The following is a 57,671-nucleotide window of genomic DNA, read 5'->3' as shown; positions in this document are numbered from 1 at the left end:
GACCAAGCCTATCTATGGTTGTACCAGCGTCTCAGCCAACAATTTGGCACGCCCACCGGCCGACGCAGCGGCGAACCGCAGCAGATGGTCATCCTGGGCATGGGCAAGCTCGGCGCGGTGGAGCTGAACCTGTCGTCGGACATCGACCTGATCTTCGCCTACCCCGAGGGCGGCGAAACCGTCGGCGCCAAGCGACCGCTGGATAACCAGGAATTTTTCATCCGCGTCGGCCAGCGCCTGATCAAGGCCCTCGACCCGATGACCGTGGACGGCTTCGTGTTCCGCGTCGACATGCGCCTGCGCCCCTACGGCTCGGCCGGTGCGCTGGTGCTGAGCTTCAATGCCCTGGAGCAGTATTACCAGGACCAGGGCCGCGATTGGGAGCGCTACGCCATGATCAAGGCGCGGGTGGTGGCCGGCGACCAGGTGGCGGGCGCGCAACTGCTCGACATGCTGCGCCCTTTCGTCTATCGCCGTTACCTGGATTTTTCCGCCATCGAAGCGCTGCGCACCATGAAGCAGCTGATCCAGCAGGAAGTGCGGCGCAAGGGCATGGCCGACAATATCAAGCTGGGCTCGGGCGGTATTCGCGAGGTGGAGTTCATTGCCCAGGCGTTCCAGCTGATCCATGGCGGTCGCGACTTGAGCTTGCAGCAGCGGCCGCTGCTCAAAGTGTTAAGCACGCTGGAGGGCCAGGGGTACTTGCCGGCCAAGGTGATCGACGAGCTGCGCCAGGGCTATGAGTTCCTGCGCTGTACCGAACATGCGATCCAGGCCATCGCCGACCGCCAGACCCAGATGCTGCCGGACAGCGCCCAGGATCAGGCGCGCATTGCGTTCATGCTGGGCTTCGCTGATTGGAGTGCGTTCCACGAACAACTGATGTACTGGCGCGGGCGCGTGGCCTGGCATTTTGGCCAGGTCATCGCCGATCCCGATGAAGAAGAGGGCAGCGAAGGCGAAGTGGCGGTGGGGGGCGAATGGTTGCCGCTGTGGGAAGACAGCCAGGATGAGGAAGCGGCGTGTCGCCAGTTGGAAGAAGGCGGTTTCGCCGATGCGTCCAAGGCACTGAAGGCCTTGGCGGCGCTGCGCTCCAGTCCGCAGTTACGCGCCATGCAGCGCCTGGGACGTGAGCGCCTGGACGCCTTCATTCCGCGCCTGCTGGCCCAGGCGGTGGAACATGCAGATCCGGACCTGGTGCTGGAGCGGGTATTGCCGTTGGTGGAGGCCGTGGCTCGTCGCTCGGCTTATCTGGTGTTGCTGACAGAAAACCCCGGTGCACTGCGTCGCTTGCTGACGCTGTGCGCGGCGAGTCCGTGGATCGCTGAACAAATCACCCGTTTCCCCTTGCTGCTCGATGAATTGCTCAACGAAGGCCGCTTGTTCAAGCCGCCCTTGGCGCCAGAATTGGCGGCTGAGTTGCGTGAGCGCCTGACGCGTATTCCCGAGGATGATCTCGAGCAACAAATGGAGGCTCTGCGACACTTCAAGCTGGCCCACCGTCTGCGGGTGGCGGCATCGGAAATCGCCGGCAGCCTGCCGTTGATGAAAGTCAGCGATTACCTGACCTGGCTGGCCGAGGCGATTCTCGAACAAGTGTTGGCCCTGGCCTGGCGCCAGACAGCGGCGAAACATGGCGTGCCGTTGCGCACCGACGGCAGCTTGTGCGATCCGGGGTTCATTATTGTCGGTTACGGGAAGGTCGGCGGTTTGGAGTTGGGGCATGGTTCCGACCTGGACCTGGTGTTCATCCATGATGGCGATCCGCAGGCGGAAACCGATGGCCCGAAACCCATCGACGGTGCCCAGTTCTTTACCCGGCTCGGCCAACGGATCATCCACCTGCTGACGGCCCAGACCAACTCCGGGCAGTTGTATGAAGTGGACATGCGTTTGCGACCATCCGGCGCATCGGGTTTGCTGGTCAGCTCCTTGGGGGCGTTTGCCCGCTACCAGGAGAACGAAGCCTGGACCTGGGAGCATCAGGCTCTGGTGCGAGCCCGTGTGCTGGTGGGCAGCCAGGATGTGGGCGAGGCGTTCGAGAAAGTCCGCGTCCAGGTGTTGGGACGCAAGCGGGATTTGCCGACGCTGCGCCAGGAGGTGAGCGAAATGCGCGCCAAGATGCGCGACAACCTTGGCAGCAAGGCCACCGCCGCCGGAACCGCGCCGAATGCCTTCGAAGCCACGGCGCCCTTCGACCTCAAGCAAGATGCCGGAGGTATCGTCGATATTGAATTTATGGTGCAATACGCGGCTCTGGCGTGGTCCGAGGAGCATCCTTCGCTGGTGCGCTACACCGATAACATCCGCATCCTGGACGGGCTGCAGGAGGTCGGGTTGATGCCTGCCGAAGATGCCACGCTGTTGCGCGAGGCTTACAAGGCCTACCGCTCCGCCGCCCACCGCCAGGCCTTGCAGAAAGATGCCGGGGTGATCGCAGGCGACCAGTTCGTGGACGAGCGCCGGCAGGTGATGCGGATCTGGCGGGAGCTGGGACTCAGCTGAAATGGATTTGCGGTGCTGCACGGTATTGGAAGCCGGTGCAGAACCCTGTGGGAGCGAGCCTGCTCGCGAAAGCGGAGTGTCAGGCGGCATTGATGTTGGCTGTGCCGGCCTCTTCGCGAGCAAGCTCGCTCCCACAATGGATTTGCGGTGCTGCACGGTGTTGAAGCCAGTGCAGAACCCTGTGGGAGCGAGCTTGCTCGCGAAAGCGGAGTGTCAGGCGGCATTGATGTTGGCTGTGCCGGCCTCTTCGCGAGCAAGCTCGCTCCCACAATGGATTTGCGGTGCTGCACGGTATTGAAAGCCTGTGCAGGACCCTGTGGGAGCGAGCCCGCTCGCGAAAGCGGAGTGACAGACGACAATTGATGTTGGCTGTGCCGGCCTCTTCGCGAGCAAGCTCGCTCCCACAATGGATTTGCGGTGCTGCACGGTATTGGAAGCCGGTGCAGGACCCTGTGGGAGCGAGCCCGCTCGCGAAAGCGGAGTGACAGACGACAATTGATGTTGGCTGTGCCGGCCTCTTCGCGAGCAAGCTCGCTCCCACAATGGATTTGCGGTGCTGCACGGTGTTGAAGCCGGTGCAGAACCCTGTGGGAGCGAGCTTGCTCGCGAAAGCGGAGTGTCAGGCGGCATTGATGTTGGCTGTGCCGGCCTCTTCGCGAGCAAGCTCGCTCCCACAATGGATTTGCGGTGCTGCACGGTATTGGAAGCCGGTGCAGGACCCTGTGGGAGCGCGCCCGCTCGCGAAAGCGGAGTGTCAGACGACAATTGATGTTGGCTGTGCCGGCCTCTTCGCGAGCAAGCTCGCTCCCACAATGGAATTGGGGTGCTGCACGGTATTGGAAGCCAGTGCAGGACCCTGTGGGAGCGAGCCTGCTCGCGAAAGCGGAGTGTCAGGCGGCATTGATGTTGGCTGTGCCGGCCTCTTCGCGAGCAAGCTCGCTCCCACAATGGAATTGGGGTGCTGCACGGTATTGGAAGCCAGTGCAGGACCCCGTGGGAGCGAGCCTGCTCGCGAAAGCGGAGTGTCAGGCGGCATTGATGTTGGCTGTGCCGGCCTCTTCGCGAGCAAGCTCGCTCCCACAATGGAATTGGGGTGCTGCACGGTATTGGAAGCCGGTGCAGGACCCTGTGGGAGCGAGCCCGCTCGCGAAAGCGGAGTGACAGACGACAATTGATGTTGGCTGTGCCGGCCTCTTCGCGAGCAAGCTCGCTCCCACAATGGATTTGCGGTGCTGCACGGTATTGGAAGCCGGTGCAGGACCCTGTGGGAGCGAGCCTGCTCGCGAAAGCGGAGTGTCAGACGACAATTGATGTTGGCTGTGCCGGCCTCTTCGCGAGCAAGCTCGCTCCCACAATGGAATTGCGGTGCTGCACGGTATTGAAAGCCTGTGCAGGACCCTGTGGGAGCGAGCCTGCTCGCGAAAGCGGAGTGTCAGGCGGCATTGATGTTGGCTGTGCCGGCCTCTTCGCGAGCAAGCTCGCTCCCACAGTTGATTGACGGTGTGTTGTAGATTAGGGCCACAGGCAACGACCTAAGCCACAGTGATTCTCGAGGCGGGGAGGCGTAGGCCTCCCCGTATCGTTTTTGGAAACCACATGAATATTCTGATCGTTGGGCCCAGTTGGGTCGGTGACATGGTGATGGCGCAGACACTGTTCCAGTGCCTCAAGCAGCGTCACCCGCAGTGCGAAATCGACGTCCTGGCCCCGGAGTGGAGCCGGCCGATCCTTGAGCGCATGCCCGAGGTGCGCAAGGCCTTGAGCTTCCCGCTCGGCCATGGCGTGCTGGAGCTGGCGACCCGCCGGCGTATCGGCAAATCCCTGGTCGGCCAGTACGACCAGGCGATCCTGCTGCCCAATTCGCTCAAGTCGGCGCTGGTGCCGTTTTTTGCCGGTATTCCCAAGCGCACTGGCTGGCGTGGCGAATTTCGCTATGGCCTGCTCAACGATGTGCGCACGCTGGACAAAGATCGCTATCCGCTGATGATCGAGCGCTTCATGGCCCTGGCCTACGAGCCGGGCGCCGAGTTGCCCAAGCCGTATCCTCGGCCGAGTCTGCAGATCGACCCGGTGACGCGGGAAGCGGCGCTGGCCAAGTTCGGCCTGACCCTGGACCGCCCGGTACTGGCCCTGTGCCCGGGTGCCGAGTTCGGCGAGTCGAAGCGTTGGCCGGCGGAGCATTACGCCCAGGTCGCCGAGGCGAAGATTCGCGAAGGCTGGCAAGTCTGGCTGTTCGGTTCCAAAAACGACCACTCGGTGGGCGAAGACATCCGCTCGCGGCTGATTCCCGGCCTGCGGGAAGAGTCGGTCAATCTCAGCGGTGACACTTCCCTGGCCGAGGCCATTGACCTGCTGTCCTGCGCCGATTCGGTGGTGTCCAACGACTCCGGCCTGATGCACGTGGCCGCCGCGCTGAACCGTCCGTTGGTGGCGGTCTACGGCTCTACTTCGCCGGGCTTTACCCCACCGTTGGCGGACAAGGTCGAGGTCGTGCGCCTGGGGATCGAATGCAGTCCGTGCTTCGATCGCACCTGCCGCTTCGGTCACTACAACTGCCTGCGCCAGCTCATGCCGCCATCGGTGAATGAAGCCCTGGAGCGTTTGCAGGGCACACCCGTGGAGGTCCGGTAACTTGCGGGTATTGCTGATCAAGACGTCTTCGCTGGGGGATGTGGTCCATACGTTGCCAGCGCTGAGCGATGCGGCGCGGGCTATGCCGGGCATCAAATTCGATTGGGTGGTGGAAGAAGGCTTCGCCGAAATTCCCACCTGGCACCCGGCCGTGGGCAAGGTCATTCCAGTGGCGATCCGGCGCTGGCGCAAGAACCTCTGGCAGACCATCAAGGGTGGCGAATGGCGGCGTTTCAAACAAAGCATGCGCGCCGAAAAATATGATCTGGTGATCGATGCCCAGGGCCTGTTGAAAAGCGCCTGGCTGACTCGCTACGTCAAGGCGCCGATCGCCGGCCTGGATAAAGACTCGGCGCGTGAACCCTTGGCGGCGCGTTTCTATTCGCGGCGCCTGGCGGTGGCCCGTGGTCAGCATGCGGTGGAGCGCGTGCGTCAGTTATTCGCCTTGGCGCTGGGCTATGACTTGCCGCAAACCCAGGGTAACTATGGCCTCGACATCGACCGTTTGGTGGAATTGCCACGGCCCTATCCCTACGTGGTATTCCTGCACGGCACGACGTGGGAGTCCAAGCATTGGCCCGAGCTTTACTGGCGTCAGCTCACCGAGCGCATGGGGCAATTCGGCGTTGTGGTGAAGCTGCCATGGGGCAATCCGGCCGAGAAGGCCCGGGCCGAGCGCATTGCCAATGGGCTGCGCAATGCGCTGGTATTACCGAAGTTGAACCTCGGCGGCATGGGCAAGGTGCTCGCCGGCGCCCAGGCTTGCGTAGCGGTGGACACCGGTCTTGGCCATCTGGCCGCGGCCCTCGACGTGCCGACCATTTCGCTGCTCGGCCCGACCAACCCGGTGCTCACCGGCGCCTATGGCAAGGGCCAGATTCACCTCGCCAGTGATTTCCCTTGCGCGCCCTGCATGCAGAAACAATGCACTTATCCACCCACCGCCGAGGATGCCCGGCGGTTCGACCTGAAACGCGAGCAGCCCCTGTGCTTCACGCGTCTGAATCCCGAGCGTGTTGCCAGCCACCTGAGCACGTTATTGGCTGAGGAGCCGCGCTGATGCAATTGGCTTTTGTCCTTTACAAGTATTTCCCCTTCGGCGGCCTGCAGCGTGACTTCATGCGCATCGCCCTGGAATGCCAGCAGCGCGGCCACCAGATTCGCGTCTACACGCTGATCTGGGAAGGCGACGTGCCGCCCGGTTTCGAAGTGCTGGTGGCACCGGTCAAGGCGTTGTTCAACCATCGCCGCAACGAAAAGCTCAGCGCGTGGATGGAGGCCGACCTGGCCAAGCGCCCGGTGGACCGGTTGATCGGCTTCAACAAGATGCCCGGCCTGGACGTGTATTACGCCGCCGACGGCTGCTTCGAAGACAAGGCACAAAACCTGCGCCATTCGCTGTACCGGCGCTGGGGCCGCTACCGGCATTTCGCCGAGTACGAGCGGGCGGTGTTCGCCAAGGACGCCAAGACCGACGTGCTGATGATCTCCGAAGTCCAGCAGCCGCTGTTCATCAAGCACTACGGCACGCCGCTGGAACGCTTTCACCTGCTGCCACCGGGCATCGCCCAGGACCGCCGCCGGCCTGCCGACGCTGACGAAATCCGTGCCGCGTTCCGGGCCGAATTCGAGCTGGCCGACGACGACCTGCTGCTGGTGCAGATCGGTTCGGGGTTCAAGACCAAGGGCGTGGATCGCAGCCTCAAGGCCCTGGCCGCGTTGCCCGCGCACGTGAGAAAACGCACCCGACTGTTTGTAATTGGCCAGGACGACCCCAAAGTATTCCAATTGCAGAGCGCCGCGCTGGGGCTCGGTGACAATGTGCGGTTCCTCAAGGGCCGCAGCGACATCCCGCGTTTCCTGCTGGGCGCCGACCTGTTGATCCATCCGGCGTACAACGAAAACACCGGCACTGTCTTGCTTGAAGCGCTGGTCGCCGGGTTGCCGGTGCTGGTCAGCGCGGTGTGTGGGTACGCCCACTACATCGCCGAGGCCGACAGCGGCCTGGTGCTGGACGAACCGTTCGAACAAGCGCAACTCACCGAGTACCTGGGGCGGATGTTGAGCGATCCGGAAGCGCGCGCGACGTGGAGTCGCAACGGCCTGGCCTTCGCCGAGACGGCCGACCTCTACAGCATGCCGCAGCACGCGGCCGATGTGATATTGGCGGAGCACGCTTGATGAAATTGATGCTGGCCGAACCGTTCAAGAGCCTTTGGGCCGGGCGCGATGCGTTCGCCGAAGTCGAAGCGCTCAAGGGCGAGGTCTACCGTGAGCTCGAAGCCCGGCGCACCCTGCGCACGGAGGTGGACGGTCGCGGCTTTTTCGTGAAGATCCACCGTGGCATCGGCTGGGGCGAGATTTTCAAGAACCTGCTGACCGCCAAGCTGCCGGTGCTTGGCGCGGGCCAGGAATGGAAGGCCATCCAGCGCCTGCAAGAAGCTGGTGTGCCGACCATGACGGCCGTCGCCTACGGCGAGAAGGGCAGCAATCCGGCGGATCAGCATTCATTTATCGTCACCGAAGAGCTGGCGCCGACCATCAGCCTTGAAGACTTCAGCATCGACTGGGTCAAGCAAGCGCCGCCGCCCAAGCTCAAGCGCGCCCTGATCGCCGAAGTGGCGCGCATGACCGGGATGATGCACCGCGCCGGCGTCAACCATCGCGATTGCTACATCTGCCACTTTCTGCTCCACACCGACAAGCCGGTGACACCCGAGGATTTCAAACTGTCGGTGATCGACCTGCACCGTGCCCAGACCCGCCCGGCCATTACCACACGCTGGCGCAACAAGGACTTGGCAGCCCTGTATTTCTCGGCGTTGGACATTGGCCTGACCCGCCGCGACAAGCTGCGTTTCCTCAAGGGCTATTTCCAGCAGCCGCTGCGCCAGGTCCTGGCTGAAGAGGCTTCGTTGCTGGCGTGGCTCGAAGGCAAGGCCAACAAGCTGTATGACCGCAAGCAGCGGTACGGGGATGCGCTCTGATGTCGGGTTGGAACCTGGAGCCGGCCTACGCTGAACTGGCGCAGGATTTCGGCAGCCTCGATGCGGTATTTGCCATTCAGGGAGAGCGTTTGACGCGTGATCCGCTGTCGGAAGTGATCCGCATACAGCGCAACGGTGTGAACTACTACGTCAAGCGCTACGTCGGTGCCGGCAAAGGCCTGCGGCGCTATCTGGGCAAACCCCGGGTCAAATCCGAGTGGCAGAACCTCAAGCGATTCGCCAAATGGGGCATTCCCACGGCCGAGATTGTTGCCTGGGGCCTGGAGCGACGTGGCGCGGCGTACGATCGCGGGGCGATGATCACCCGTGAACTGCCTCGTACCGAAGACCTTTCGGCCTTGGCCGAGCGCCACGATCCGCGTCTGCGCGATCGCGCCTGGGTCGAGGGCGTGAGCCAGCAATTGGCGGGCTACACCCGAACCATGCACGAGCACCGTTTCACCCATAACGACCTGAAGTGGCGCAATCTGCTGATCGACGACCAGGCGCGACTGTTCCTGATCGACTGCCCGAACGGCGATTTCTGGCGCGGCTTCTGGCTCAAGTACCGGATTACCAAGGACCTGGCCTGCCTGGACAAGGTCGCCAAGTATCATCTGTCGGCCACCCAGCGCCTGCGTTTTTACCTGCAATACCGCCAGCGCGACCGGCTCGATGCGTGTGACAAAAAACGCATCCGCCACGTAGTGAGATTTTTTGAGGGACGTGAATGACTGATTTCCTGGCCGCTGAAGACCGGGCGTTGCTTGCGCGTCATGACCTGGACAGCTTCGAGGCCCTTTGGTCGCGAGAACTGGATGCCGTCGATGAGCCCAATACCGTAGGCGGCGGCTGGAGCAGTGTGTTCCGGCTGGAGCTCGAAGGGCAGGGCTATTACCTCAAGCGCCAGAGCAATTACCTGACCCGGACCTTTTCGCACCCTTTTGGCGAGCCCAGTTTTTCCAGGGAGTTTCGCAACATCAGCCGGTATCGCCAGTTGGGGATTCCGGCGTTGCAGGCGGTGTTCTATGGCCAGCGCAAGGTGGACGGTGAAGTGCGGGCGATCCTGCTGACACGGGCATTGGATGGCTGGGATGACCTTGATTCGCTTCTGCAGCGCTGGTCGAGCCTGACGGCCGCGCAGCGCACTACGATTCTCAATGCTTGCGGGCAGTTGGCGCGACGCCTTCACGCCATGCACCAAGTGCACGGCTGCTTCTATCCAAAGCACATTTTCCTGCAGGCCACCGAGAGCGGCTATCAGGCCCAGTTGATCGACCTGGAGAAGACCCGCCCGCTGCTGTTCGGACAGCGCGACCGGGTCAAGGATCTGGAGCCCCTGCTGCGCCGGGCCCGGGCCTGGAGCGAAGATGAAGTGTGCCAGTTGCTGTCTACCTATCTGGACCAGCCCCTTGACGGCGCGCTGGTGGATCAATGGCTGACCCGTCTGAGCGCTCGACGCACCCATAAGGAGGCTCGCTGATGCATTTGTCGGAATTGAAAAACGCCGGCCGCAGCCCGAGCCTGCCCCTGAGCCTGGAACTGGCCGATGCTGCCGGTCCGGCGCAATTGCAATTGCTTTCACTGTTGCGAGTATTGCCGGGCCAGCGTTACGTCGGTGCCGGTATCTGGCGTGGTCGGCCGGTGCTGGCCAAGTTGCTGGTGGGCAGCAAGGCGCCCCGACACTTCCAGCGTGAACTGCAAGGCGTTCGCCTCCTGGCGGAGCAGGGACTGACGACGCCATTGCTGTTGGCCGATGGCTTGAAGGAAGGCGAGGGTGGCTGGCTGCTGTTCGAGCTGCTGGAGGATGCCGAAAGCCTCGGTGACGCCTGGAAACAGGTCGAGCACCTGCCAGTATTGGCGGACGAGCAAACGGCAGTATTGGCCGAGGCCTTGGGCGCGATTGCGCAGCTGCACAGCAAGGGGCTGTGGCAGGAAGACTTGCATCTGGACAACCTGCTGCGCCATGGCGGCAAGCTCTATCTGATCGATGGTGCCGGCATTCGCGCCGAAACCCCGGGGCAGCCGTTGTCGCGGCAGAAGGTATTGGAAAACCTCGGGGTGTTCTTCGCCCAGCTTCCCAAATCCATCGAGCCGTTCAATGAAGAACTGCTGGTGTATTACCTGTTGGGCAACGCCGAACACGCCTTGCCCATGGAGGCGCTGCAAAAACAGATCGATAAAGTGCACACCTGGCGGCTGAAAGACTTTCTCGAAAAGGTCGGGCGCGAGTGCAGCCTGTTCAGCGTACAGCGCGGACCGTTCGGGCTGCGAGCGATCCGTCGTGATGAAGAGGCCGCGATGGTTCCAGTGCTGGAGCAGGCCGATGAGTTGCTCGACCTGGGCCATCTGTACAAGACGGGCGGCGCGGCCAGTGTCGGCAAGGTCGAGTCGAATGGTCGCACCTTGGTGATCAAGCGCTACAACATCAAGAACTTCGCCCATTGGCTCAAGCGCTTCTGGCGTCCAAGTCGCGCCTGGCATTCCTGGCGCGAAGGGCATCGACTGGCTTTCCTCGGCATCGCCACGCCCAAGCCGCTGGCGCTGCTGGAAAAGCGTTTCCTCTGGCTGCGCCGAGGGGCTTACCTGGTGACCGAGCACCTGTCGGGCCCAGACATCATTGAACGCTTCGGCCCTTACGTGGAGAACGGTGAAGCCCCCGAGACTGAGTTGCTGGCGCTGGATCGCTTGTTCGCCGACCTGATCCGCGAACGTATCAGCCACGGTGATTTCAAGGGGCACAACCTGTTCTGGCAAGACGACCGCTGGGCGCTGATCGACCTCGACTCGATGTGCCAACACCGCAGCCAGTCCAGCTTCGCCCAGGCCTATGCCCGGGATCGGGCGCGGTTCATGCGCAATTGGCCTGAGGGGAGTGCGTTGTATCGGGTGATTGATGGGCGGTTGCCGAAGGAAGCCGATAGCGCCCCAGCCGTCTTGTAGGCGCTGTGTAGAGGCTATGTAGGATCTGTGTGGGATCTGTGTAGGAGCTGTGTAGGAGCTGCCGAGTGCAACGAGGCTGCGATCTTTCCCCCAACACATGAATCCCAAGCAAAAAGATCAAAGATCAAAAGATCGCAGGCTTCGCCAGCGCCTACGGTGCCCGGCGGGAGCAAGCGCCCTCGCCACCAGTGCGCTGAGCCCGTCAGTGGTGCCAGGCCAGCGCTATAAACGCGGGCTACTCATCGCTAGAGGCTTAAGGCCGCTTTTCAGCTATAATCCCGCCCTTTAGCTGCCCCGCACCCCTGGGTGCGCGGCACATTCATTTTTCGCGGCGCTTGTCGCCCGTATGCAGACATAAGAGGCTAGACCCTGTGGCATTGACGATTCTTGGCCTGTCCGGCGCCCTTAGCCATGATCCTTCCGCAGCGCTGTACATTGACGGCAAGCTGATCGCGGCGGCCGAGGAAGAGCGCTTCGTACGCGATAAACATGCAAAGAACCGCATGCCCTACGAGTCGGCGAAGTTCTGTCTGGAGCAGGCCGGCATCAAGCCTTCGGACGTCGATGTGGTGGCGATCCCGTTTGCCCCGATCAGTCTGTTCGGCGAAGCTCGCTGGCACTACGCCAAGCGTTACTGGTACGCACCGGACCGCGCCCTCGATGCGATCCTGATGGGCAACCGTCGCTACAAGCGCTATCGCCGCAAGATCGTCTGGTGCCTGGAGCAACTGGGCTTCGATCCGAAAAAGATCAAGATCGAGCCGGTCGAGCACCACTTGGCCCACGCCTCCAGTGCCTATCATTGCTCGGGCTTCCAGGAAAAAACCGCGATCCTGGGCATCGATGGCAAGGGCGAATACGCCACGACCTTCTTTGGCTACGGTGAAAACGGCAAGATCCACAAGATCAAGGAATTCTTCGATCCGGACTCCCTGGGTGGCCTGTACGGCGCGATCACCGAGTTCCTCGGTTTTGAAATGCTCGACGGCGAATTCAAGGTCATGGGCATGGCGCCTTATGGCGACGCCACCAAGTACGATTTCTCGCGCCTGGCTTCGTTCGAAAACGGCGAATTGGTGATCAACACCGACTACGCCAACGTGATCGGCCTGCGCCGCTATAAAGAGAAGGGCAAGGGCTTCTACTTCTCGCCGAAGCTGATCGAATGGCTCGGCCCGAAACGTGAAGGCGACATCGCCGACGAGCCGTACATTCACTACGCGGCGAGCATGCAGGCGCTGTTCGAGAAGCTCGCATTGCAGATGATCGACCACTACCTGGGCGACGTGCTCAAGGAAACCGGCAAGCTGGCCTTCGCCGGTGGCTGTGCGTTGAACGTCAAGCTGAACCAGAAAATCATCGCCCGTGATGACGTCAAGGAGCTGTTCGTGCAACCGGCTTCCGGCGACGCCGGTACGGCGGTGGGCGCGGCCGCTTATGTGTCCCACGCCCGTGGCGTGCCGGTAGAGAAGATGGAACACGTCTACCTCGGCCCGGCCTACAGCAACGAAGACGTGATCGCCGCGTGCGCCCGCCACCCGAGCAAGCCAGCATGGCGCAAGATCGACAACACCCCCGAGCGCATCGCCAAGATCATGGTCGACGGCAACCCGGTGGCCTGGTTCCAGGGCCGCATGGAGTTTGGCCCGCGTGCCTTGGGCGGTCGTTCGATCATCGGTTGCCCGAGCGCCAGCGGCGTGGCCGATCGTATCAACGAGCAGATCAAGTTCCGCGAGCGCTGGAGGCCTTTCTGCCCGTCGATGCTCGACACCGTTGCACCGCAGATGATCAAGGTCGATCACCCGGCACCGTTCATGACCTTCACCTTCGAAGTCGCCGAAGAATGGAAGACCCGCGTGCCGGAAGTCGTCCACGAAGACGGCACCTCCCGGGCCCAGGTGCTCAAGCGCGAATACAACCCGCGCTACTACGACATGATGAAGGCCCTGGAAGTCCTGACCGGCAACGGCGTGTCGCTGAACACCTCGCTCAACCGCCGCGGCGAACCGATGATCTGCTCGCCGACCGACGCGCTGAACATGTTCTTCGGTTCGGACCTGCAGTACCTGATCATGGAAGACATTCTGGTGGTCAAAGACGGCGTGGATGCTTATGACTGAGATGTTGGTCAGTGTCATCATTCCAGCTTACAACTACGCCGAGACATTGCCGCGAGCGGTGAATTCTGTCATTGCGCAGTTGGGCGAAGCCCAGGCAGAGCTGCTGGTGATCGACGATGGCTCCACTGATGCGACGCCTCAAGTTGTAGAGCAGTTGCTGGTCGAGCATGCCGGGGCCTTTCGAGCCCTGCGCAAACCCAACGGTGGTCTGTCGTCGGTGCGGAACCGTGGGATCGAGGAAGCCCGGGGCCAGTACCTGATCTTCCTTGATGCGGATGATGAGATGGCGCCGGGCGCGCTGGCGGCTGTGGCCCGGCATGTCGCCGATAACCCCGAGAGTCGTTTGATTATTGGCGGCCATTGGTCGGTGTTCTCCGACGGTCGTCGCGTCCGGCACAGCGCCACGCCCTTGCCGGTGACGCCGCGTGAACGTGTTCGTGGCTATCTGCTGGAAAAGACGGTATCGCTGTCCAACGGAGCCTGTGTCATGCACCGGGAGGTGTTTGGGCCAGGCAATTATCCTTTGCACCTGCGTAACGTCGAAGATATACCTGTGTTTGCCCAAGTGCTTGCGCGCTTTCCATGTTCCACATTGGATCAGCCGCTCGCGCTGATCCACAAGCATGATGACAGCATGCGACATGACCTCAAGCAAAGCCTGGCGGCGGGGGTGGGTATGGTGGACGAGGTGTTTGCTCCTGCGCGGATGCCGGCGGAGTTGCAGGACCTGCGTCAGGCCTTTATCGCCCAGCGCTGCCTGTCGTTGTTCCGCGACTGCTATAGCGCTGGGGACTATGTCCATGCAAAGGCTTTTTATGCCCGAGCCGTACGAACCAACTTTTTTTCGATCATGCGCTGGTCCTACACCCGCAAGGCCGTCCGGTTGTTGTTCAAGTGAGCGCTTCGAGTCCTGATCACGCTGTCTTCCAGGCCGACGACAACTGGGCCCGAAAAGCTCGTGAACTGGACCTCTATCGCTGGAAATTGTTGCGTCAGCGTCATGGTCGCCTTGGCAGTTTGTTGCGGCTGCTTCGCGATGTGATGGTTGATATCGCGGTCGGACTGCGTGCCAAGGCATGCTTGAGAAATTCGGTAGACACCACGCCCTGTGAGGTGCTGCTGCTGCATTCGGCGCCAAAATCCATGGCGTTGCAGCGCAAGAATATCCTGATCGATGCACTGCGCAAGCGAGGATGCCGGTTGACGGAGGCTGCGCTTCGATCGCCCTCGCATGCTTGTAGCGAACGCATGCTTTTGGCTCCGCCACAGTCCGTGCCGCTACGTTATCTGGTCTATGCCGCCCACGCCCAGTGGCTGGTGATGACGTATCAACCAAAAGTGTTGATCAACGAGCGCAATGGCAGTCTCCATGCACCGTTCCTGCGTCTTGCATTGGCTGCGCGTGGCGCCCGGTTGCTGCATCTGGCCCACGCGACGACGCTGGAATCCTCTCGCCGGCTGGGAATGAATGACTACGATTACTACGGTGTCTTTGGTCGTAGTTCATGGGTGGCGTTGCAAGAGCGGACGTTGCGGTTTGGCGAGTCGACGGTGGTGCTGCTCGGTTCGTACCTTGCCGATGAAACTTATGATTTGCCTGTTGCGGATCCAGCGATCAAGACATTATTGATCCTGGGGGTCGGGCCGGATCGCGAGAAGGAGTCCGGTTATCAAGAAACCTATCGGCTACTGCGTGAGTGGGCTGGACGCAATCCTCACTACCGTGTGCTGTTCAAGCGCCACCCGCGCAGCAAGGCTCAATTCTGGAGCGATGCGGCTACACGTTTCTCCAATATCGAGCTATTGGATATCAATCAGTCATTGGCCCAGGCTCTGGCGCGGGCCAGCGTTGTGGTCAATATCATGTCCAATGCCGGAATAGAAGCCGGCTTGGCTGGTCGGCCGGTCATCTACGTAAATGCTGGCAGTGATGTGGATATTTTTGCTCACGCCTTGTTTTTCGGGCCGCAGGTGCGTGACGAGGGGGCTTTCTCTCATCAGTTGCAAGCGCTTGAGCGCAATTATCCAGAGTCCGTGGCAAAGGCCCGAGGTTTCGCCGATTACCATTTGGTCTACGGCTCCCAAGGGCTGGCAAAAACCGTCGAGCTGATCGAAGGCTTGCTGCAAGGCGTGGACCCCGAGCGAAAATTCGAAACCTTCAGATTGCCCGCTGCCGGTTGACATCGATCTCCGGCAAATCAGGCGTTGAGCGCCGTTCTAAGCTCCAGTTCACTGCACGTCTGTTGGTGACTAAGGTAGTGCTGCAGAAACTGGTCGTCGCGCAGTAGCCATTCGCGGTCCTGGCGATAGCGCAGCATATGCTTGAAGTTGCGTAGGCGCAGGCCTTTGCGCAGTGGTCTGCCATAGGTGCGCAGGTCAGCTATATCAATCAAACCCAAAGAGTTTTCGGGCGTCAGCACGACGTTCCCCAGGTGCGCCGAGCGAAAATAGATACCGCTCTGATGCAGGCGTGCCATGAACTCACCAAGTTGTGCGCGAAGATTGCCAAGGTCGTCGCTGCCCAGCAACTGACGAAGCGTGCTGCCGGGCAGAGGGTCGTAATGGACGGCGTCACGCTCAATTGAGGGAATGCGATAGACGTGGCGAATGTGCGGGCATTCGATGCCGCGCCCCTGCAAAATCTCGCAGTTGTCGGCGAAGCGCTTGGCGTAGGGCGACCACAGTGCGGAGGTCAGCAGCCGTTTGCGGCGAAACAGCTTGAACATCGAGCCATCAGCCAAGCGCAGCACTTTATCCCCCTGGCGGTCAGCTTCGAGGACATCGGCACCTTCACGCAGGCTGAGGTAAACAGTATGGTCGAGCGTTTGCATCAAGGCTCCGGGGCTTGGCCCGATGGGATGGGCAGCCGCATATGTTAACGCAGTGTGCGGGCTGCAAAAACCGCTGTGGTATAGTCGCGCCAATTTTCCAAGATGCTCGCTCTGTGTAAGGGCCTGCATGGCGCCGTCTTCCTGGAAGTTCCATGATAAAAACGCTGTTCATTTCCTTGGCCAAGCATCAAGGCCTCTATTTCAATCGCTTGCTCAGCGAAACCGAATTACAGGGTAAAGTCGTCACTCCCCAACAAATGCCTTGGCCGAGGTCTCTGCTGATCTCCAGGGTCATTTCGCGCGTCGATTGGTCGAGCTTGATCCAGGAAAAATGCGAGGAGCGGCGAGTCAAGAACAAGTACGACGGCCTTCTGTATCGCTTGCTGTTACGCCTCGAACTTTTTTGGATGGCACTGCGCGCCCAGGCTTTGCTTGATCAGGAGCGTCCTGATGTATTGGCGTTCTGGAACGGTTCTCATCGTTATTGCCGATTGTTGGTGGCGCTCGCGCCGACGGGCTGCAGGATGTTTTTTTTCGAGAATGGTTTGTTGCCCGATACAACGACGGTGGACCCGCGTGGCGTGAACTATCTGAATGCGGTTCCGCGCGAAGCCGATTTCTACCTCAATTACCCGCATTCGGTACCAGAGGACCAGGCGCCAGCGGTGCTGATTCCCCGTGCGCCTCGTACTACCGGCCCGGCGCCGATTGCACTGCCTGGGCAGTTTATATTCATTCCGTTCCAGGACGATCGAGACAGCCAGGTCCGGCTGTTCTCTCCGTGGATCAGGAATATGCGCGAGATGTTTGCGCTGGGCGAGCGCCTGGTCGAGGAGACTGGCCTGACGGTAGTTTTCAAGGAGCATCCGTCCAGCCGCGAGACGTATCCCGAGCTGCACGAGCGCTGTCATGAGCGCCTGCTCTTCGCCAATGGCAATGCCACACAGCAGCTGATCGAAGCCTGCCAGTTCGTGATTACCATCAATTCGACCGTGGGGCTGGAAAGCTTGTTGTTGGGCAAGCCCGTCCTCACGCTGGGCCAGGCTTTTTTCAACATCGAGGGCCTGGTGATGCATGCCGACGACCCCGAGCGGGTGGTGGAGCTGTCTCGTGCATTTCCCAAGTGGCCGCTCAATGAGCGTTTGCGGCGCAACTTTCTCCACTACCTTTCCGAGCACTACTGTATCAAGGGTGGTTGGAAGAATGCGGATAGAGCCCAGCTTCAACGGGTTACGGATCGGATATTGAGTAAAGTTGGATGCTGAGGAATATGAAAAGACTTATCGATAAGGATGTCTTGGTGGCATGGGCGTCCATTGGCTTTCTGGTTCTGCTCTGTGGGGCGTGGGTCCTGCCGAGCAATAAGGTGTATCACCAGATGTTGATTGTCCTGCTGTGGCTGCCCGCCTTGCTGGCGTTGTTCCATCGGGATTTCAGGCTGCTGTTCAAGCAGCCGGAGTGGGCGCTTTTTGCATTATTCATGGCTTGGACGTTATTGGTCTTGTTGGTTGAGGGCGGTGACAGCGGTTTCGGCAAGGCGAAAGTTACGCTCTACGTGACGCTGACGCTGTTCGGCATTTTGCTGGCGGCACAGAACAGTAAATGGCGGCTCGAATCGATGTTGTTGTATGCGTCGATCCTGGGCGGTTTTTTTGCTTTGGCCTCCTGGATCTATTTCTATGAGTTTGCCGCTCAGCCTTTTAGCGCACGAGTGCTTGCCATTGGCGTATGGAACACCGCCATTCCGGCCGCGCATGCGGTGGGGGCGCTCGCAATCATTGGCATTTTTACGATGCAGACCAAACGTTTCAGTCCTTTGGCAATGATGCTGTTGGTCATTCCTTTCCTGGGATATGCGATGTTTTTGGGCTTCAATCAGACCCGCGGTGTATGGGTAGGCTTGGCCGCGGGTTTGTTGGTAACAGGCGTGGCCAGGCCGTCGAGGCTGACCGGAGCGTTGATCTTTCTAGGCATTGCCGGGGTAGCATTCATCGCTATATTCAAGCCCGAGATTCTATTGCAACGTGGAATTTCCTATCGGCCGCAACTGTGGGGCGCTGGTGTTCGATTGATAGTAGAGCATTGGGCGACGGGGTTGGGCTTCCATGAATATCTCATTCCGATCCCTGAACTCTCGCGGTCGTTCAAGCATCCCCACAACCTTTTTCTGGATACCGGTGTACGTCTCGGTGTGCCTGGCCTGATATTGTTTTGTTCGCTCTGGCTGGCCGCTGGCTGGCGTGGTTGGGTTTCACGTGCGCAGCCGCTGGGTCAGGTGTTGCTGATACTCTGGGTTTTCTCCGGCACGTCATTGCTGACAGACGGCATTGGCCTATGGCTCAAACCTAACGCGGATTGGTTCATCACGTGGCTGCCGATTGCGTTGAGCATTGTATTGGCTGCTCGTGGTACGCCTGAAATCAGCGGTTCCATCCGGAGTATCCCTGCTGCTGGCTGATAACGCAGTGCGGTGAAGAAGTCCTTCCGCATGCCCTGCCACTTCGTCCTGTGTGGGCCGATTTTGTCGTTGGTTCGCTGTTACAATCCGCAGCCTGTCTGTCTTTTCAAACGTGCGAGGCGCACCGAATGGCCAATTCCGACCAGCAATCGAGCATGAAGATCTACCTGCGATTGCTGAAATACGTACTCCCGTATTGGGGCGCTTTCGCCGTCAGTATCGTTGGCTTCGTGTTGTTCGCATCCAGCCAGCCGATGCTGGCGGACATGCTCAAGCATTTTCTCGATGCGCTGCAAAAGCCAAATGACACCCAGTTCATGGGGGTCTCGCTGGTACTGGGTGTTCCGCTACTGATAGTACTGATTGCGGTCTACCAGGGCGTCGGTTCATTTCTTGGCAACTACTACCTCGCCAAGGTCGCCCGGGGCGTGGTCCATGACTTGCGGTGTGCGTTGTTCGACAACCTGCTGACCTTGCCCAATCGTTATTTTGACAACCATAACTCTGGCCATCTGATTTCCCGCATTACCTACAACGTGACCATGGTCACCGGTGCCGCCACCGATGCCATCAAGGTAGTCATCCGAGAAGGCCTGACCGTGGTGTTCCTGTTCGGCTACCTGCTCTACAGCAACTGGAAAATGACTTTGGTGTTGTTGGCGATATTGCCGGTCATTGCCGTCCTGGTGAGCAGTGCCAGCAAGAAATTCCGCAAGCAAAGCAAGAAAATCCAGGTGGCGATGGGCGATGTGACACACGTGGCTTCGGAAACCATTCAAGGCTACCGGGTGGTACGCAGCTTCGGCGGCGAACACTACGAAATCGAACGGTTTCATAAGGCCAGCGCGGATAACATGAACCGCAGCCTGGGCATGACCCGCACCCAATCGATCTACACGCCGATGTTGCAGCTGGTGATCTACATCGGTATGGCGGTATTGATGTACCTGGTGCTTTACCTGCGTGGCGATGCCTCGGCGGGAGAACTGGTTGCCTACATAACTGCCGCCGGGTTGCTGCCTAAGCCTATCCGTCAATTATCGGAAGTCAGCGCCACGATCCAGAAAGGGCTGGCGGCGGCGGAGAGCATTTTCGAGCAACTCGACGAAGAACCGGAAGTCGATACGGGTACCCAGGAAATAGCCAGGATCAATGGCCGTTTGGAAGTGCGCAACCTGAGCTTCCAATACCCTGGCACGGAAAAGCTTGTGCTCGACGATGTTTCCTTTACTGCCGAAGAGGGCCAGATGGTCGCATTGGTTGGGCGCTCGGGCAGCGGCAAATCGACCCTTGCCAATCTGATTCCCCGCTTCTACCACCATGACAAGGGCCAGATACTGCTGGACGGAGTGGATGTCGAGCAATACAAACTGACCAACCTGCGTCGCCATATCGCCCTGGTAAATCAACAGGTGACGCTGTTCAACGACACTGTTACCAATAATATCGCCTATGGCGACCTGGCCGGCGCACCGTTTGAAGACGTATGCAAGGCCGCTGAAGACGCTTATGCGGCCGAGTTCATCGAGCAGATGCCTCAGCGGTATGACACTTTGGTGGGTGAGAACGGAGTCTTGCTTTCAGGTGGCCAGCGCCAACGTCTGGCGATTGCCCGGGCTTTGCTCAAGAATGCTCCGCTGCTGATTCTTGATGAGGCGACGTCGGCCTTGGACACTGAGTCCGAGCGTCATATCCAGGCAGCCCTGGACCAGGTGATGAAGGGCCGTACCACCCTGGTGATTGCCCACCGGTTGTCCACCATTGAAAAGGCTGACCTTATTCTGCTGATGGATAAAGGCCGTATTGTCGAGCGAGGCACACATGCCGAGCTGTTGGCATTGAACGGCTTTTACGCACGCCTGCACGAAAAGGATTTTGTCGAGGAAACTGACGAGGCGGCGAAGGAGTCCTTCGTTTGATCCTGAGTCATTGGCGGGCCTGGCGAGAAAGCGGTTGGACACCTATAGACGCTGCGGCTTACGCCCGAGCCTGGCATCAGTTCGGCGGCAGCGTGGCGACACACCCTGATGTGGTCGAACGCCTGGCCGGGTTGGTGGGCATCGCGGTGCGTTATCTTGGATGGTTTGCCAACGGCCAACTGTGTGCCGCCATGCCAACGTGGGGTCGTCATGTTGCGCTGTCAAAAGATGTGCTCAAGCGTGAAGGCAAGCGGGGCATGATCGATCTTGGCAATGCCGAGGTCATCCTGCCCGTCCGTGAAGACGCCCAGATTCGCCTGCGGCACCGCATGCGCTATGTATCGGAACTCAATGCCCCGCGGGTTCTTGGCCTCACTGAGCAGTCCGAAGGTCTGGCACTGGCGCGGGAGCCTGAGGAGTACAGCAAGAAATTCCGTTATAACCAGCGTCGTGAGCAGCGGTTGCTTGAGGACGCCGGTGGCACTATCCGGCCGATACTGGAGTTGTCCGCCAGTGAACAGGCCGCCGTTTATGCCGACTTGTTCCAGCGTCGATGGAATTTCGAGGCGCCTGGCAGGACGCACCTGGCCGAGGTGTTTAGCCTTTTGCGTGAGTTCATGACCGGATCGCTGATCTACCTGAATGACGAGCCGGTGGCCATCCAGATTCTCTATAGGGTCGAGGCGCCCAAGTGGGTCAGCCTGGAATATATCAACGGCGGGGTTGACCCGCAGAGTCGCGAGTTCAGCCCTGGCAGCGTGCTCAGTTACGTCAATACCCAGGCCGAGTGGGAGCATGCCCGGGCGCTTGGGAAGCCGTTGCGTTACTCGTTCGGCCGTGCCGACCGTGAATACAAGGACCGATGGTGCAAGCGGGTTCCGGTCTATCAGGTTTGAGCAAAGACACAACCCATGAGCGAGAGAGACAAACCGTGAGCGCACGCAAGCAGCAATTGCTAAAACGTCATCGTCAACGCAAGCGCCTGCTGCTGGTTGGAGTATTGTTGGCAGCGTTGCTGCTTGGCTATACGGTGTCGTGGTGGTCGCTCGTGGTGTTTCTTGTGGTGGGCTGGGTTGCGCACGAGGCCTGGCTCTCCGACCATCTGTTCTATGCCCCCGGTGACGACTATCGCTATGAGTTTCCGGCGGGCACTCCGCAATTTCCTGTCACGCTGAGGGACGGCTGCCTGCAAGTCGCGGGAGCGTTCGATACTCATCAGACATTGGTCTTGCAGGTACGGGTCAAAAGCAGCTGGTTGGGGCATTTTCTTGATCCCCAGGTTCTGATCGGGGATGACCGTCAGGACTTGGAGAGGGGGGTTGGCGCAGAGCGTTTTCTCAACCTGACCGGGCAAGGGCAGGCACTGGCGTCCGGAACCCTGGCGCTACGTGGCCGTTTTTGCAGGGTTGCGCCACAGGCGACGTTGCATGTCCTGAGCAACCCGGATTTCGCACAGCAGCGTTTGCTGATCGTCGCACCACATGCCGACGATGCCGAACTGGCGGCCTTCGGGCTGTATAGCCGCGCGCCAGAGGTCGCTATCGTTACGCTCACCCAAGGAGAGATCGAGGCTGAGCGTTATCGCGATATGGGCCTGGACCCTGCGCAAGCCGCTCGTCTCAAGGGGCGCTTGCGCAGTTGGGACAGCCTGGCGGTGCCTTTATGGGGCGGGGTGGCGCAACAGCAATGTGTTCAGCTGGGCTACTACTGCCTGCAATTGGACGCCATGGCGAAGGCGCCGACCCAGAGCTTCGGTTCGCTGGAGTCGGGCGAGAACGATATCCGCGAAGTCCGTCGATTCAATGCCCTGAGCCTGCCGGGTGACGTTGATGGCATGCCCACATGGCGTAACCTGGTGGCCGACCTGACTCACCTGCTCGAACATCATCGACCCGAGGTGGTCCTCACGCCGCATCCAGAGCTGGACCCCCACAGCGACCACATCGCGGGCACGCGGGCGTTGATGGAGGCGATCGAACTCAGCGCCTGGCGGCCGCAAACATTACTGTTCTATGCCAACCACCTGCACGACAACGACCGTTGGCCGATGGGCCCTGCGGGTTATGGCATCGCGCTGCCACCCGCCATCGAGCCTTTGCCGGCCGATGGGTTGTGGAGCCCTTTGCTGGATGCTTCCGTGCGCATGGACAAGGCTATGGCCCTGGGTATGCAACATGACCTGCAGGGCCGTCCTCCGTTCAAGCGCCGCTTGCGCCGCGCCATCCAGCGGCTGCTAGCCGGGCGCCGCTGGCCTCGTACCGGAGAGGACGAGTTCTTTCGAAAGTCGGTTCGCCGGCACGAACTCTTCTGGGTCCGGCGTTTGGGTATGCCACCGCAGGATGACGGCCAGGCCCGCCGCCCCTGATTCGTTGAGCTGGCGGAATTGGCCTGTGCTTTACTTCTGAGCAATCGGTAAGCATGGGAGGTGCTTGATTCATGGAAAGAATGTCAAAAGCGGCATCCATCGAAAAACAGAACCCGGCTCACGCGTTGACGATCTCCCCGCAGGCTCGGGCCGCGATCAAATTTCAACAACCGCGATGCATCTGGTTGACTGGCCTTTCCGGGGCGGGGAAGTCGACCCTGGCCAATGCATTGGATGTGCGGCTGCACGAGCAGGGCTTTCACACCTGCCTGCTTGATGGTGACAACCTGCGCCGGGGGTTGTGCAGCGACCTTGGCATGACGCCTGAAGCGCGCAAGGAAAATATCCGACGCATCGCCGAAGTCGCGCGGCTGATGGTGGACGCCGGGCTGGTTGTGATTGTCGCGGCCATTTCGCCCTATCGAGCCGATCGTGAGGCCGCGCGACATTTGTTTCCTGAGGGATCCTTCTTTGAGGTCTACGTCAGCACCCCCTTCGAGGTGTGCGCGCGGCGTGACCCCAAGGGCCTCTATCGAGAGGCGCGTGCCGGACGGCTGAAAAATTTTACTGGCCTCGACAGCCCATACGAAGCTCCGCTGGCCCCTGATTGCGATATCGACACCGGCGACCTGGAACTGAGCGAGGCTTGCGAGCGGTTATGGGCATCGGTACAGCCCTGACCCAACAATCTGTCACATCCGGCTACAGCCATGGACGAGCCTTCTCCAGCCCTGTGCTAATATCCCCGCCCTGTTCATTTTGTATGTGGAATGCTCCATGAAGTTGTCCATGCCGCGATTCGATCAAGCCCCTGTATTGGTGGTCGGCGATGTCATGCTCGACCGCTACTGGCATGGCGGTACATCACGGATTTCCCCCGAGGCCCCGGTACCGGTGGTCAGGGTCGAGCACATCGAGGATCGCCCCGGCGGTGCCGCCAACGTTGCCCTGAACATCGCCGCACTCGGCGCTCCGGCGTCGCTGGTGGGCGTGACCGGCGATGACGAGGCCGCCGACAGCCTGGCCAACAGCCTCAAGGGCGCGGGTGTTCGGGCGATTTTCCAGCGCATTGCGCATCAGCCAACCATCGTCAAGCTCCGAGTCATCAGCCGTCACCAGCAATTGCTGCGCATCGATTTCGAAGAACCGTTCGCCACCGATCCGCTGTCCCTCGGTGCCGAGGTCGATAATCTGCTCGAAGGGATCAAGGTCCTGGTGTTGTCGGACTATGGCAAAGGTGCGTTGAAGAACCATCAGGTGCTGATCCAGGCTGCTCGTGCCCGTGGCATTCCGGTGCTGGCAGACCCCAAGGGCAAGGACTTTTCCATCTACCGTGGCGCCAGCCTGATCACGCCGAACCTCAGCGAATTCGAAACCATCGTCGGCGGTTGCGCTGATGAACACGAGTTGGTGAGCAAGGGTGCACAGTTGATGCACGACCTTGAACTGGGGGCGTTGCTGGTCACCCGAGGCGAGCATGGCATGACGCTGCTACGGCCTGATCACCCGGCCCTGCATTTGCCGGCCCGAGCCCGTGAAGTGTTTGACGTGACGGGCGCCGGAGACACCGTGATTTCCACGCTCGCAGCGGCCATCGCCGCTGGCGAAGAACTGCCTCACGCAGTAGCCCTGGCGAACCTGGCAGCCGGTATCGTCGTCGGCAAGCTCGGTACGGCGGCCATCAGCGCTCCCGAGTTGCGTCGTGCCATCCAGCGGGAAGAGGGCTCCGAGCGGGGCGTATTGGGCCTGGAGCAACTGCTGCTGGCGGTTGACGACGCCCGTGCCCACAACGAAAGAATCGTGTTCACCAACGGTTGCTTCGATATTCTCCATGCAGGCCACGTGACCTATCTCGAACAAGCCAGGGCACAGGGCGATCGCCTGATCGTCGCGGTCAATGACGATGCATCCGTGAGTCGCCTGAAGGGGCCGGGGCGCCCAATCAACAGCGTCGACCGACGTATGGCAGTCCTGGCCGGCCTTGGCGCGGTGGACTGGGTGATCAGCTTCAGCGAAGGCACGCCGGAAAACCTGCTGTCCCAGGTCAAGCCAGATGTGCTGGTCAAGGGCGGTGACTATGGGATTGATCAAGTCGTGGGTGCGAATATCGTCACGGCCTACGGTGGCACCGTGAAGGTATTGGGGCTGGTGGAAAACAGTTCGACAACAGCTATTGTCGAGAAGATTCGCAGCCGCTGAATCTTCTTGCCTTCGGGGAGGTCCTACATGGCAAGTTTCTACCTTTGGGGGGTCGAGCTTGCCCACCGACTCTGGTTGTTTCGGTCGGTGGCTAATTAACTTATGAAAGTCATGCTTCTGGTGATGGCTGAACAGCGTGTGATTCTCGACCGCCTGTATCAGGTCGTGCAGGAAAACTGCAATGACTGCACCGTCTATCGCTTGACCAAGCAGCAACAAAAGAAGCTTGGCCGATTCCTTGTCTCGGTCAATTATCAAGATTTCGACCGGGTGGTGGTCTTTTCGCGGGTCAAACGCCTCGCCCCGCAGTTGAGCGTATTGAAGTGCATTCCGGGACTGATCTTCCTTGAACACGACGCTTATCAGAACTACATGCGCGAAAGTAAATACTACGGCGTCTATTCACGCCTGTATCGCCGCTTGCCCAGTTGCCGTGCCTTGGTGTCAGGGGCGCTGGTGGCCCGCCGGATGCAAGCCGAGAACATCGATGCTGTGTTCGTTTCCAAAGGTTATGACGAACAGATGCTGCATAACACCGGCAGCGTACGCGATATTCCCGTTGGTTTTCTCGGCAGCCTCAAAAGCACTGAATATGCGCGACGCCGAGCGTTGCTTGAAGCCTTGGCTCAACGCACCGGTATGTTGGTAACGCGTACTCAGTCAGGTCGCGAATATCTGGAAACGCTCAATCGCATCAAGATTTTTGTCAGCGCCGACCTGGGCATGGGGGAGTTCATGATCAAGAACTTCGAGGCCATGGCCTGTGGTTGCGTGCTGTTGGCTTGGAGCCAGGGCGAGGAAGACCGATTGCTGGGCTTCGAGGACATGGAAAACACCGTCTTCTATCGCTCCGAAGAGGAGGCGGTGCAGAAGCTCGAGATGCTGCAGCGCGATCCGGAACTGGCCGCGCGAATCGCCCGAAATGGCCAGGCCTTTGCCGAGTGTCGCTATTCGTTTGCGCGCGTCGGGCGGGTCTTGGCCGAGGAAATCCAGCGTGATATGCGTCCCTGGCAAGCCCCCTCGGCGCTCACTCGCGGTTGGGTCAAGCTGCGCTATGGCATGAAGGTGCCGGGGTAAGCGACATGGCGGATCGCGTTCCCCGAATAAACGACGAAATGGCGCTCGACAAATTGCCTGGCGGTCATCAATCGCTGATGGGGGCCTTGCCCCAGGCGTTGAAGGATTGCCTGGAACGGGCGGCGCGGGTGGTGCTGGTGGCGAATAACCCAGCCATCACCGCGGCTGACTTCCAGGCACTCGACATCGGCAGTGACGACGTGGTCGTGACGTTCAATACCTGCGTGAAGTCGGCACTGCTCAGTCCGCACAGCGTTAATGTGTTCGTCCATGGCTTCAATGCCCCCGACGCCTATTTCTTCGGCCTGCCCTACAACGCCGAGGTGCAGCGATTGTTCGGCTTGCCCGACGCACGTTGTTTCACAATGTTGGTGGGGTGCACCGGGAATATGTCGCCACTGCCGGGCGTGACCTTGTATTGGGAGCGCATGCCATTACCCCCTTTGTGGAACTACCCGGTCGACCGGGAGGGTGGCAAGCGCTATGTCGGTCCTTCGACGGGCTTCAACGCACTGGTGCTGTTCGATTGGTTGCGCGGCCATGCGGGTTATAACTATCAAATCTTCACCTTGGGTTTCTCCAACGAAGCGGGAAAGTTCTGGAGCGGGCACGCTTGGGAGTACGAGCGACAGTGGCTGCTCGGGGCCGATGTAACCGTTGTGCCGTTGCAACGCTGCCGTTGGTGGCAAAGGTGGTTTCGTCGCCCTTGAGTCGCATTGGCATGTTGAGTTGCTTGATGCGATGCCGCCGGGCAATTCTTTTTAACGACAAGGGCAGGACGCGTGTTGAAAGTTGCGCTGGCTTTTTTTGGTATTCCGAGAAACTCGGAAATCTGTTTCCCCTCCATTCAAGAAAACGTCCTGGCACAGATTCCTGCCGGGAGCGAAGTGCAGTGTTTTTATCACCTGTACAAAATTGATGAAATCCGCAACCCGCGCTCGGGGGAGCAAGGTGAACTGAAAGCGGACAACTATGTACCGTTCACCACCATGACCGGTCGCCTGGAGTCCACCGAAGGGGTCCTGGAGCGTTGGGACTTCGAACGGGTCAAGGCCTTGGGCGATACTTGGGGAGATGAGCATGCTTCGCTCAGGAATCTGATCTACCAGCTCAATTCCTTGAATGCGGTGACGGCCATGATGGAACCGTTCGATCCGGATTTCGTCGTGTTTGTGCGTCCCGACAACTTTTACCATACAGCGCTGCCCGCCTATATTTTTGCCCACCCCGACGCGCGCCGATTGAATGCCTACATACCGGATTGGCAATGGTGGGGGGGCTTGAACGACCGTTTCGCTATTTGCGGGCGCGATGCCTACCGGGCCTATGGCAAGCGGATCGAGCGCATTTTCGATTTTTGCGAGGCTACGGGCAGGAAACTGCATTCCGAACGGCTACTCAAATACGCGTTGCAACAAGCTCAGGTGAAAGTTTGCACACTGGCGACCACGGCATCACGGGTACGAATCGATGGAGCCTTCGCCGAAGAATCATTCTCGCCCAAGCGCGGCATGGGTAAACGAGAGAATCGTTATTTCCACCTGTTTGCGCAGTGGCGCACGTATTGGGATAAACGACGCTCCGCTTGACGTTATTTATGCAGCGTCCCGCGAACCATGCGCATCAGGCCCATGGCCTTTTTGTGCAAGTTGGTCAGGCCTTGGCGACGAGGCGTGTGCACTTCCAAGCCCTGCTTCACGAGCCAATCCTTCCAGCGGATGCGTTCGTCGCGGACCACCCAACCCTCTTGGCTGGCGAAGCTTTCGGCCAAGTGCAGGCCCCGGGTGCTTGCCGCAACCAGACGATCACGTTTAAGGGTGTAGAGCTCACCGATCGGCTTGCCGTTTTCAAGTGGCATCAGGTACAGGTCGGGGCGCTTGCGGTCCAGGCGCGCTACCAGCTGATCGCCCTCCAATCGTTCATCGACATGGAACAGGCTCAGGGACTTGGCTTCCTTGGGCACGTCCAGGCGCAAGTCATAAATCAATTGCAGCGATGCCGTCGGCAAATGCACATAGGCCCGTGGGCGTTCGATCAGTTGCAGGTTGGCGCAGCGCACCGGGCGGGCCGAACCGGATAGCGGAGCCAGGCGAAACGGCAAGGCTTCGCGATAATGCAGGGCGCTCGAATAAGGCGCGGGCAGCCAGGTGTCGTTGAAGCGTCCGCCGAGCCAACCTTCCGGTGTTTCCAGCAGGCATTCTTCGGCTATTTCGTTGATGGCGGTGAGCAGCGGCAGATTCAATTCATGGGCCGGGACGTAACCGGAGATCAGCTTGAGTACCACGTCGCCGCGATCCTGGCGACGCTGGCGCACCAGTACCCAATATTCACGGTTCTGCCAATGCAAGGTCAGGCGCACCGAGACGCCCAGGTTCGCCAGTTCGAGGGAAAAACGTTCCGCATCGGCCACCGCCACAGGGCGGCGACGCTGTAAGGTCTGGGCGAAATTCAACGGCATTCCGATGCTCTGGTAAGTCAGGCCTTCGGGTGTCGCTTCGACGAATAGGGGCAGGGTCTTGAAGTTGCTTGGATTTTTCCTGATGAGCGTACGCGGCATGTCAGCTCCTGCTTGATGCCGCGCAGGGCGGCTTCAGTTTTGACGTAGGACGTTGGCTACGGTCGCAACGTTATGGGCGAGGTGCAGCGGATCAATGGTGCCGACAATAGCACTGGCAACCCCCGGATGCTCGAACAACAGTTCGAAGCTGGCACGGATCGGGTCCTCTCCGGGGCTCAGGCAGACGTGGCCGCTGGCCAGGGCTTTTTTCACCAGGATCGCCTTGCCGTGCTCGCTTGCGTAGTCAATGACAGCCTTTTCGCTTCGTTCGTTCAGATTGTAGGTGACCATCGCGCAGTCGCCTTGCTCCAGGGCTTTCAAGCCACCGTCGACGGTCTTGCCGGAAAAACCGAAACCACCGATCTTGCCCTCGCGCTTGAGTGCCGCCAGGGTCGGATAGACCTCGCTGTCGTTGAGGATCGACAGATCATTACCGTCCGAATGCACCAGCACCAGGTCGATGTAGTCCGTTTCCAGGCGCTTGAGGCTGCGTTCCACCGAGAACCGCGTATGGCTGGCGCTGAAGTCATGGCGCGATTGGCCGTCGCTGAATTCCTCGCCGACCTTGCTGACAATCACCCAGTCCTGACGCTGGCCGCGCAGCAGCGGGCCGAGGCGCTCTTCGCTGCGGCCATAGGCCGGCGCGGTGTCGATCAGGTTGATGCCCAGGTCGCGCGCCAGCTTGAGCAACATGCGCGCTTCGTCGTCATCGGGGATGCGAAAACCGTTGGGGTATTTGACGCCCTGGTCGCGGCCGAGCTTGACCGTGCCCAGGCCCAGGGGCGACACCGTCGGGCCGTTGTGGCCCAGCGGACGATGCAAGTCATGCAGGGTCGGTTGGCTCATGGCAACAGTTGCTCCCAGGCCGGTATGCCCATCGGCGGTTTCGGCAGGTCCGGCAACGGGGCTGCTTGACTCGGCTGGATGCCGTCGCGTTGCAGCGCTGCGATCACCCGGTCGGAAAAGTCCGGGGCCAGTGCCAACTTGGTCGGCCAGCCCACCAAGAGGCGATCCTGTTCGGCAACGAAGGCATTGTCGGGGCGGGTCAGGCCCGATTGCAGAGGTTCGGCGCGAGCGACTCGCAACGTGGCCCATTGCGCGGTGCTGAGGTCGATCCACGGCAGCAGTTGGCCGAGTTCCTTCTGGGCGACGGCAATCTGCGCGGCAGGTTCACGGGCGACGGCGTCGCCTTCGGCGAGGTCGCCCCCCAGGTACCAGACCCATTGGCCGTCAGCGGCGGGATGGGTGGTCACGGTGACGCGCGGCTTCGGTCCGCCGCCCAGGCAATGGGCATACAGCGGCTTGAGGCCCGGCCCTTTGGCCAGGACCATGTGCAGCGGTCGGGTCTGCATGGCCGGCTGGTCCAGGCCCAGGGCTTTGAGGAGGTCAGCGGTGCCACCGCCGGCACTGAGGACGATGCGCTGGGCGCGGATCTCGCGACCGTCGACCTTCAGCCCGACCAACGCGCCTTCTTCATGCAGCGGCTCGATATGCTGGCCGGCCAGCAGGCTGTCACCGGCCAGTTCCGCCAGGCGGGCGATCAGGCTGGGGACGTCCACAACCAATTCGGACAGGCGATAGACCTTGCCCTTGAAGCGCTTGTCTTGCAGGGCGGGCGGCAGTTGCTCGCCCTTGACCTGGTCAACGCGTCCGCGCACAGCCTTGCTGGCGAAGAAACTGGTGAGGTTGCCGGCCAGGGTACCGGGGGACCAGAGGTAATGGGCATCGGACAGCATGCGCACACCCGCCAGGTCCAGCTCGCCATCACCCTTCAAGGCCTCGCGCCAGCGGCGTGGCATGTCGGCGATGGCTTCCGAGGCGCCGGTCAGGGCGCCATGCAAGGCGTACTTGGCGCCGCCATGGATGATGCCCTGGGATTTGACACTCTGCCCGCCGCCGAGGCTGGCGCTTTCCACCAGCACGGTTGAAAACCCCTGGCGGCGCAAGCGCGCGTTCAGCCAGAGGCCGGCGACGCCTGCGCCGACAATCAGAACGTCGGTGGAAATAACGGATGGCATGAGCGACCTCGGAGAGAATGAAGCGGCAAGTTTCAAGCTTCAAGCTTCAAGTTACAAGCGAGAGGGTATCGCTTTGCTTGCAGCTTAAAGCTTGGAGCTTGCGCTGCTTTAATGTCCTGCAGTCTTCGAAAACAGCTGGATCACCACCACCCCCAACACGATCAACGCCATTCCCAGCATCGCCGGCACGTCCAGTTTCTGCCCATAGATAAACAGCGCCGCGACGCTGACCATGACGATCCCCAGGCCGGCCCAGACCGCATAGGCCACGCCCACCGGAACGGTGCGCACCACCAGCGTCAGCATCCAGAACGCAGTGCCGTAGCCGACGATGACCAGCAGCAAGGGCAGTGGCGCGCTGAGGCCCTTGATCGCTTTCATCGACACGGTGGCGATGACTTCGGCGCAGATGGCAATGGCGAGGTAGTAGTAGGCGTTCATGAGCGAATCCTCTGTGACTGTTGCGTCGTTCGATGGCCCCATTCTAGGGATTGGGCAGATGCGGTAAAGTCATTACCTATCTGTAATCGAGATAGGTTGCGCCATGAATACTCAATGGAATCTGGAACAACTGCGGCTGTTCGTCGGTGTCGCCGAGAAGCGTTCGTTCTCCGCCGTGGCCCGGGATCAGCGCAAGGCCCAGTCAGCCATCAGCAGCGCGATTGCGATGTTGGAAGACGACTTGGGGGTGAGCCTGTTCGAGCGCAGCAGCGGTCGTCAGCCCAAGCTCACCGACGCGGGCGTGGCGCTGCTTGAGGAGGCCCGGGAAGTGTTGCGCCAATGCGAGCGCCTCAACGGCCGTGCCCTGGCCTTGATGCGTGGGCAGGAAGCGTCGCTGCGCCTGGCCCAGGACGAAGCCATGCCCTATCAGCCCGTCATCGACAGCCTGGCGGCGCTGGCCGAACGATTCCCCACGCTTGAAGTACAACTGGCCAGCGCCGCCCAAGGCGATGTGGCGCGCAAACTGGTGGAGCGTCGCGCGGACCTCGGGTTGTTGTTCTATCACGACCAGATCCCCGAGGCGTTGGAGCGCCGGGTGCTGGGCAGCGTAGAGATGGTCACGGTGTGCGGCCGGGATCATCCGCTGGCAAACCACGATTATGTGTCCTGCCTGGAAATGGCCCGGCACCGGCAGTTGCTGATGGCGACCCAATCCAGCGTCTATCCCGGCAGCGAGCAGGCCAGCCCGCAGGTCTGGCGCGCTGACAGTTTCTACGTGCTGGCCGAGTGGTTGAGAAGTGGCCTGGGCTGGGCCTGGTTGCCCCGGCACGTTGTGCAATACCCGGCGTACCTGGGGGATATGGTCGAACTCAACAGCGAATGGACCCCGCCGGCCCTGGTGGTCGAGCTGGTCTGGCGCCGTGACGAACCCCTTGGCCCCGCCGCCCGGTGGCTGGCGGAGCGTTTTGCCGTGCAGTTGCAGGCGATCGGCTGAAAAACCGATAAACTCCGCCGCCATGAACAGAATTCTCTATAGCGCGTTGTTTTACTTGGGGCTGCCACTGGTAGCGATTCGGCTGTGGCTGCGGGCTCGCAAGGCGCCGGCGTATGCGCGGCGTATCGGCGAGCGGTTCTCGTGGGGCTTGCCGGCGATGGTGCCGGGCGGCATCTGGGTCCATGCGGTGTCGGTGGGCGAAAGCATCGCCGCCGCGCCGATGATTCGCGCGTTATTGCAACGTTATCCACAGCTGCCCATTACCGTGACATGCATGACGCCCACCGGTTCGGAGCGGATCAAGGCGTTGTTTGCCAATGAACCGCGCATCCAGCATTGCTACCTGCCTTATGACTTGCCGTGCGCGGCCAAGCGTTTCCTGGACCGGGTCCGGCCGAAACTGGCGGTGATCATGGAAACCGAACTGTGGCCCAATCACATCCATCAATGCACCCGGCGCGGCATTCCCGTGGCGTTGGCGAATGCGCGGTTGTCGGAGCGTTCGGCGCGCGGTTATGCGCGTTTTCCCAAGTTGACCCGGCCGATGCTCGCCGAGATGAACCTGTTCGCGGTGCAGACCGAAGCCGAGGCCGAGCGTTTTCGCCAGCTCGGCGCCAGGGCGGAAACCGTCGAGGTCACTGGCTCGATCAAGTTCGACCTGACCATCGACCCGCAATTGCTCGAAAGCGCCAGCGCCTTGCGCCGTCAATGGCAAGCGGTGGAGCGCCCGGTGTGGATCGCCGCCAGTACCCATGAGGGTGAAGACGAAGTGGTGCTGGCTGCCCACCGGCGATTGCTCGACAGCTATCCCGATGCGTTGCTGATCCTGGTGCCGCGTCATCCGGAGCGATTCGATTCAGTGGCGCAATTGTGCGAGCGCGAGGCTTTCGCCACGGTCCGGCGCTCCAGTGCTCAACCGGTCGGCCCGCAGACCTCGGTATTGCTGGGCGACACCATGGGTGAACTGCTGTTTCTCTATGCGTTGGCCGACAGTGCGTTTGTCGGCGGCAGCCTGGTGCCCAACGGCGGGCACAACCTGCTCGAACCGGCGGCGCTGGCGAAACCGGCGCTCAGCGGGCCGCACCTGTTCAATTTTCTCGAAATCGCCGCGCAGCTGCGTGCGGCCGGGGCGCTGGCGGAAGTGGAAGATGCCGAAAGCCTGGCCCTGGCGGTGCAGCGCCTGTTCGAACTGCCTCGGGATGCCCAGCGCATGGCCGAGGCGGGATTGGCGGTGATGCGCCGCAACCAGGGTGCGTTGCAGCGATTGCTGGATGGGTTAGGGCGGTTGCTTGCCACACACTAATCGCTGGCCTGGCCCGTAGGAGCTGCCGAAGGCTGCGATCTTTTGATCTTTTGATCTTTCGCTTGGGACTCAAGTGTCTGGGGAAAGATCGCAGCCTCGTTGCACTCGGCAGCTCCTACGCAGCTCCTACGCAGCTCCTACGGCGCCGGCCGCGAGCGCAACTGCTGTGCGGCAGCCTGTGCCAGGTCCGGTGGCAGGAAGTCCTTGTCCGGGTTGTAGTCGGGCTTGAGGTAGCGGGACAGGGCTTGCAAATCTTCCGGGCTCAACGTCCCGGCGGCTTGCTTGAGACGCAGGTTGTCCAGGATGTAGTCATAGCGGGCGTTGTTGTAGTCGCGCACCGAGGTGTACAGCTGGCGCTGGGCGTCGAGCACGTCGACGATGTTGCGGGTGCCCACCTGATAGCCTATCTCCGTAGCGTCCACCGCGCTCTGGTTGGAGATGATCGACTGGCGCCGGGCCTGGACCTGCTCCACATCGGTGTTCACCGCGCGGTGCAGGTTGCGGGTGTTTTCCACCACCTGCCGGCGCAGGCCTTCGCGCTGCTGCTCGGTCTGGGTGAGTTGCGAGTAGGACTCGCGCACCTGGGAGCTGGTCAGTCCGCCGCTGTAGATCGGGATACTCAATTGCAGGCCGATGGTGCGTTGCTCCGCGTCGCCACCGTAGCGCTGGCCGGTGGGGCTCGGGTTGGTGAAGCCGAGGCCGTCGTTGTCGCCTTTGCGGTACTGGGCGATTGCATCGAGGGTCGGCGCGTGGCCGGCCTTGCGCTGGCGCACGGTGTCTTCGGCGGCATCGACGGCGTAGTTGCTGGCCAGCAGGTTGAGGTTTTGCTTGGCGGCGGTGTCGACCCAGGCCTTGGCGTCGTTCGGCGCCGGCGGCAGGATCGGCAGGGTGTGGACGACGCCCTGGATCGAATTGTACTGGCGGTTGGTCAGGGTGATCAGCGCTTCGAAGGCGTCTTCGACCTGGCGCTGGGCGATGATCCGGTTGGCCCGCGCGGTATCGTAGCTGGCCTGGGATTGCAGCACGTCGGTCTTGTCCGACAGGCCCACGTCGAAACGTTCGTTGGACTGGTCGAGCTGGCGCTTGAACGCGGCTTCCTCGGCCTTGGTCGAGGCCAGGTTGTCCTGGCTGCGCAGCACGTTGAAATAGGCTTCGGCGCTTTGCAGGATCAGGTTCTGTTCGGTGGCGGACAGTTGCAGCGACGCTTGTTCGTTGACCGATTTGGCCGCCTGCAGCTGGAACCAGCGGTCGGCGCGGAAGATCGGCTGGGACAGCGTGGCCTGGTAGACCGTGGAGCTGCGCGTGGCGGTCATCGCCGGTTGGTCGAGCTCGGTGCGGGTGTTGTTCAGGTCGGCGCCGGCCGACAGGTTGGGCAGCAGCCCGGCACGGGCCTGGGGCACCACTTCCTTCTGGGCGCCATATTGGGCGCGGGCGGCGGCCAGGTCAGCGTTGTTGTCCACCGCTTCCTGGTACACGCTGACCAGATCGGTCCTGTTGGATAACGGCGCTTCGGCGGCCCAGGCCATTCCATTGGACGCACAAGACACGGCAAGGGCCAGTGAGAGTTTGCGCAGCATGAGGCGATCCCTACGTTCAAATTGAATGCGCATAACAGGCGCGCGGCGTAGCGAGTGTAGTTGCGCCTACGCACGGCAACAATCCTGTATTTGCGCCATTCATCACGGCTTTTGCCCGGGCGATGGCGTTCTGCGCCGGTTGTGTCTAGACTGGCCGGGTTCTTGTCGGGGTGCCTTGCTATGAGGCTGAGATCGAATAATTTCGGATCCCGTTGAACCTGATCAGGTTAGCGCCTGCGTAGGGAACAAGATTTCTCGTCTCCCGGCGAGTCCTCTTGTGCTTCGTCCGGGATGTCGTTCGACCCTTGAACGCACTCGAGCAGCAAGCACAGCGTCCGCACTTTCGTGCAGGGACGCGTCCATTCGTTACAGGTTCGCTCCGACAAAAATCCACTGCCTGGATGTGTGTCTGGAGAGCCCGTGATGACGACAAAATCAAAAAACGCGACCAACCTCAGTGAATCGGCCCAGGTCGATCAGCAATCGGTTCAGCCCTTTACCCGCTCGCAAAAAATCTATGTCCAGGGCAGCCGCCCGGATATCCGCGTGCCCATGCGCGAAATCAGCCTCGACGTGACCCCCACCGACTTCGGGGGCGAAATCAACGCCCCGGTAGTGGTGTACGACACTTCGGGCCCGTACACCGACCCGAACGTGATCATCGATGTGCGCAAAGGCCTGGCCGACGTGCGCTCGCCGTGGATCGAAGCCCGTGGCGACACCGAGCGCCTGGCGGGCCTGAGTTCCAACTTCGGCCAGGAGCGCCTGGCCGACCCCGAGCTGACCCAGCTGCGCTTTGCCCACGTGAACAATCCGCGTCGCGCCAAGCCGGGTGCCAACGTCAGCCAGATGCACTACGCGCGCAAAGGCATCATCACCGCCGAGATGGAATACGTCGCCATCCGCGAAAACATGAAGCTGGAAGTGGCCCGCGCCGCCGGCCTGTTGGACCAGCAACACGCCGGCCACAGCTTCGGCGCCAGCGTGCCGAAAGTCATCACCCCGGAATTCGTGCGTGACGAAATCGCCCGTGGCCGCGCGATCATCCCGGCCAACATCAACCACACTGAACTGGAACCGATGATCATCGGCCGTAACTTCCTGGTGAAGATCAACGGCAACATCGGCAACAGCGCGCTGGGTTCGTCCATCGAAGAAGAAGTGGCAAAGCTGACCTGGGGCATTCGCTGGGGTTCGGACACGGTCATGGACCTGTCCACCGGCAAGCACATCCATGAAACCCGCGAGTGGATCATCCGCAACTCGCCGGTGCCGATCGGCACCGTGCCGATCTACCAGGCCCTGGAAAAAGTCGGCGGCGTCGCCGAGGACCTGACCTGGGAGCTGTTCCGCGACACGTTGATCGAGCAGGCCGAGCAGGGCGTCGATTACTTCACCATCCACGCCGGCGTGTTGCTGCGGTATGTGCCGATGACCGCCAAGCGCGTCACCGGTATCGTCAGCCGTGGCGGTTCGATCATGGCCAAGTGGTGCCTGGCGCACCACAAGGAAAACTTCCTCTATACCCACTTCGAAGACATCTGCGAAATCATGAAGGCCTACGACGTCAGCTTCTCGCTGGGCGATGGCCTGCGTCCGGGCTCGATTGCCGATGCCAACGACGAAGCGCAGTTCGGCGAGCTGGAAACCCTCGGCGAGCTGACCAAGATCGCCTGGAAGCACGACGTGCAATGCATGATCGAAGGCCCGGGCCACGTGCCGATGCAGTTGATCAAAGAGAACATGGACAAGCAGCTCGAGTGCTGCGACGAGGCGCCGTTCTACACCCTCGGCCCACTGACCACTGACATCGCGCCGGGCTACGATCACATCACCTCGGGCATCGGTGCGGCGATGATCGGCTGGTTCGGTTGCGCCATGCTTTGCTACGTGACGCCGAAGGAACATCTCGGCTTGCCGAACAAGGATGACGTCAAGACCGGGATCATCACCTACAAGATCGCTGCCCACGCAGCCGACCTTGCCAAGGGCCACCCGGGCGCGCAGATCCGCGACAACGCCTTGAGCAAGGCGCGTTTCGAGTTCCGCTGGGAGGACCAGTTCAACCTCGGCCTGGACCCGGACACTGCCCGCTCGTACCACGACGAAACGCTGCCGAAGGACTCGGCCAAGGTCGCGCATTTCTGCTCGATGTGCGGGCCGAAATTCTGCTCGATGAAAATCACCCAGGAAGTGCGCGAGTACGCGGCGAACCAGCGCATTGAAGCGGTGGATGTCGATGTCGCCCAGGGCTTGGCGGAGCAGGCTGAGCGGTTCAAGAAGGAAGGTAGTCAGCTTTACAAGAAAGTGTGATTTGAGCTGAAGAGGGCGGTGTTTTCACTGCCCTCATCGCGAGCAAGCTCGCTCCCACAGTGGGTTTCTGTTGTTCACAAGATTTGTGCACGCAGCAGGCCCCCTGTGGGAGCGAGCTTGCTCGCGATAGCGGCCAAAAAAACAACAAATATCCCTCTGAGATAACCACCCTTGAACATCCAACCCAGCACCTACTCCCCCGACACCGCCGTGCCCCTGGACAAACGCGTCTTCGGCGCCCGCGATCTGTTTTCCCTGTGGTTCTCCCTCGGCATCGGCCTGATGGTCTTGCAGGTCGGCGCCTTGCTCGCGCCGGGCCTGGGCCTGAGCGGTTCGTTGCTGGCGATTTTCCTTGGCACGCTGGTGGGCGTCCTGCTGCTGGCGGCGGTCGGGGTGATCGGCAGCGACACCGGCCTGTCGGCCATGGCCGCGCTCAAGCTCAGCCTGGGCAGCAAGGGCGCGAGCGTGCCGGCCGTGTTGAACCTGTTGCAACTGATTGGTTGGGGCTCGTTCGAAATCATCGTCATGCGCGATGCCGCCAGCCTGCTTGGCGCCCGGGCTTTCAGTGAAGGCAGCTTGGGCTCCAACCCACTGTTGTGGACGTTGTTCTTCGGCGCGCTGGCAACGTTGCTCGCCGTCAGCGGACCGCTGACGTTCGTGCGTAAAGTGCTGCGCAAATGGGGCATCTGGTTGCTGCTGGCGGCTTGCATCTGGTTGACCTGGAACCTCTTCGCCAAGGCCGACTTGGCGGCGCTGTGGGGCCAGGCCGGTGACGGCTCGATGTCCCTGGCGGTGGGTTTTGATATCGCCATTGCGATGCCGTTGTCCTGGCTGCCGCTGATCGCCGACTACTCGCGTTTCGGCAAGCGCGCCAAGCATGTCTTTGGCGGCACTGCCGTGGGCTTCTTCATTGGTAATTTCTGGCTGATGAGCCTGGGCGTGGCCTACACCCTGGCGTTCGCGCCGAGCGGTGAAGTCAATGCGTTGCTGCTGGCCCTGGCCGGTGCCGGGTTGGGCATCCCGCTGTTGCTGATCCTGCTCGACGAGTCGGAAAACGCCTTTGCCGACATCCACTCGGCAGCGGTATCGACGGGCATGTTGTCGGGATTGAAAGTCGAGCACCTGGCCTTGGCGATCGGCGTCATGTGCACCGTGATCGCCTGCCTCGCGCCGCTGGCGCAGTACCAGAACTTCCTGTTGCTGATCGGCTCGGTGTTCGCGCCGCTGTTCGGCGTGGTGCTGGTGGACCACTTCATCCTGCGCAAGCGCGGCAGCCAAGTGCAGTCGGCCGCGTTGCGCTGGCCGGCCTTGTTGGCCTGGTTGGGCGGGGTAAGCACTTACCACCTGCTGGCCAATTTCTACCCGGACATCGGCGCAACCCTGCCGTCGCTGATCCTGGCAGGGTTGCTGCAACTGCTGCTGGGCCGGGCCTTCAGCTACGGCCGGGAAACAGCTCGGGCTTGAGGATGCCGTTGAGGCGTGGATAGGCGATCTTCAGTTCGATGTGGCCCAGGGCATACGGCGCGATGGTGCTCACTTCGTACTTGAGGATCACCCCGCCGTAGGTCAGCGCGATGTGCGGGGTTTTCTGGAAGGACCACTGTTTCAGGAAGTCCGGTTCCTGATCCAGCTTCGTGCTGATCAGCCAACTGTTGTGGGCGACCTGGGCGGCTTTCCAGAACGCTTCTTCCTGGCCCGGCAGCAGCATGTCCGACAGCTCCAGCACCTTGTGTTGCTGGCGCGAATAATTGATGAAGCCGCGACCCGGCGTGCCATGGGCACCGCCGGTGTCCAGGTAGCTGGACAACTCGATGATCACCAAGCCGTCATGCTGCTCGCGTACCTTGGCTTGCAAATAGCTGCTGTTGCGCGGCGCGGCGCTGCGCAGGAACTGCTCGCGGTAGGCCGCCAGCGTCGGCGCCACCGGAGCGCCCGGGGTGCGGGTCAATTGCAGCAAGCGTTTCTCGATGATCCCGTCCAGCGCGGGCTCGGTGGGGAAGTGCAGGGTGTCGATGTTCACCAGCGGGCAGTCGGCACTGGCGCAGCCGGGTTGCAATTGCTCCGAGGCATCGCGAGTAGTCTCCAGCGGCGCTCGGTAATTGGGTTGGAACAGGCTTTGGCAAGCACCCAGGGTCAGGGCGATGGCGGCCAGGGAAGCAATCTTGAAAAGCGACATGGGCGTCCTTCGTGGAACAGGGAAAGGCAAAAAGTTACCCGCTTCGACTGTCAGCAGGGCAATCAGTTCGCCACTAAGCTCATTAGAGTAATTTTAAGGGCAGCCGTCCATCCCGATCACCGGAAAGGGGCTGCATCAAACGGTACGGGCGCGTTAGGATGGCGCGAAGCCGAGGTTGGAACCTCGTATTGATCCATTGCACACGAGGATTGTCATGACTGATTTCGCCAACGCCACACCGAGCACCGTGGAAATCGTCGAGCGCGAGAGCTGCTACAAGGGCTTCTACAAACTTGATCGCGTGCGCCTGCGCCACGAACTGTTCGCCGGTGGCATGAGCCGTGAAATCAGCCGTGAGCTGTTCGTTCGCCACGACGCGGTGTGCGTGTTGCCCTACGACCCGCAGCGCGATGAAGTGGTGCTCATTGAGCAGTTTCGCGTCGGCGCCATGGGCAAGAGCGCCAATCCCTGGCTGGTGGAATTGGTGGCCGGCCTGATCGACAAGGACGAGCAGCCGGAAGAAGTTGCTCATCGTGAAGCGCAGGAGGAAGCTGGGCTTGTCTTCGCCGCGCTCTGGCCGATGACTAAATATTTTCCATCGCCGGGCGGCAGTGACGAATTCGTGCATCTTTTCCTGGGGCGTTGCGACAGCACGGGGGCGGGCGGCCTGCATGGCCTGCTGGAAGAAGCTGAAGATATTCGCGTAAAGGTCTGGGCTTTCGAAGACGCCCTGCAAGCGGTGCGCGACGGGCGTATCTGCAACGCTGCCAGCATCATTGCCTTGCAATGGCTGGCCTTGAACCGTGATGAAGTGAGGGGGCTATGGTCCTGAACAAGCTGCGCGATCGTTATCGCGTCGATCTGGTGGGGTTGCAGGCTGCCTGCGAGGCCAACTACGCCCGCCTGATGCGCTTGTTGCCGGACATGCGCAATGACCCATTGCCGCGTCGCATCGCCGTGACCCACGGTGACCAGATGCTCGGCGTGCTGGCCCTCGAAGTGCTGCAGACTTGCCCGTACACCACGACTTTGCAGGTCCGCCAGGAACACAGCCTGCCATGGCTGCCGGTGCCGCAGCTGGAAGTTCAGGTCTATCACGATGCGCGCATGGCCGAGGTTGTCAGCGCCGAACATGCACGACGCTTTCGCGGCATCTATCCTTACCCCAATGCGTCAATGCACCAGCCGGATGAAAAAGCCCAGTTGAACCTGTTCCTGGGCGAGTGGCTGAGTCATTGCCTGGCGCTGGGCCACGAGTTCGAAGTCGTTCGGTAGTCGTGAACGCTGGTTGTGAACCGGTTCCGGTTCGCGGGTTTCCCCTTTCGATCTTCCCCAGCATAATTGCCGCTTCATGCAACGGCGTGATTGCGCCTGGGAGAGAGCGATTTGCCGAGCGTATCCAGCTTGACCACGACCGATGCGGCGTTGTTGGTCCAACTGTCCGACAGCCATTTGTTCGCCGAGGCCGACGCCTCGTTGCTGGGCATGAATACGCGTGACAGCTTGCGGGCGGTCGTTGACCTGGTACTCCAGCAACAACCGAATATTGACCTGATGCTCGCCACGGGCGATTTGTCCCAGGACGGCACGCTGGAATCCTACGAAGCGTTTCGACAACTGACCGCGCGAATCAATGCGCCGGCGCGGTGGATTCCGGGTAACCATGATGAGCCTCGGGTGATGCTCGAGGCGGCGGTCAAGAGCACGTTGCTCGATCCGGTGGTGGACATTGGCAATTGGCGGGTGACGATGCTCGACTCCGCCGTGCCAGGTTCGGTGCCGGGTTTTTTGGCCGAGGAGCAGTTGATCCTGTTGGCCAATGCCTTGAGCGAGGCGCCGGAGCGGCATCATCTGGTGTGTCTGCATCATCATCCGGTGTCGATTGGGTGTGCGTGGATGGAGCCGATCGGGTTGCGTAATCCTGAGGCGCTGTTTGCTGTGCTGGATCGGTTTCCGCAGGTGCGGGCGGTGCTGTGGGGGCATGTGCATCAGGAGATTGATCGGGTGCGCGAGGGGGTTCGTTTGTTGGCTTCGCCTTCGACCTGTATTCAGTTCGAGCCGGGGAGTGAGGATTTTGCGGTGGGTTCGCAGGCGCCGGGGTATCGGTGGCTGCGGCTCTTGCCGGATGGGCGGTTGGAGACGGGGGTTGAGCGGGTGGTTGGGTTTGCGTTCACCCCGGACTATGGTTCCAACGGGTATTGAGGACGACGCGGCCTGGCAGCTTGCCTATTTCTCACTGCTGTACTCCGATCCCATTGTGGGAGCGAGCTTGCTCGCGAAGGCGGCGGCACATTCAACATGGATGCAAGCTGACCCACCGCTTTCGCGAGCAGGCTCGCTCCCACAGGGGATCGGCGGTGTCCACTGATCTTGTAAACGACCAAAAACCCGTGTGGGAGCGAGCTTGCTCGCGATGGCGGCCTGACAGCCGACCAAGGCTTGTGGGAATGGTCGGACACTCTTTCTGATTCAAGCGGACTTTTCCGACGAACTCTGGCGGTTGCCGGGTGGGAAGGGCTGTCGCTAGTCTTTTCCCGTCGCTGCAAATTCAGCGGCCGGGCTTGGAAATCCGATAAGTAGACGGCGCGAAAGCGCCCTTCATGACGTATGCTTGCGGTCGTTTTTTGACCATGCTTTCGTTATGGCGGCTGTGCGCGGGAGACCTTCGGGTCTGTCGGGCTCGTTTACCCCGGTTTTCCAACCTGCGTACGGCTGCCACCCCCTCGCTTGGAAACGAACGTGGCAGCTCCAACCTGTAGACGGAGTGTCACCCTATGTTCAAAGCCACACCCAATCCCCCCGAAACCGATCCCCAAAAACTCGATGAAGCCGCCAAGCGTGCCATCGATCTTTATCTCGACCCCAAACCTCAAGCCACAAAGAAAAAAACCTCAGGTCAATTGTTCATTGTCGCAAAGAGCGCAGACACCGAAACCCTCCTGGCCAACCTCAGCGAAACCCTGGCCTCGGCCAACGCCATGCTCGGCGACCTGGCTTTCGATCTGGAGGGCTCGCGCCGGCATTTCGCCTTGGGAGTGCAGCAGATGATCGAACTCGGTGAATTGCTGGCGAATCGGGCGTTGGACATCGTCGAGCCACGCTAGGGCAGAGTAGGTTTTCGTGGCGAGGGGATTTATCCCCGCTGGGGTGCGAAGCAGCCCTAAGGCCAATCACCTTGGGGCGTCAGACTGTCTTGCATTCGGCTTTTTGGGCGCGCTTCGCGCCCCAGCGGGGATAAATCCCCTCGCCACAGGTTTTGTGTTTGTCCTAATAACCATCAGATCATCCGCCAATCCCCACAAACTCCCTGTAAACTCCGGCCTTTGCCCAACACCCAGGGAGTCGGCAATGTCGGGTTCGATCCTTTATATCCATGGCCTCAACAGCGCCCCGGCGTCGACCAAGGCCAGCCAATTGACACAAGTGATGACGCGCCTGGGCCTCAGCGACCAGCTACAGGTGCCGGCCCTGCATCACCACCCCCGCCAGGCCATCGGTCAGCTGGAGCAGGCGATTGCAGAACTGGGGCGGCCGCTGCTGGTCGGCAGCTCGCTCGGCGGCTACTATGCGACTCACTTGGCCGAACGCCACGGGCTCAAGGCCCTGCTGGTCAACCCTGCCGTGAGCCCGCATCGGATGTTCGACGGCTACCTGGGCACGCAGAAAAATTTATACACCGACGAAACCTGGGAATTGACCCACGACCACGTGACGGCCCTGGCCGAGCTGGAAGTGCCGGCGCCCCGGGATCCGCAACGGTTTCAGGTATGGTTGCAAACCGGTGACGAAACGCTGGATTATCGCCACGCCCAGCAGTATTACCGCGCCTGTGCCTTGCGCATCCAGGCCGGCGGCGACCACAGTTTCCAAGGGTTTGCCCAGCAGTTGCCGGCACTGTTGAGTTTTGCCGGCATTGGCGCCGATTTGTACCAGGCGATCGACTTCACGTCGCTGTGAGCCATCGCCCCTTTTCATTTGAACACTGACGACGAGACCCCATGGCCACTCCCAGCGCTAGCTCTTATAACGCAGACGCCATCGAAGTCCTCTCGGGCCTCGACCCGGTGCGCAAGCGCCCCGGCATGTACACCGACACCAGTCGGCCGAACCACCTCGCCCAGGAAGTCATCGACAACAGCGTCGACGAAGCCTTGGCCGGGCATGCGAAGTCGGTGCAGGTCATCCTGCACGCCGATCACTCGCTGGAAGTCAGCGATGACGGCCGCGGCATGCCGGTGGACATTCACCCGGAAGAGGGTGTGTCGGGCGTCGAGCTGATCCTCACCAAGCTCCACGCCGGCGGCAAGTTTTCCAACAAGAACTACCAGTTCTCCGGCGGTCTGCACGGGGTGGGTATTTCCGTGGTCAACGCCTTGTCAACCCAGGTGCGGGTGCGGGTCAAGCGTGACGGCAATGAGTACCAGATGACCTTCGCCGACGGCTACAAGGCCACCGAGCTGGAAGTGGTTGGCACCGTCGGCAAGCGCAACACCGGGACCAGCGTGTATTTCGCCCCGGATCCGAAGTATTTCGATTCACCGAAATTTTCCGTCAGCCGCCTCAAGCACGTGCTCAAGGCCAAGGCCGTGTTGTGCCCGGGGCTATTGGTCAGTTTCGAGGACAAGGCCACCGGCGAGAAAGTCGAATGGCATTACGAAGACGGCCTGCGCTCCTATCTGGTGGACGCGGTCAGTGGTTTCGAACGCCTGCCTGACGAGCCGTTCTGCGGCAGCCTGGCCGGTAACAAGGAAGCCGTGGATTGGGCGCTGCTGTGGCTGCCCGAAGGCGGCGAAAGCGTCCAGGAAAGCTACGTCAACCTGATCCCCACGGCCCAGGGCGGCACCCACGTCAACGGCTTGCGCCAGGGTCTGCTCGACGCCATGCGCGAGTTCTGCGAGTTCCGCAACCTGCTGCCCCGCGGCGTGAAGCTGGCGCCGGAAGACGTCTGGGAGCGCATTGCCTTCGTCCTGTCGATGAAGATGCAGGAACCGCAATTCTCCGGCCAGACCAAGGAACGCCTGTCGTCTCGCGAGGCGGCGGCGTTCGTGTCCGGCGTGGTCAAGGACGCGTTCAGCCTGTGGCTCAATGCCAACCCGGAAACCGGCCTGGCCCTGGCGGAGCTGGCGATCAACAACGCCGGCCGTCGTCTCAAGGCCAGCAAGAAAGTCGAGCGCAAGCGCATCACCCAAGGGCCGGCACTGCCGGGCAAGCTCGCCGATTGCGCCGGGCAGGACCCGATGCGTTCCGAGCTGTTCCTGGTGGAAGGTGACTCCGCCGGCGGTTCGGCCAAGCAGGCGCGGGACAAGGAGTTCCAGGCGATCCTGCCGTTGCGGGGCAAGATCCTCAACACCTGGGAAGTGGACGGCAGTGAAGTGCTGGCCAGCCAGGAAGTGCATAACATCGCCGTGGCCATCGGCGTCGATCCGGGCGCCGAGGACATGAGCCAGCTGCGCTACGGCAAGATCTGCATCCTCGCCGACGCCGACTCCGACGGCTTGCACATCGCCACGTTGCTCTGTGCCTTGTTCGTCCAGCATTTCCGTCCGCTGGTGGACGCCGGCCACGTCTACGTGGCGATGCCGCCGCTGTACCGCATCGACCTGGGCAAGGAAATCTACTACGCCCTGGACGAAGCCGAGCGCGACGGCATCCTCGACCGCCTGGTGGCCGAGAAAAAACGTGGCAAGCCGCAGGTCACCCGATTCAAGGGCCTGGGCGAGATGAACCCGCCGCAGTTGCGCGAAACCACCATGGACCCGAACACCCGTCGCCTGGTGCAGTTGACCCTGGATGATTTCGCCGCGACGACGGAAATGATGGACATGCTGCTGGCGAAGAAACGCGCGGGCGACCGCAAGTCCTGGCTTGAATCCAAGGGTGACTTGGCCGAGGTCCTGGCCTGATGCGCAAGGGTTTTGCCCTGGCGTTATTACTGTGGGCGGGGGGAGCGGTCGCAGGGCCCGCGCCGGAGTTGAAGCTGCTGTCCGAGCATGCCGTCGACGGCATGCGCGGCGGCAACTTGTCCGGCTTGGCGTTGTGCGGCAACGAGATGTGGACGGTGTCCGACCGCGACGACGACCGGGTCTATCGCCTCAAACCCAGCGATGTAGCGGTCTGGCAGGCTGAAACAATCGACATCCAGGTGCCGACGGTACCGGACAACGGTTTGCCGTGGGGCTTGAGATCTCGCACCTGGGCGACGTCGTTCCTGCGCGGGGGCGAGCTGGATTTCGAAGGCATCAGTTGCGACAGCGCCGGTAATCGCTATCTGGTCAGCGAGTCCCACGCCGCCGTACTGCAAATACCGCCGACAGGCGCTGCATCGTGGTTGAAAATCGCCCCGACGATGATTCGCCAGGCGCGGGGCAGCGGCATGTTGCTGCACTTCAACGCCTTGTTCGAAGGCCTTGCGGTCAACCCGGCCGGCGACCGGCTCTGGCTGGCGGCCGAGCGCGAACGCCGTGGCCTGCTGTTGATCAAGCGCCAGCAAACGGTATGGGACTGCGACGGCAATTGTGTATTGCTCAGCGAAGCGGGACAGGAGATGCAGCCGCCGCAATTTCCCAAGGCCAAGGCGGTTTCCCGGGATTTCGCCGATCTGTCATTGTTCGACGGCAAGCTGTTCACCCTGGAACGAAACGCCTATCAGATCTGCCGGCGCGATCCGCAGACTGCCCAGGTCGAGCGCTGCTGGTCCTTCGCTGCCGAGGCGCTGCAGGATAATCGCCGTTACTCGCAAGCCTATGGGCTGGCCGAAGCGCTGGTGGTGGACGCCCAAGGTGCATGGATGGGCCTGGACAACAACGACGGTGCCCGTGCCGACGGCGAGCGGCGACCCATCATCTGGCGCTTCGCCGCGCCGGACGGTGGCTGGGGCGCCTCGCCATGAGTTGGCAACCGCTGGGCACGAATGCCCCGGAAGAATTTGAATCTACCCTGCGCGATGGCACCACGCCGTTGCGCCAGACAACGAACTTGATGAGGCCCGCATGAGCGACATTCTTGCAGACAGCTTGGACGGCGTAGAGCGCCGATCGCTGGCTGACTTCACCGAAAATGCCTACCTCAATTACTCCATGTACGTGATCATGGACCGCGCCTTGCCGCACATCGGCGATGGCTTGAAGCCGGTCCAGCGGCGGATCATCTATGCCATGAGCGAGTTGGGGCTGGATGCCGATTCCAAGCACAAGAAATCGGCGCGTACCGTCGGCGACGTGCTCGGCAAGTTCCACCCCCACGGCGACTCGGCCTGCTACGAAGCCATGGTGCTGATGGCCCAGCCGTTCAGCTATCGCTACACGCTGGTGGACGGCCAGGGCAACTGGGGTGCACCGGACGATCCCAAGTCCTTCGCGGCCATGCGCTACACCGAGGCGCGGCTGTCGCGCTATTCCGAGGTGCTGCTCAGCGAACTGGGCCAGGGCACCGCGGACTGGGGGCCGAATTTTGACGGCACCCTCGACGAACCCCTGGTGTTGCCGGCGCGTTTGCCCAATATCCTGCTCAATGGCACCACCGGTATCGCCGTGGGCATGGCCACCGACGTGCCGCCGCACAACCTGCGGGAAGTGGCGACGGCGTGCGTGCGTTTGCTGGACGAGCCGAAAGCCACGGTGGAGCAGCTCTGCGAGCATATCCAGGGCCCGGACTACCCGACCGAAGCGGAAATCATCACGCCGCGCGCCGATCTGCTGAAAATCTACGAGACCGGTCGCGGTTCGGTGCGCATGCGTGCCGTCTACCACATCGAAGACGGCGACATCATCGTGACGGCACTGCCGCATCAGGTGTCCGGGGCCAAGGTCCTGGAGCAGATTGCGGCGATGATGCAGGCAAAACCGTCGAAAGCACCGCAAGTGGCCGACTTGCGCGACGAGTCCGATCACGAGAACCCGTGCCGTATCGTGATCATCCCGGTCAACAGCCGGGTCGACCACGATGCGCTGATGCAGCACCTGTTCGCCAGCACTGACCTCGAGTCGAGCTATCGGGTGAACATCAACATCATCGGCCTGGACGGCAAGCCACAACTGAAAAACCTGCGGGCATTGTTGGTGGAGTGGCTGGAGTTCCGGGTCAAGACCGTGCGCCGACGCCTGCAATTCCGCCTGGACAAGGTCGAGCGCCGCCTGCACCTGTTGGACGGCTTGTTGATCGCCTACCTCAACCTGGATGAAGTGATCCACATCATCCGCACCGAGGAGCACCCCAAGGCCAAGCTGATCGAGCGTTTTGCCCTGAGCGAAATCCAGGCCGACTACATCCTCGACACCCGCCTGCGCCAGTTGGCCCGCCTGGAAGAAATGAAGCTGCGCGCCGAGCAGGACGAGTTGCTCAAGGAGCAGGCCAAGCTGCAAGCCTTGTTGGGCAGCGAAGCCAAGCTCAAGAAGCTGGTGCGCACCGAACTGCTAAAGGACGCCGAGACCTACGGGGACGACCGTCGCTCGCCAATCGTCGAGCGCGCCGAAGCCAAGGCGTTGAGCGAGCACGACCTGCTGCCGAACGAGAAAGTCACAGTCGTGCTGTCGGAAAAAGGCTGGGTACGCTCCGCCAAAGGTCACGATATTGACGCCGCCGGGCTCTCCTATAAGGCCGGGGATGGCTTCAAGGCCCTGGCGCCCGGGCGCTCGAACCAGTTCGCGGTGTTCATCGACTCCACCGGGCGCAGTTATTCGGTGCCGGCCCACACCTTGCCATCGGCCCGTGGCCAGGGCGAACCGCTCACCGGTCGTCTGACGCCACCGCCGGGTGCAACTTTTGAGTGCGTGCTGATGCCTGATGATGACGGGCTGTACGTTATTGCTTCGGACGCCGGTTACGGGTTCGTCGTCAAGGGTGAGGACCTGCAAGCCAAGAACAAGGCGGGCAAGGCGCTGTTGAGTCTGCCGAACAACGCCAAGGTCATCGCACCGCGTCCGGTCATCGATCGCGAGAACAATTGGCTGGCGTCGGTGACGACAGAAGGGCGGTTGCTGGTGTTCAAGATCAGTGACCTGCCGCAGCTCGGCAAAGGGAAAGGCAACAAGATAATCGGGATTTCCGGCGAACGGGTGGCGAGTCGCGAGGAATATGTCACGGATATTGCAGTGATACCGGAGGGTGCCACGCTTGTGCTGCAGGCTGGAAAGCGTACGCTTTCACTGAAAGCGGACGATCTTGAGCATTACAAAGGTGAACGCGGTCGGCGGGGCAACAAGCTTCCAAGGGGTTTTCAGCGGGTGGATGCGCTGCTCGTCGAAAACCTCAATTGAGCGTGCTAGAGGGCTCGGTCTGCGATTAAATGCCGCAGATCGGAGTTTTGGCGCTGGAGTCGGGACGCATATTCACGGATGATAGGCCCTTTCAAGCGCCGGCGTGGCCGAGCGTTCTTCATAATGACCGAGTATTTTTCACTGTGGTAAGCCTTGTGGCCGCCACCTGGACGAGACGATGACTGCTCTGCGCCTTCCTATTTTGTGGCTCGCCGGCCTGCTTGGCCTGGCGGGCTGCAGCATGAACCAGCCGGTGTCGCTGTACCAGCTGGACAGCGGTACCCCGGCCCAGCCTGCGCAAAGCACAGGCATGGCCGTATTGCTTGGCCCGGTTCTGATCGCTGACTACCTGCAGCGTGAAACCCTGTTGCAACGCCAACCCGACGGCAGCCTGCAAGCCGCCACTGATGGCCGTTGGGCTGGTAGCCTGTCTTCCGATATCGATCAATTGCTGTTGCGCCAGGTGGCCGGACACCTGGACAGCCAGCGCGTGGTGCTGGCCCCGGCCAACCAGGGGTTCACCCCGGATGTGCAAGTGCTGTTGTCGATCACCCGGCTGGATTCAGGGAAATCCCAACCCGCCGTGCTCGATGCCCAATGGCGTCTGATCGACCGTCGCGGCACGGTTCGCGAGAACCGCATCGTTCACCTGCAAGAACAACATGCAGGTACGACCGCTGCACAGGTCCAGGCACAAGGGGTGCTCTTGCAGCGCCTGGCCGAGCAATTGTCCGTGTCCCTCAAGCCTTTGGCCAACCAGCCACCTATCGCGGAAGTACCGCGCAAGGCGGCTCCGGCCCCGGCAACCAAGCCGGTTGAAAAGGAAAAGGACAAGATCCCCATGGCCTTGCCGATTCGTACGGACATGGAAGTGTTCAGGTTCTGATGGTTTGAGATGGATGCAAGACAAGGCCCGCGTTGATGCGGGCTTTGTTGTTTCTGGCTCCAAGGATTTCAGTGCCTGTCCTGGCCCTATCGCGAGCAAGCTCGCTCCCACAGGAGATCTACGGTCGCATGAAGATCCCTGTGGGAGCGAGCTTGCTCGCGATAAGGCCAGTGAAGGCAACAAAAAAAGCCCGCGGATGATCACTCATCCGCGGGCTTGATTATTCCAGGGCCCAGGCCTCAGGCCTGACGCTCATGCATCCGCGCCAGTTGCCGCTCCAGCATCGACGGATATGGCTCCATCAAACGCTCCACGCAGCAAGCGCCTTCGGGGCTGGCGATGGGGCGAATGCGCGCGCGTTGGCGGATCAGCGCGTCGTCATTGATCTTGCGCTCCACCAGCAGCAGATTGCGGCTGTGCTGGGAGAGGGCCAATGCGTCCTGGGCGGTTTCGGTCAGCAGCAGGTCGATCTGGCTCAAGCCGTACAACCCATCGCCCAACGTCAGGCCCAGTTGCAATTGCAGGGTAATGCCGCTGTCGGCGACTTCGATCTGCAACTGGTGACCCAGCGCCCGCAGCAGCTCACCGCAGCAGATGGCGTTGGTCAGGTAGTCGTCGCCGCTGTCCTCGGTGTGGAACAGCATCAGCGTGCTGCCGTCGTTCAAGGTGTGCAGTTCGCCCTGATAAAGCGATGCGGCCTGATCGAGGCAATCGCGATAGCGTTCGAGTAGCTCCTTCAGGCGCGCCTGGGGCAGGCGGCGCAGTTGATCCTGGGCGCCCAGTTGCACGGCCAGCACGGCGCTGTGCTGGGGCAGGTTCGAGGCGACAGGACGGACCGCCGGTTGAGGGGCGCCGGCCACCGAGTCGTCTCGCAGGTCGGCAAAGGCGTCGTCGTCTTCCTCATCCTCGACAGCACGGACCACATGGCGCGGCGCAGGGCGGGAGGCAGGCATCGGCGCGCTTTCGTCGAAGCCCGGGTCACGCAGGTTGCGGACCTCGAAGCCTGGCTCGGCATCGTCTTCGTCGACGTAGTCGATGTCTTCAGGTTCCGGCACAGGCTCCGGTTCCGGCGCGAAGCTGGCATGAAGCTGGCGGGCCAGGTCGCCGATTTCGTCCTGGCGCTGGGTCGCCGGCGTGTGTTCATCGATGTCCCGCAGCCAGACACGCAATTGCAGCAACGGCGTGGAGATGTGCCGTCCCAGGCGCAGGCTCAAGGCCAGTGCCAGCGCCAACAGGATTGCGCTGAGGATGCCCATGCTTTGCAGGCTGATGGTCATCGGTTGCTGGAATTGGTCCATGTCCAGGCTGATGCGCAGTTGCCCGGCAGTCACGTCCTGGAAAGTGATCTTGCTCTGGTACATGCCGCCGGTCTCGCCCAGCAGGCCAGGTTTGGGGCGCTGGCCGGCCTCGGCGAGGATGCGGTTGTCCACACTGTAGATGGCGGCATGGGCGACCAGTTTGTTCTTGGTCAGGTTGTTGAGCAGCACGTTGAGGCTGAGGATGTCGTTGGACACCAGCAGCTCGGTGGCGGACGTGGCGGTCTGGGTGGTCAGGCTTTCGCCCAGGGCATCCGCCTGTTCGTGCATGGCCTGCTTGAATTGCAGGCCCATCACGCAGGCATAGATGACCAGGGCCAGGGCGACCAGGATCACGTTATGGCTGGCGATGCGCAATGCAATCGGCACGCGACGATGGCGCAATGCACGGAAGATCAGCAGGAAGAAATTGTCGGTTTTGACTGGCGTGGGCCGGTTCACTGAGCTCGGCTCTTTGTCCGTGAAATTGACGCGCAGTATAGCGACAGGCCCATGACCGGCAAAGCACTGGCGGTGCCCGATGGTCACTGAATGTGGGTAGAATGCGGTTTTTTTCCACCTGCGGGGGTGCGCCTTGCGCGAAATCGTCCTGATAAACATCACTGGCAGCGACCGTCCGGGTCTGACTGCGGCCATTACCGGCGTTCTGGCCCAGGGTGGTGTGAACATTCTCGACATCGGTCAGGCGGTGATCCATGACACGCTGTCGTTCGGCATCCTGGTTGAAATCCCGGACGCCGAACAGAGCAAGTCAGTGCTCAAGGACATCTTGTTCACGGCCTACAAGCTCGACCAGCAGGTGCGTTTCACCCCGGTGTCCGAAGCCGACTACCAGCACTGGGTGGCCGGCCAGGGCAAGAAGCGCCATATCGTGACGCTGTTGACCCGCAAGGTGACTGCCGAGCAGTTACAGCGTGTCAGTTCGATCACCGCCCACTACGGGCTGAATATCGACCACATCGACCGGCTGTCCGGGCGCATGCCGCTCGATACCCCGGCTGACCAGGGCAAGGGCTGCATCGAATTTTCCGTGCGCGGCGAACCGGCCGATCCCCAGGCGCTGCGTGCCGAATTCCTCAGCGTCGCTCAGGAACTGAACGTCGACATCGCTTTCCAGGAAGACTCTCTGTTCCGTCGTAATCGCCGCTTGGCAGTGTTCGACATGGACTCGACGTTGATCGAAGCCGAAGTCATCGACGAACTGGCCAAGGCGGCGGGCGTGGGCGACAAGGTCTCGGCCATCACCGAGCGGGCCATGGCCGGTGAGCTGGATTTCCGCGCCAGCTTCAAGGAGCGCCTCGCATTGCTCAAGGGCCTGGACGTCAGCGTGCTCGATTCCATCGGCGCCTCCCTGCGCCTGACCGAGGGCGCCGAAACCCTGTTCGCCGAACTCAAGCGCCTGGGCTACAAGACCGCCATCCTGTCCGGCGGCTTCACTTATTTCGCCAAGCAACTGCAGGCCAAGCTCGGTATTGACTACGTGTTCGCCAACGAACTAGAAGTGGTGGACGGCAAGGTCACCGGGGTTGCCGTCGAGCCGATCGTCGATGCCCAGCGCAAGGCAGATTTGCTGCGCGAATTGGCCGAGAAGGAAGGCCTTCGCCTGGAGCAGACCATTGCCGTGGGTGACGGCGCCAACGACCTGCCGATGCTGGCCATTGCCGGCCTGGGCGTGGCATTCCGGGCCAAGCCATTGGTCAAGCAATCGGCCCGGCAGGCGATTTCGACCTTGGGGTTGGATGGGGTGTTGTACTTGCTGGGTTTCCGCGATCGCGACGGGCAGGTTTGAGCAAACGCCGATCTGTGAACTTCGCATACTCGTGCAGGGGAGCTCGCTCCCGCTGACCTGCGTAGGAGCTGCCGAGCGAAGCGAGGCTGCGATCTCTTGATCTTGATCTTGATCTTTCGCTTGAGACTCAATGGGTCTTGGAAAGATCGCAGCCTCGCTTCGCTCGGCAGCTCCTACAGTGACTTCCACAACGAATCGAAATCCCCGTCGTGCGTACCGTCCTCCCCGCTGGTGCCTGAGTCTTCCTGGCGATAAGCGAACTGGTTGAAGCTGTGGGTGCTGGTCACCCGGCGATCCAGCCCGGCGCGGCGTTCCTGGCCGTTGGTATTGATCAACACCTTCTGGCCTTCCTGGAAGGGCAGGCGCGGCGCAATCACGGTGGGTGGCAGGTCGATGGCGCTTATCTCGGGAAGCAACAACCCACGCAGATAGTGCCCTTGTTCGTTCTGCTCGCGAAGCAATTGCAGGCCGCAAGGCTGGGCGTGCGGTGCCACCAGCTCAATGCCCATCTGCATGGCGCCATTGCGCACCTGGCGGATCCAGCGCACCACGGCGATGCTCCAGCTCTGGTCGTTGGCATCCCGAATGCCGACCATTTCGCCGGCCTGCAATTGTTCCGGCACCTCTTTCGGCCAGCCAAGGCAATAGCCGCCGGGGCTGTGGTTGATGATCGGCAGATCGTAAGTAGGGAAATGATGCCGGTTGTCGGAGCTGGCGCCATCGTCGTCGGCCGGGTTGACCGGATACTCGATTTCTTCGTAGGGCAAAAGCTCGCTGTCACCGGTGGGCGCGGCGTCGAAGGCCTGGCCCCAGGTGTCATTTTTCTTTGTCGGCGAGGCTTCGAAGTGCGCCTTGCGTGGGCCGGGCGTCTTGAGTATCTCGTTGAACGAACGCTCTCCCCCAAGGTAGTAGTGCAGTGCGCTCATGCCCACGCACAGCGTCAACGTACCGTTGCCCTCGGTGCGTTGGAAGCTGCGTTCGGCGGCCTCGCCCCAGGCGGCTTGCAAGTGATGCAGCGTATCGGCGCTCATGCCGGCGGGGACCGTCAGGGTCGATTCCACAGGTTGTGCCAAGTGGTCGGTGATGGCGCGCACCAAGGGCTGGGGGTCGAAACCCAGCAGGGTGGGTTGCTGTTCGGCGCGGAATTTCGACCGATAACGCGGCCCGACGTCCAGTGCCGGTGCGACGGCGAACAGGCTGGCGGCGGTGACGGCTGGGTCCAGCTTGACCCAATGGCTCCACGGTTCCAGGACCTCGGCCAACCGAGCGATCTGGCTCTGGCGCAATTGATTGCTACGCGAGGCGCCCAGCAGCAGGGCAACAACGTAGGTTTGCTCGATATTCAGTTCGTGAATCTGGCTGGCCAGCTCGTCGCTGACGCTCAGGTGCTGCAATTTGTATTGGCAAGCGATCCGGTACAGCTGGTGCAAATCGAGCCAGACCCCCTCTGGCACCGGGCTGTAGAGCTGGCTGGCGCGCAACAGGGTTCCATCGAGGGCGTGCGTGGCCCGCTGCAATGCCGTAGCCAGCAGGCGCGCCCGGTCCTTGGAGAATTTTGCCGAGATTCGCCCGACGATTTGCTTGTAGCCCATTGCCAGGTGGGCTTGCAGGGCCTGGCACAGGTTGACGATCTTGCGTGAGCGGTCATCCAGCACGATGGCTTGTTGCAGGAAGTGTCGCTCAAGGTGCTTGCAGACGTAATAAACCTCAGGCCGCAGCAGCTCCAGCAATTGCAGGCGATTATCGCTGGGCGTGAGCAGTTGGTTCAGCTCGCCGAGCGCCTGGTACAGCAGGCGGGCGGTTTCGCCGATGTTGGCCTTGGGCAGGTTGGCGATCCAACGCTTGAGGTCGCGTGGCGTGGCATCGCAAAAGGACAGGCGCGACTGGGTCGGTGTCGATATGCGCAGTAGCTGGAGAGGGCTGGTCTCATTCATGCCGTGGACAGGCTCCGGCGGAAATAAACGTATTGTTTCCAACTCTAGCAGTTGTGGGCGAAAGAGGTGCTCTATCTATGCTGGGTACCCTGTGGGAGCAAGCTCGCTCCCACATTTGATCTTTTACTTAGCCTTTTGGCAGTGCCAGGGCCTGGCCCATCTGGACTGGCGAGCCGGCCACCAGGTCTTCGGCCCATTTCACCTGCTCTGGACCAAACAGCACGATGGCCGTCGAACCCAACTTGAAACGGCCCAGCTCGGCGCCTTTTTCCAAGTGGATCGGCGCACGAGCGGCTTCGTCGTAGCGGAAGGTCTTCAGCTCGCGCTTGGGCGGCGTCACCAGTCCGGCCCAGACGGTCTCGATGGACGCGACGATCATCGCACCCACCAGCACGACGGCCATTGGCCCGCGCTCGGTATCGAAGATGCACGCGACGCGTTCGTTGCGGGCAAACAGCTCCGGGACGTTTTCGGCGGTGGTCTGGTTGACTGAGAAAATCCGGCCCGGGATGTAGACCATTTCCCGCAGGGTGCCGGCCAGCGGCATGTGCACGCGGTGGTAATCCTTGGGTGACAGGTAAATAGTGGCGAAATCGCCGCCCATGAACGGCGCGGCATTGGCCGCATCACCGCCCAGCAGTTCCAGCACGCTGAAGCTGTGGCCCTTGGCCTGGAACACACGGCCGTGCTCGATCGGGCCGAGCTGGCTGACGGCGCCGTCGGCGGGGCTGAGGATTGCGCCAGGGGTCTGATCCAGAGGTCGCGCACCGTCTTTCAGTGCACGGGTGAAAAACGCGTTGAAGTGCTCGTAGGCGGTGAGGTCTTCCACCAGCGCCTGGGACATGTCCACTTGGTAGCGCTTGGCGAACCAGGCCGTGAAGGCGTTCTTGAACCAGCGCACGCGGCATTCGGCGATGCAGCCGGCCAGCCGCGACAGCAGGTGGTGCGGCAGCAGGTACTGGGAAAGGATGAACAAGCGGTTTTTCATTAACTGTCCTTAAATCTTCAAAGCTCGATGGGGGTGTCGGGGTGGTTGCCCCATTCACCCCAGGAACCGGCATAGCCTTTGACCCGTGGATAACCGAGCGCCTTGGCCACCAGGTAGGTGAAGCCAGAGCGGTGGTGGGTCTGGCAGTGGGTGATGACTTCTTTGTCGGGCGTGATGCCCAGCTGTTCGAGGATCTGCGGCATGTCTTTGCGGATGCGCAGGCTGCGCGCCGGGTCCATGCCGGCCGTCCATTCGAAATTGACCGCGCCGGGGATGTGTCCGCCCCGGGCAGCGACGACCTTCTCGCCAGAATATTCCAACGGGCCGCGGGCGTCCCAGATCGCCAGGTCGCTGGCGCCGAGACGGCTTTGCAGGTACTCGCGAGTGGCGGTGGGTTCTTCGTGCAGCACCAGGCTGACAGGACCCCCGACCGGCGCCGGGACCTCGGTCGACACTGGCAGGCCGAGGTCCAGCCAGGACAGCAGGCCACCGTCGAGATAGTGATAATTCGAATGCCCGATCACATCGAGCAACCAGATAAAACGCCCGGCCCAGCCGCCGCCTTCGTCGTCATACACCACGTAGACCGCGCCGGGGTCATGCCCGAGTTCGCCGAACAGCGCTTCCAGGTCGGCCTTTGCCGGCAACAGGCCCGGCGCCGGGGGCTGGCCCAGTTGCGTGCGTTTCGGATCGACGAAGCGTGCGCCGGGAATATGACCGCTGCTGTAGCGCGCGGCGCTGGTCAGGTCCACCAGAATCAGGTTGGGCGCAGCGAGGCGCGGCAAGAGCTCGTTCGGCTCGATTACCAGATGCAAGCCAGAGAAGTCAGGCATGTGAGGTCTCCTGGGGGCGCAAAGGGAAAGGATTGTAGCAAGTTCAGCGGCCGCGGTTGGTAAAGGTGTGCAGGGCCCTTTCGATGCATTGCACGGTTTTGCCGAAGGCCTGCACGGTCACGTCCGAGAACGGCCCGCCGCCCTGGTCCACGACCACCAACATGATCACCCGCCCATTGCAGGTCAGTGAGCGCAACAGCAGGTGCTCGCCCCGGAACAAGGCGCGCAGGCCCGGAGGCAGCAAGGCGGAAAATTGGGCGTTGTTCTCGGGGTTCAGGCGAACCTGGGCTTGCTGGGCCAACAAGCGCTGCAAGACTTTGCTTTGGCTGATGGAAAAGCTCATCGCCGCCGCTTCCTTGGGCAGGCCGGCAGTCTGATGCACGCGTACGCTGGTCTGGCTGCGGTCGGCCATCAAAATCATCACCCGGCGCATGCCGCACGCCACCAACGCATTTCGGGCCGAGGTGGTCAGGTGCATGGCGTTGCTGAACGGGCTCGGCTCCACCAGCAGCTCGGCGCATTGCTTGCGCCATTGGCTCAGGTCCTGTGCGCTGGGCGGCGCGGCTGGCAACAAGCCAGGGTGAACACGGCGGCTGCCCCAGGGCCAGATCAACGCCACGGCCGGGTGCCAGAGGTCCGGCATGGCGTGATGGCGGGCACTGGTGGCGGCTTGCTGGTGGAGCTGCTGCTGGAGTTCGTCCATCGGCATCTGCAGATACAGGCTCGTGAGGTATTGCCAGCGAGCGCAGTGCGGACTGTCCCAGGCTTGTTGCGCCGACAGTGCCAGGCCGTTGGCCAGCAGCACGGTGTTGGCTGGCTGGTTGAGCCAGCGGCGCAGGGTCGGATCGTCGTCCAGGCGATTCTGCTGGCGCAGCGGATGCTCACTGTCCCGGGCAATGCGCAGGACCTTGACCAGTTCGCGGCGCTCGTTGAGCAACAGCCGATAGCCTTGCATGACCCAGACCGGCAGGCGCCACGCTTCGACCAGCGCGAGGCAGATCTTCAGCAGGCTGACGCCGAACAGTTCGCGCTCCACGGTGCTGGCAGGCTGGCCTTTATGAACGACCCGCAACTCCCATTCCCCGAGCAGTCGCGGATGAGTCAGGGCCAGTGGCCAGAGCGGTGAAAGAAACAGCAGGCTGCCCCAGTGGATGTCCTGCCACAGCCGCGCCAGGCGGCTGGAAAAAAAGCCATTGGCCTGTTGGGTGGCGTGCTGGCTGATCAATTGCAGTTGGCGCAGGGCGACCGGTATCTGGT

47 protein-coding genes and 1 riboswitch (2 of these 48 only partly in view) are annotated in these 57,671 nt (G+C 61.4%); of the genes, 35 read left to right on the top strand and 12 right to left on the bottom strand.

The window, feature by feature from the left end; all coding sequences use genetic code 11:
- From glnE to M8Q45_RS22155, 11 genes are all read left to right on the top strand, one after another.
- Window positions 1-2,505: the 3' portion of a bifunctional [glutamate--ammonia ligase]-adenylyl-L-tyrosine phosphorylase/[glutamate--ammonia-ligase] adenylyltransferase gene (glnE, locus tag M8Q45_RS22205; protein WP_249876408.1), read on the top strand. It extends 435 nt beyond the left edge of the window; 2,505 of the gene's 2,940 nt are visible here — the last part of the coding sequence; its start codon lies beyond the left edge, outside the window; its stop codon occupies window positions 2,503-2,505.
- A 1,596-nt stretch (window positions 2,506-4,101) separates the two neighbouring features.
- Complete coding sequence (waaF, locus tag M8Q45_RS22200) at window positions 4,102-5,136, top strand: lipopolysaccharide heptosyltransferase II (RefSeq protein ID WP_249876407.1); 1,035 nt, start codon at window positions 4,102-4,104, stop codon at window positions 5,134-5,136.
- Between the two features lies 1 nt (window position 5,137).
- A complete protein-coding gene (gene waaC / locus M8Q45_RS22195) occupies window positions 5,138-6,196 on the top strand; it encodes a lipopolysaccharide heptosyltransferase I (protein ID WP_249876406.1) in 1,059 nt (352 codons plus the stop codon).
- Window positions 6,196-7,317 (top strand): glycosyltransferase family 4 protein, encoded by a 1,122-nt coding sequence (locus tag M8Q45_RS22190; RefSeq protein WP_249876405.1) that lies wholly within the window; start codon window positions 6,196-6,198, stop codon window positions 7,315-7,317. The genes waaC and M8Q45_RS22190 overlap by 1 nt, the downstream gene beginning before the upstream one ends.
- A complete protein-coding gene (rfaP, locus tag M8Q45_RS22185) occupies window positions 7,317-8,123 on the top strand; it encodes a lipopolysaccharide core heptose(I) kinase RfaP (RefSeq protein WP_249876404.1) in 807 nt (268 codons plus the stop codon). Before M8Q45_RS22190 ends, rfaP begins: the two co-directional genes overlap by 1 nt.
- Window positions 8,123-8,857 carry a lipopolysaccharide kinase InaA family protein gene (locus M8Q45_RS22180; protein WP_249876403.1) on the top strand — a complete coding sequence of 245 codons (735 nt, stop codon included), beginning with the start codon at window positions 8,123-8,125 and terminating at the stop codon, window positions 8,855-8,857. The genes rfaP and M8Q45_RS22180 overlap by 1 nt, the downstream gene beginning before the upstream one ends.
- On the top strand, window positions 8,854-9,606 hold the full coding sequence (locus tag M8Q45_RS22175; RefSeq protein WP_249876402.1) for a lipopolysaccharide kinase InaA family protein: 753 nt from the start codon (window positions 8,854-8,856) through the stop codon (window positions 9,604-9,606). Before M8Q45_RS22180 ends, M8Q45_RS22175 begins: the two co-directional genes overlap by 4 nt.
- Window positions 9,606-11,066 carry a lipopolysaccharide kinase InaA family protein gene (locus M8Q45_RS22170; RefSeq protein WP_249876401.1) on the top strand — a complete coding sequence of 487 codons (1,461 nt, stop codon included), beginning with the start codon at window positions 9,606-9,608 and terminating at the stop codon, window positions 11,064-11,066. The genes M8Q45_RS22175 and M8Q45_RS22170 overlap by 1 nt, the downstream gene beginning before the upstream one ends.
- Before the next feature lie 371 nt (window positions 11,067-11,437).
- Window positions 11,438-13,186, top strand: coding sequence for a carbamoyltransferase family protein (locus M8Q45_RS22165; protein ID WP_039592494.1), 1,749 nt, complete (start codon window positions 11,438-11,440; stop codon window positions 13,184-13,186).
- A complete protein-coding gene (locus tag M8Q45_RS22160) occupies window positions 13,179-14,084 on the top strand; it encodes a glycosyltransferase family 2 protein (protein WP_249876400.1) in 906 nt (301 codons plus the stop codon). Before M8Q45_RS22165 ends, M8Q45_RS22160 begins: the two co-directional genes overlap by 8 nt.
- The gene (locus M8Q45_RS22155) at window positions 14,081-15,367 is read left to right on the top strand and encodes a CDP-glycerol glycerophosphotransferase family protein (protein WP_249876399.1); all 1,287 of its coding nucleotides are present in this window, start codon (window positions 14,081-14,083) and stop codon (window positions 15,365-15,367) included. The genes M8Q45_RS22160 and M8Q45_RS22155 overlap by 4 nt, the downstream gene beginning before the upstream one ends.
- Window positions 15,368-15,384: 17 nt before the next feature.
- On the opposite strand, the gene M8Q45_RS22150 is transcribed toward M8Q45_RS22155, so the two are convergent.
- Window positions 15,385-16,017, bottom strand: a complete 633-nt coding sequence (locus M8Q45_RS22150) for a protein kinase family protein (RefSeq protein WP_249876398.1) — start codon at window positions 16,015-16,017, stop codon at window positions 15,385-15,387.
- A gap of 152 nt (window positions 16,018-16,169) precedes the next feature.
- Between M8Q45_RS22150 and M8Q45_RS22145 the strand changes: the two genes are divergently transcribed.
- From M8Q45_RS22145 to M8Q45_RS22100, 10 genes are all read left to right on the top strand, one after another.
- A complete protein-coding gene (locus tag M8Q45_RS22145; protein ID WP_249876397.1) occupies window positions 16,170-17,282 on the top strand; it encodes a capsular polysaccharide export protein, LipB/KpsS family in 1,113 nt (370 codons plus the stop codon).
- Between the two features lie 5 nt (window positions 17,283-17,287).
- The gene (locus M8Q45_RS22140) at window positions 17,288-18,475 is read left to right on the top strand and encodes an O-antigen ligase family protein (protein WP_249876396.1); all 1,188 of its coding nucleotides are present in this window, start codon (window positions 17,288-17,290) and stop codon (window positions 18,473-18,475) included.
- Window positions 18,476-18,603: 128 nt separating this feature from the next.
- On the top strand, window positions 18,604-20,394 hold the full coding sequence (gene msbA, locus M8Q45_RS22135; RefSeq protein ID WP_249876395.1) for a lipid A export permease/ATP-binding protein MsbA: 1,791 nt from the start codon (window positions 18,604-18,606) through the stop codon (window positions 20,392-20,394).
- Complete coding sequence (locus M8Q45_RS22130; protein WP_249877375.1) at window positions 20,394-21,290, top strand: GNAT family N-acetyltransferase; 897 nt, start codon at window positions 20,394-20,396, stop codon at window positions 21,288-21,290. Before msbA ends, M8Q45_RS22130 begins: the two co-directional genes overlap by 1 nt.
- Window positions 21,291-21,325: 35 nt before the next feature.
- The gene (locus M8Q45_RS22125; RefSeq protein WP_249876394.1) at window positions 21,326-22,759 is read left to right on the top strand and encodes a PIG-L deacetylase family protein; all 1,434 of its coding nucleotides are present in this window, start codon (window positions 21,326-21,328) and stop codon (window positions 22,757-22,759) included.
- An 80-nt stretch (window positions 22,760-22,839) separates the two neighbouring features.
- The gene (cysC, locus tag M8Q45_RS22120; protein ID WP_249876393.1) at window positions 22,840-23,439 is read left to right on the top strand and encodes an adenylyl-sulfate kinase; all 600 of its coding nucleotides are present in this window, start codon (window positions 22,840-22,842) and stop codon (window positions 23,437-23,439) included.
- Between the two features lie 97 nt (window positions 23,440-23,536).
- Complete coding sequence (hldE, locus tag M8Q45_RS22115) at window positions 23,537-24,958, top strand: bifunctional D-glycero-beta-D-manno-heptose-7-phosphate kinase/D-glycero-beta-D-manno-heptose 1-phosphate adenylyltransferase HldE (RefSeq protein WP_181290960.1); 1,422 nt, start codon at window positions 23,537-23,539, stop codon at window positions 24,956-24,958.
- Between the two features lie 102 nt (window positions 24,959-25,060).
- Window positions 25,061-26,035 (top strand): glycosyltransferase family protein, encoded by a 975-nt coding sequence (locus M8Q45_RS22110; RefSeq protein ID WP_249876392.1) that lies wholly within the window; start codon window positions 25,061-25,063, stop codon window positions 26,033-26,035.
- Window positions 26,036-26,040: 5 nt separating this feature from the next.
- Window positions 26,041-26,745, top strand: coding sequence for a hypothetical protein (locus tag M8Q45_RS22105; protein WP_249876391.1), 705 nt, complete (start codon window positions 26,041-26,043; stop codon window positions 26,743-26,745).
- A 72-nt stretch (window positions 26,746-26,817) separates the two neighbouring features.
- Window positions 26,818-27,624 (top strand): hypothetical protein, encoded by an 807-nt coding sequence (locus M8Q45_RS22100; RefSeq protein ID WP_249876390.1) that lies wholly within the window; start codon window positions 26,818-26,820, stop codon window positions 27,622-27,624.
- 2 nt (window positions 27,625-27,626) lie between these two features.
- On the opposite strand, the gene M8Q45_RS22095 is transcribed toward M8Q45_RS22100, so the two are convergent.
- The 4 genes from M8Q45_RS22095 to M8Q45_RS22080 form a co-directional block, all read right to left on the bottom strand.
- Window positions 27,627-28,592: a hypothetical protein gene (locus tag M8Q45_RS22095; protein WP_030140195.1), complete on the bottom strand. Its 966-nt coding sequence runs from the start codon at window positions 28,590-28,592 to the stop codon at window positions 27,627-27,629.
- A 33-nt stretch (window positions 28,593-28,625) separates the two neighbouring features.
- Window positions 28,626-29,438 (bottom strand): aldo/keto reductase, encoded by an 813-nt coding sequence (locus tag M8Q45_RS22090; protein ID WP_249876389.1) that lies wholly within the window; start codon window positions 29,436-29,438, stop codon window positions 28,626-28,628.
- Complete coding sequence (locus tag M8Q45_RS22085; protein ID WP_249876388.1) at window positions 29,435-30,610, bottom strand: NAD(P)/FAD-dependent oxidoreductase; 1,176 nt, start codon at window positions 30,608-30,610, stop codon at window positions 29,435-29,437. Before M8Q45_RS22085 ends, M8Q45_RS22090 begins: the two co-directional genes overlap by 4 nt.
- A gap of 108 nt (window positions 30,611-30,718) precedes the next feature.
- Entirely contained in the window at window positions 30,719-31,051 is a 333-nt protein-coding gene (locus tag M8Q45_RS22080; protein WP_181290974.1) for a DMT family transporter, read from the bottom strand.
- A gap of 103 nt (window positions 31,052-31,154) precedes the next feature.
- Between M8Q45_RS22080 and M8Q45_RS22075 the strand changes: the two genes are divergently transcribed.
- Entirely contained in the window at window positions 31,155-32,045 is an 891-nt protein-coding gene (locus tag M8Q45_RS22075; RefSeq protein WP_249876387.1) for a LysR family transcriptional regulator, read from the top strand.
- Between the two features lie 22 nt (window positions 32,046-32,067).
- The gene (gene waaA / locus M8Q45_RS22070; protein ID WP_249876386.1) at window positions 32,068-33,348 is read left to right on the top strand and encodes a lipid IV(A) 3-deoxy-D-manno-octulosonic acid transferase; all 1,281 of its coding nucleotides are present in this window, start codon (window positions 32,068-32,070) and stop codon (window positions 33,346-33,348) included.
- 137 nt (window positions 33,349-33,485) lie between these two features.
- Here the strand turns inward: waaA and M8Q45_RS22065 are convergent, their stop codons facing one another.
- The gene (locus M8Q45_RS22065; protein ID WP_249876385.1) at window positions 33,486-34,925 is read right to left on the bottom strand and encodes a TolC family outer membrane protein; all 1,440 of its coding nucleotides are present in this window, start codon (window positions 34,923-34,925) and stop codon (window positions 33,486-33,488) included.
- 156 nt (window positions 34,926-35,081) lie between these two features.
- Window positions 35,082-35,187, top strand: a riboswitch (TPP riboswitch).
- A gap of 161 nt (window positions 35,188-35,348) precedes the next feature.
- Between M8Q45_RS22065 and thiC the strand changes: the two genes are divergently transcribed.
- Together thiC and cytX are read left to right on the top strand one after the other, a co-directional pair.
- On the top strand, window positions 35,349-37,238 hold the full coding sequence (gene thiC / locus M8Q45_RS22060; protein ID WP_030140188.1) for a phosphomethylpyrimidine synthase ThiC: 1,890 nt from the start codon (window positions 35,349-35,351) through the stop codon (window positions 37,236-37,238).
- 171 nt (window positions 37,239-37,409) lie between these two features.
- Complete coding sequence (cytX, locus tag M8Q45_RS22055; protein ID WP_249876384.1) at window positions 37,410-38,702, top strand: putative hydroxymethylpyrimidine transporter CytX; 1,293 nt, start codon at window positions 37,410-37,412, stop codon at window positions 38,700-38,702.
- Here the strand turns inward: cytX and M8Q45_RS22050 are convergent.
- Window positions 38,671-39,414: a DUF3298 domain-containing protein gene (locus M8Q45_RS22050; protein ID WP_249876383.1), complete on the bottom strand. Its 744-nt coding sequence runs from the start codon at window positions 39,412-39,414 to the stop codon at window positions 38,671-38,673. The two genes, cytX and M8Q45_RS22050, sit on opposite strands and share 32 nt — an antisense overlap.
- Before the next feature lie 214 nt (window positions 39,415-39,628).
- Here M8Q45_RS22050 and M8Q45_RS22045 point away from each other — a divergent pair, with 214 nt between their 5' ends.
- The 9 genes from M8Q45_RS22045 (at window position 39,629) to M8Q45_RS22005 (ending at window position 49,554) form a co-directional block, all read left to right on the top strand.
- A complete protein-coding gene (locus tag M8Q45_RS22045) occupies window positions 39,629-40,246 on the top strand; it encodes an NUDIX domain-containing protein (protein ID WP_030140185.1) in 618 nt (205 codons plus the stop codon).
- On the top strand, window positions 40,237-40,689 hold the full coding sequence (locus M8Q45_RS22040) for a DUF1249 domain-containing protein (RefSeq protein ID WP_024618006.1): 453 nt from the start codon (window positions 40,237-40,239) through the stop codon (window positions 40,687-40,689). Before M8Q45_RS22045 ends, M8Q45_RS22040 begins: the two co-directional genes overlap by 10 nt.
- Window positions 40,690-40,800: 111 nt before the next feature.
- The gene (gene cpdA, locus M8Q45_RS22035) at window positions 40,801-41,616 is read left to right on the top strand and encodes a 3',5'-cyclic-AMP phosphodiesterase (RefSeq protein ID WP_249876382.1); all 816 of its coding nucleotides are present in this window, start codon (window positions 40,801-40,803) and stop codon (window positions 41,614-41,616) included.
- Window positions 41,617-42,188: 572 nt separating this feature from the next.
- Entirely contained in the window at window positions 42,189-42,518 is a 330-nt protein-coding gene (locus M8Q45_RS22030; protein WP_249876381.1) for a DUF6124 family protein, read from the top strand.
- Window positions 42,519-42,762: 244 nt separating this feature from the next.
- Window positions 42,763-43,371: a YqiA/YcfP family alpha/beta fold hydrolase gene (locus M8Q45_RS22025; RefSeq protein WP_249876380.1), complete on the top strand. Its 609-nt coding sequence runs from the start codon at window positions 42,763-42,765 to the stop codon at window positions 43,369-43,371.
- Window positions 43,372-43,412: 41 nt separating this feature from the next.
- On the top strand, window positions 43,413-45,317 hold the full coding sequence (parE, locus tag M8Q45_RS22020; RefSeq protein ID WP_249876379.1) for a DNA topoisomerase IV subunit B: 1,905 nt from the start codon (window positions 43,413-43,415) through the stop codon (window positions 45,315-45,317).
- Complete coding sequence (locus M8Q45_RS22015) at window positions 45,317-46,303, top strand: esterase-like activity of phytase family protein (RefSeq protein WP_249876378.1); 987 nt, start codon at window positions 45,317-45,319, stop codon at window positions 46,301-46,303. Before parE ends, M8Q45_RS22015 begins: the two co-directional genes overlap by 1 nt.
- Before the next feature lie 100 nt (window positions 46,304-46,403).
- Window positions 46,404-48,668 (top strand): DNA topoisomerase IV subunit A, encoded by a 2,265-nt coding sequence (parC, locus tag M8Q45_RS22010; RefSeq protein WP_249876377.1) that lies wholly within the window; start codon window positions 46,404-46,406, stop codon window positions 48,666-48,668.
- A 178-nt stretch (window positions 48,669-48,846) separates the two neighbouring features.
- Entirely contained in the window at window positions 48,847-49,554 is a 708-nt protein-coding gene (locus tag M8Q45_RS22005) for a PqiC family protein (protein WP_249876376.1), read from the top strand.
- Between the two features lie 239 nt (window positions 49,555-49,793).
- Here the strand turns inward: M8Q45_RS22005 and M8Q45_RS22000 are convergent, their stop codons facing one another.
- Window positions 49,794-51,311, bottom strand: a complete 1,518-nt coding sequence (locus M8Q45_RS22000; RefSeq protein WP_030140178.1) for an AhpA/YtjB family protein — start codon at window positions 51,309-51,311, stop codon at window positions 49,794-49,796.
- Window positions 51,312-51,444: 133 nt separating this feature from the next.
- On the opposite strand from M8Q45_RS22000, the gene serB reads away from it, so the two are divergent.
- Window positions 51,445-52,659 carry a phosphoserine phosphatase SerB gene (serB, locus tag M8Q45_RS21995; protein WP_249876375.1) on the top strand — a complete coding sequence of 405 codons (1,215 nt, stop codon included), beginning with the start codon at window positions 51,445-51,447 and terminating at the stop codon, window positions 52,657-52,659.
- 173 nt (window positions 52,660-52,832) lie between these two features.
- Here the strand turns inward: serB and M8Q45_RS21990 are convergent, their stop codons facing one another.
- From M8Q45_RS21990 to M8Q45_RS21975, 4 genes are all read right to left on the bottom strand, one after another.
- Window positions 52,833-54,593, bottom strand: coding sequence for a cyclic-di-GMP receptor FimW-related protein (locus M8Q45_RS21990; protein ID WP_249876374.1), 1,761 nt, complete (start codon window positions 54,591-54,593; stop codon window positions 52,833-52,835).
- Between the two features lie 127 nt (window positions 54,594-54,720).
- A complete protein-coding gene (asd, locus tag M8Q45_RS21985; RefSeq protein WP_249876373.1) occupies window positions 54,721-55,581 on the bottom strand; it encodes an archaetidylserine decarboxylase in 861 nt (286 codons plus the stop codon).
- Window positions 55,582-55,598: 17 nt separating this feature from the next.
- Window positions 55,599-56,414, bottom strand: a complete 816-nt coding sequence (locus tag M8Q45_RS21980; RefSeq protein ID WP_249876372.1) for a rhodanese-like domain-containing protein — start codon at window positions 56,412-56,414, stop codon at window positions 55,599-55,601.
- Window positions 56,415-56,457: 43 nt separating this feature from the next.
- Window positions 56,458-57,671, bottom strand: the 3' portion of a protein-coding gene (locus M8Q45_RS21975; RefSeq protein ID WP_249876371.1) for an HDOD domain-containing protein. 325 nt of this gene lie beyond the right edge of the window; 1,214 of the gene's 1,539 nt are visible here — the last part of the coding sequence; its start codon lies beyond the right edge, outside the window; the stop codon is at window positions 56,458-56,460.

The sequence above is a fragment of the Pseudomonas sp. T1.Ur genome (assembly GCF_023516725.1).
Classification (GTDB): Bacteria; Pseudomonadota; Gammaproteobacteria; order Pseudomonadales; family Pseudomonadaceae; genus Aquipseudomonas; species Aquipseudomonas alvandae.
This window is presented reverse-complemented; position numbering and strand designations above follow the sequence as displayed.

Bases quoted from the DNA above. Each gene is read 5' to 3' on its own strand.
- cysC (WP_249876393.1), top strand. From the start codon at position 22,840: ATGTCAAAAGCGGCATCCATCGAAAAACAGAACCCGGCTCACGCGTTG.
- msbA (WP_249876395.1), top strand. From the start codon at position 18,604: ATGGCCAATTCCGACCAGCAATCGAGCATGAAGATCTACCTGCGATTG.
- M8Q45_RS21980 (WP_249876372.1), bottom strand. From the start codon at position 56,414: ATGCCTGACTTCTCTGGCTTGCATCTGGTAATCGAGCCGAACGAGCTC.
- M8Q45_RS22050 (WP_249876383.1), bottom strand. From the start codon at position 39,414: ATGTCGCTTTTCAAGATTGCTTCCCTGGCCGCCATCGCCCTGACCCTG.
- M8Q45_RS22090 (WP_249876389.1), bottom strand. From the start codon at position 29,438: ATGAGCCAACCGACCCTGCATGACTTGCATCGTCCGCTGGGCCACAAC.
- M8Q45_RS22105 (WP_249876391.1), top strand. From the start codon at position 26,041: ATGGCGGATCGCGTTCCCCGAATAAACGACGAAATGGCGCTCGACAAA.
- parE (WP_249876379.1), top strand. From the start codon at position 43,413: ATGGCCACTCCCAGCGCTAGCTCTTATAACGCAGACGCCATCGAAGTC.
- M8Q45_RS22160 (WP_249876400.1), top strand. From the start codon at position 13,179: ATGACTGAGATGTTGGTCAGTGTCATCATTCCAGCTTACAACTACGCC.
- M8Q45_RS22065 (WP_249876385.1), bottom strand. From the start codon at position 34,925: ATGCTGCGCAAACTCTCACTGGCCCTTGCCGTGTCTTGTGCGTCCAAT.
- M8Q45_RS22150 (WP_249876398.1), bottom strand. From the start codon at position 16,017: ATGCAAACGCTCGACCATACTGTTTACCTCAGCCTGCGTGAAGGTGCC.
- M8Q45_RS22140 (WP_249876396.1), top strand. From the start codon at position 17,288: ATGAAAAGACTTATCGATAAGGATGTCTTGGTGGCATGGGCGTCCATT.
- parC (WP_249876377.1), top strand. From the start codon at position 46,404: ATGAGCGACATTCTTGCAGACAGCTTGGACGGCGTAGAGCGCCGATCG.
- M8Q45_RS22180 (WP_249876403.1), top strand. From the start codon at position 8,123: ATGTCGGGTTGGAACCTGGAGCCGGCCTACGCTGAACTGGCGCAGGAT.
- M8Q45_RS22170 (WP_249876401.1), top strand. From the start codon at position 9,606: ATGCATTTGTCGGAATTGAAAAACGCCGGCCGCAGCCCGAGCCTGCCC.
- M8Q45_RS22095 (WP_030140195.1), bottom strand. From the start codon at position 28,592: ATGCCGCGTACGCTCATCAGGAAAAATCCAAGCAACTTCAAGACCCTG.
- M8Q45_RS22005 (WP_249876376.1), top strand. From the start codon at position 48,847: ATGACTGCTCTGCGCCTTCCTATTTTGTGGCTCGCCGGCCTGCTTGGC.
- M8Q45_RS22175 (WP_249876402.1), top strand. From the start codon at position 8,854: ATGACTGATTTCCTGGCCGCTGAAGACCGGGCGTTGCTTGCGCGTCAT.
- M8Q45_RS22025 (WP_249876380.1), top strand. From the start codon at position 42,763: ATGTCGGGTTCGATCCTTTATATCCATGGCCTCAACAGCGCCCCGGCG.
- M8Q45_RS22075 (WP_249876387.1), top strand. From the start codon at position 31,155: ATGAATACTCAATGGAATCTGGAACAACTGCGGCTGTTCGTCGGTGTC.
- M8Q45_RS22045 (WP_030140185.1), top strand. From the start codon at position 39,629: ATGACTGATTTCGCCAACGCCACACCGAGCACCGTGGAAATCGTCGAG.
- M8Q45_RS22085 (WP_249876388.1), bottom strand. From the start codon at position 30,610: ATGCCATCCGTTATTTCCACCGACGTTCTGATTGTCGGCGCAGGCGTC.
- M8Q45_RS22145 (WP_249876397.1), top strand. From the start codon at position 16,170: ATGATAAAAACGCTGTTCATTTCCTTGGCCAAGCATCAAGGCCTCTAT.
- M8Q45_RS22040 (WP_024618006.1), top strand. From the start codon at position 40,237: ATGGTCCTGAACAAGCTGCGCGATCGTTATCGCGTCGATCTGGTGGGG.
- hldE (WP_181290960.1), top strand. From the start codon at position 23,537: ATGAAGTTGTCCATGCCGCGATTCGATCAAGCCCCTGTATTGGTGGTC.
- M8Q45_RS22030 (WP_249876381.1), top strand. From the start codon at position 42,189: ATGTTCAAAGCCACACCCAATCCCCCCGAAACCGATCCCCAAAAACTC.
- waaF (WP_249876407.1), top strand. From the start codon at position 4,102: ATGAATATTCTGATCGTTGGGCCCAGTTGGGTCGGTGACATGGTGATG.
- asd (WP_249876373.1), bottom strand. From the start codon at position 55,581: ATGAAAAACCGCTTGTTCATCCTTTCCCAGTACCTGCTGCCGCACCAC.
- M8Q45_RS22190 (WP_249876405.1), top strand. From the start codon at position 6,196: ATGCAATTGGCTTTTGTCCTTTACAAGTATTTCCCCTTCGGCGGCCTG.
- M8Q45_RS22110 (WP_249876392.1), top strand. From the start codon at position 25,061: ATGAAAGTCATGCTTCTGGTGATGGCTGAACAGCGTGTGATTCTCGAC.
- rfaP (WP_249876404.1), top strand. From the start codon at position 7,317: ATGAAATTGATGCTGGCCGAACCGTTCAAGAGCCTTTGGGCCGGGCGC.
- waaA (WP_249876386.1), top strand. From the start codon at position 32,068: ATGAACAGAATTCTCTATAGCGCGTTGTTTTACTTGGGGCTGCCACTG.
- M8Q45_RS21990 (WP_249876374.1), bottom strand. From the start codon at position 54,593: ATGAATGAGACCAGCCCTCTCCAGCTACTGCGCATATCGACACCGACC.
- thiC (WP_030140188.1), top strand. From the start codon at position 35,349: ATGACGACAAAATCAAAAAACGCGACCAACCTCAGTGAATCGGCCCAG.
- M8Q45_RS22080 (WP_181290974.1), bottom strand. From the start codon at position 31,051: ATGAACGCCTACTACTACCTCGCCATTGCCATCTGCGCCGAAGTCATC.
- M8Q45_RS22015 (WP_249876378.1), top strand. From the start codon at position 45,317: ATGCGCAAGGGTTTTGCCCTGGCGTTATTACTGTGGGCGGGGGGAGCG.